Consider the following 51,269-nt stretch of genomic DNA (forward strand, 5'->3'; position numbering starts at 1 on the left):
GCCGCACTCCCGCGGCCCGGCACTCCTTCAAGCTACGAGCGGCCCCACCGGCCGTGTTGACCTCCGGCGCCCAGGGGTTGGCACCACAGCGCACAACCGGTCGGTGACGGAATCCGCGCGGGGTCACGGGCGCGAACGCGCGAGGACCAGGTGCGCGCGGTGCCGCCCGATCCGGTCACGCCAGGCGGCTCAGGGCCGCCGACACCAGGGTCTGGACACCTGGCACGAGCACGGAGAGGTCGGGGGCGAACAGGGGGCTGTGGTTGCCCGGTACGTTGCCGAACTTCTCGGCCAGGTCCCTGCCGGGGGCCGCCTCCCACACGTCGGCCGGAGTCGAGGTGACGTACCAGTAGTCGTACGGGACGCCGCCGGGCGCGAGGAGGGAGAAGTCCTCACTGCCCATCGCCGGTCCGAAGTCGAACACCGTCTCGGCTCCGAAGAGTTCGCGGTGCACGGCCGCGATCTGTCCGTCGAGTACGGCGTCGTTGACGGTGTTCGGGTAGCCGGGCCGTACCGTGACCTCGGGCGGCTCCGGGCAGCCGGCGGTCCGGCACTCGCCCACGACGATGCGGCGGACGGCGCCGAGGACCCGGTCGCGTACGTGCGCGTCCTGGGTGCGCAGGTTCAGGGAGAGCCGGGCGTCGGCGGGGATGATGTTGTGCTTCGTGCCGGCATGGAACCGCCCTACCGTCAGCACCACCGAGTGCGCCGCCGCGACCTCCCGTGACACCACCGTCTGGAGGCGAGTGACGATGTACGCGGCTGTCACGACCGGGTCGATCGTCGACTCGGGGCGTGAGCCGTGTCCGCCCACGCCGTGCACGACGACGTCGATGTCGTCGGAGGCCGACATGGTCAGGCCCGGCGTGTGCGGGTGGAACCCGGCGAGACCGGGCGCCACGTGCTGTCCGAGCAGCACGTCGGGGCGGGGGAAACGGGTGTGCAGTCCACCGGCGACCATGGCGGCCGCGCCGCCGCCGGACTCCTCGGCGGGCTGCCCGATGACGACCAGCGTGCCGGACCAGGCGTCGCGGGCGGCGGCCAGTGCCTCGGCGGCGCCGGCGAGCCAGGTGACGTGGAGGTCGTGGCCGCAGGCGTGCATGACTCCGTCGACGGTGGAGGCGTACTCCAGGCCGGTGGCTTCTTGGACCGGCAGCGCGTCCATGTCGCCCCGCAGCCAGACGACCGGGCCGTCGCCGTTGACGAGGACACCGACGACACCGGTGCCACCGACCCCTTCCGTCACGTCGTAGCCGGCCGCGCGCAGGCACGAGGCGAGCTTCGCCGCGGTGCGGTGCTCCTGGAAGGCGAGCTCGGGATGGCGGTGCAGGTCGCGGTAGAACTCCTCCAGTGCGGCGGGCTTCAGGACGGCGGTGATCCGCCGGGTGCGGTCGGCCACGGCGGTCGGCTCGTTCATGCTGCTGACTCCTTCATCCCGAGCGCCTTCTCGGGCGTCGTCTCGGGCGTCGTCTCGGGCGTCTTCCCGGGTGTCGGCTTCTGCTCGAACGCCGGCACGCTCGCCAGCAGACGGCGTGTGTAGGGGTGCCGCGGCGCGCGGTACACGTCCCGCACTGGTCCCTGCTCCACGATCTCCCCCTGACACAGGACCGCGACCTCGTCGCTGACGTGGCGGACGACGGCCAGGTCGTGGGAGATGAAGACCATCGTCAGAGCCAGCGAACGCCGCAGCTCCTCCAGGAGGTTGAGCACCTCGGCCTGGACGGAGGCGTCGAGCGCCGAAGTGATCTCGTCGGCGATCACCACCTCGGGTTCCACGGCCAGGGCGCGGGCGACCGCGATGCGCTGGCGCTGGCCGCCGGAGAACTCGTGCGGGTACCTGGCCGCGGCCGAGCCGTCCAGCGCGACGGTCTCCAGCCACCGCCCGACCGTCGCCGCGTGCTTCCGTGCGTCGGCCCGCACCGGGTCGACGGCCTCGGCGATGGCCTCGCCGACCGTCATGCGCGGGTTGAGCGAGGCGTACGGGTCCTGGGAGACGAGCTGGATCCGGCGGCGTACGGCGACGGGCTCTCTCCCCCGGAGACCCGTGAGGTCCTCTCCGCCGAGGGTGATGCGGCCGGTACGGACGGGGTGGATGCCCACGATCGCCTTGGCGATCGTCGACTTGCCCGATCCGGACTCGCCGACCAGGCCGAGCGTCTGCCCGGCCCTGACCCCGGTGGACACGCCGTGCAGCACCGTCCTGGCGCGCCGGCCGTGCCCGAAGGCGACGGTCAGGTCCTCGACGGCCAGCTTGTAGGGGGGCGTGGTCATGCGGGCTGCACCTCCTGGCGTACGGCGTGGCAGGCGACGGAGTCGGCCATCGGCGGGCGTTCGGTCCCGCAGAGGCCGTCGAGCACCACCGGGCAGCGGTCGGCGAAGGCGCAGCCGGCCGGGCGGTCGGCGGGTGCCGGCGGGCGGCCCGGGATCGTCGCGAGCGGTGCGCGCTCCACGACGGCGTCCGTACCCGCGCCCGTGGCGGTGGCCGTGTCCGTACCCGTATCCGTATCAGCGTCCTGAAGGCGTGGGCTCGCGGCCAGCAGGGCCTTGGTGTACGGATGCCTGGCGCGGCCCGCCCGCAGGTCGGCAGCGGACAGTTCCTCCACCACCCGGCCGGCGTACATCACCACGACCCGATGACAGACCGTGCCGATCACGCCGATGTCGTGGGAGATGAAGAGCATGCTCGTGCCACGGGTGCTGTTGATGTCCTTCAGGAGGTCGAGCACCTCGGCCTGGACGGTCACGTCGAGGGCGGTGGTCGGTTCGTCGGCGACGATCAGCCGTGGACCGGGCAGGATCGCGGCGGCGATCATCGCGCGCTGCCGCATGCCTCCGGACAGCTCGTGCGGGTACTGCTTCACGACCCTGGCCGGGTTCTCGATCCGCACCTGCTCCAGGGCCTCGACGGCACGCCCACGCGCTTCCCCTCCGCGCACTCCCTGGTGCACGCGGAGCGTCTCGGTCAGCTGACCGCCCACCTTCAGGGCCGGGTTGAAGGAGGCCGAGGGGTCCTGGAAGACGATGCCGATCTCGGTGGCCAGCCGCCGGGGGTCGATGGCGGAGCCGGTCAGGTCGAGGTCGTCCAGGGCCAGTTCCGCCGCGTGCGCGGACAGCCCCTCCGGCAGGAGCCGGGCCACGCTCATCGCCGTCAGCGACTTTCCGGAGCCGGACTCTCCCACGAGGCCCAGGATCTCGCCGGGCATGACGTGCAGGGAGACGTCGTCGACGAGCCGGGTGCCGTCCGGCAGGGCGACGACGAGGTTGTCCACCGTCACCAGGGCGTCCGCGGGCGCCCGGTGGGAGCGCGCGGAGACCTCGACGGCCGGACGACGCCTCGCCCTGGCCTTCGCACCGCCGGTACGAGGGTCGAGCGCCGTGGCGAGGCCGTCGCCGACGAAGCCCGCGAGGACGCCCGTGACGGTGATGGCGACCGCCGGGCCGATCGCCTCGGCGGGGTTGGTGTAGAGCGCCTCCAGGCCGGAGTTGAGCAGCGCCCCCCAGTCGTAGTCCGGCGACTGCACGCCGACGCCCAGGAACGACAGGCCGGACAGCGCGACGAGTACGTTCGCGAAGGCCACCGAGAGCAGCACGAGCAGCGGCCCGGAGATGTTGGGCAGCAGGTGGCGGGCGAGCAGACGGGAGGGCGGTACGCCCATCAGGCGGGCCTGGGTCACGAAGTCGCGCTGGGCGACCGAGGCCGCCATGTTGGCGGTGAGGCGCGCGAACGCGGGTGCGCCGCCCAGGCCGATCGCGAGGACCGAGGCGGTGGGGCCGGTCCCGAGGACCGTGGCGATCACCAGGGCCAGGATGAGCGCCGGGTAGGAGATCATCACGTCGATCAGCCGCAGGCCGAACTCACGTACGCGCCGGCCTGAGACCCAGACGACGGTGCCGAGCAGGCTGCCCGCGACGGCGGCGAGCGCGGTCGCGGCGAGCGTCATCTCCAGCGTGAGGCGGGTGGCGACCAGGGTCCTGGCCAGTACGTCGCGGCCGAGGGCGTCGGTGCCGAGCCAGTGTGCGCCGGACGGGTGCGCGCGGGCGGAGCCGCCGAGCGTGGTCGCCCGCTCCTCCCACAGGAAGGGGGCGACGATCCCGAGAAGGGCGATCAGGCCGAGGCCGGTGAGGGCCACGACGAGCGGGGCGTTCCACCGTACGCGTCGCATCAGTGGCCTCCCTTTCCGGCGAGGGTGCGCGGGTCGAGCAGCGCGAGGACGACGTCGACGAGCAGGTTGAGCAGGGCGGCGAGCAGGCCGAGGACCAGGACACAGCCCTGGATCACGGTGTGGTCGCGGACGAGGAGCGCCTCGACGACGCGCTGGCCGATGCCCGGCCAGGCGAAGACGGCCTCGACGACGACCGTGCCGCCGAGCAGGCCCGCGAGGATCAGCCCGCCGAGGGTGAGCGTGGCGGTCAGCAGGTTGGGCAGGGCGTGACGGGCGTACAGACGCAGCGGTGGCAGGCGGCGGCCCCGCGCGGTGCGCATGTAGTCCTGGGCGAGGACGTGGGCGGCCTCGCTGCGCACGATGCGGGCCATGACGCAGGTCCCGGGCAGGACGAGCGCGGCGATGGGGAGCACCATCGACGTCACCGTCTCGGCGCCCGCCGCCGGGAGCCAGCCCAGTCTGATCGCGAAGCCCAGGACGAGGAGCGTTCCGATGATGTACTCGGGTGTGGCGCCGACCAGGCCGGTGACGAAGGTGAACGCCCCGTCGGTGCGCCGGCTGCCGCGTGCGGCGACGGCGAGCCCGATCGGCACGGCGAGCAGCAGTACCGCCAGGACGGAGAGGAACGCGATCTCTGCGGTGAACGGCAGTCGGCTGCCGATGATCTCGGCGACCGGTTCCTTCGTCTGGAAGGAGGTGCCCAGGTCGCCGCGGAGCAGACCGCTCGCATACGTGCCGAACTGCGCCGACAGCGGTTGGTCGAGGCCCAGCTCGTGGCGGGCCCGCTCCACGTCGGCGGGTGTCGCGTCGGCGCCCGCGACCACCCGCGCCGGGTCGCCGGGGATGAGCTGCACCATCAGGAACGTGCCGACGACGAGCGTGATCGCGACGGCGGCGAGCCCGACGAGTCGCCGGAGGAGGAAGCCGCCCCAGGGGCCGAGCGCCGTCGTGCGCCCCGCCCCCGCGGCCGTCATTCCGGTCGGTGTCGTCGCCATCAGCCGGTGACCCGGAGCGTGGAGGCGGTCAGGGATCCGGCCGGCATCGCGAAGGACACGCCCTTGCGGGCGACGTAGTGCACGTCGACCGTGGCGAGCGGGATCACGTCGTCGGCCTTGAGCAGGGCCTCCTGCGCTTTCTGCCAGGCGGCGCACTTGGCGTTCCGGTCGGTGGTGGAGGTGGCCTCGACGTAGTACCGCGCGAACGCGGTGTTCTTCACCGCGCCGTAGTTCTTGCCGCCGTCGGCCGGTTCGGGTCCCAGGAAGTAGGCGCCGCCGCGCGCGAGGAGTCCGCTGATCAGCGGGAAGACGGTGACGTCCCAGTCGCCCTGGTTGGCGGTGACGTCGGTGGCCCAGGTGGCGTTGTCGGCGTTGGTGAGCTTCACCTCGGCGCCGGCGGTGCGCAGGGCCTCGGCGACGTAGGAGTTGCCGGCTCCGCCCGCGACCGCGTTGGACCCCTCCAGCTTGATCGACACTCCTGCGAGGGTCTTCTTCGCCGCGGCCGGGTCGGTCGCGGTCAGCAGGGAGGTGTCGGTGGAGACGCAGGCGGACGTGTCGTCCACGTACGACGTCATGGGCCGGCCGGCGCCGCCGAAGACCTTGTTGAAGGCGGTGGCGCTGACCGCCTGCGCGACCGCGTGGCGGATCTTCGGGTCGGCGCCCGGGTGCCCGGGGCGCTGGTTGAAGACGATGTGGTTCCGGATGAACGGGGCCGATCTGATCACGTAACCGGCGTCGCCGGTGAACCGCGTGACGTCCGTGCCGGTGATCGGGGCCAGGTCGAGGGCGCCGGTCCGCAACTGGTTGGCGAGGGTCGACTCGTTCCTCGCGATCTGGATCCGCAGCGTGTCGGCCGGCTTCCCCGCGGGCAGCGAGGCGAAGCGCGGATACGCCTCGAAGCCCTTGCGCAGCCTCAGTACGTACGAGGCGCCGCGCCGCGCCGTCGCCATCTCGTACGGGCCGGAAGCCGCGCCCTTGACGGCGCCCTGGGCGAGCGCGGCGGTGCCCGCGGCGAGACCGGCCTTGCAGATGATCCCGGCGCCGGTGCCGGCGAGGCCGCTGAGGACCTCGCCCCACGGGGTGGCGGTGGTGATGGAGACGGTGCCGGCCGCGTCGTCACCCGTGATCGTCGTCTTCTCGCCGGCGTTCGCGGCGCCGAAGGTGAGCAGGGCTCCGGCCGAGGTCGCCCGGTAGCGCCGCAGGGAGGCGACGACCTGCGAGGCGGTAAGGGAGGAGCCGTCGGAGCAGGTCAGGCCCTTCTTCAGGGTGAGGGTCGTCTTCGTGGGCGTGGACGTCCAGTTCTCGGCCAGACCGGCGACGAACACGCCGCCGTCGTCCTGGCCGATCAACGGCTGGTACAGCAGCGACGTCATCACGTAGTCCGTGCTGCCCGCGCCCTTCGCCGGATCGAACGACGTGACGTCGGAGGTGACACCGATCCTGACGGTGCCCCCGCTCATGGCGCCGCTCGACGAAGGGCCTGCTGTGGGGCCGGTGGTGCAGGCGGAGGCCAGGAGGGACGTGGCGGCGACCGTGACGGCGCCGGAGAGAAATCGCGAACGGTGCATGGAGGACTCCCCGGGACGGAGGACTGGGGGCGGGGGGCGGCGCTGCGGTGTGATGCGGCATACAGAACAGGCCACTTCCGGCACCGGCCCGAAATTGCAAGAATCCGCGGCTGGGAGGCACTCACATGCATGGATCCGCAGCATCTGTCGGCCCGGCCGCGGTCGACACCCCGTCCCGGGGAACACTCGATGAACTCGATCTCGCGCTCGTCAACGCCCTGCAGATGGCGCCGCGCGCCCCCTGGGCGCAGTTGGCGCGCCCGCTCGGCGTGGACGCGGCGACGCTCTCGCGGCGCTGGGCCCGGCTGCGTGCCTCCGGCGAGGCGTGGATCACCTGCCACGCGGCTCCCTCCCAGGTCGCGCACGGAGCCCTCGCCCTGATCGAGGTGTCGTGCGTGCCCCAGGCCCGGGAGGCCCTCGCCGACCGGCTCGCGCGACACCCGCAGGCGATGAGCGTGGAACTGGTGGCGGGATCGTGCGACCTGCTCCTGACGGTGGCCACGGCCACCAGGTCGTCGATGACCGCATACGTCCTCGCTCTCGGGCGCGACGCGGCGGTGACCGCCACCCGCACCCACCTGGTGCAGCACCTGTACCAGGACGGAAGCGAGTGGCGCATGGACTCGCTCTCGCGCGATCAGCGGCGCGACCTGGCGGAGGCCGAGGACAGTGCCGCCCGCACCGCCGCAGCGGTCCTCGCGCCCGAGGACCGCGCCCTGATGTTCGCCCTCGCGCAGGACGGCCGCCGCTCCATCGCCTCGATCGCCGCCGAACTGGACCGGCCCGAGTCGACGGTGCGGCGGCTGCTGCACTCCCTGCTGCACGGCGGCAGAGCGGTGCTGCGCGTCGACACCGCCCACGTGCACTCGGGCTGGCGCAGCTCGGCGACCGTCTGGATGTCCGTGGCGCCCGCCCAACTCGCTGCGGCGGGCGATGAGTTGAGTCGACTGAAAAGCACCCGTATGGCTGCGTCGGTGTCCTCCGAGGCCAACCTGCTGAGCGTCGTGTGGCTGCACGCCCTGGACGACCTCGCCCGCTACGAGGCCCAGGCCGCCACCAGGATCGCCTCCGTGCGCGTCCTCAACCGCGCCGTGAACCTGCGCTGGATCAAGCGCATGGGGCGCCTGCTCGCCGACGACGGCCGCAGCACGGGCTTCGTTCCCATCGACCTGTGGGCCCCGGTCGCCTGAATCACGCCCGCCCGAGCGTGCTGCGGTTTCCCGCACGGCGCCCCCGGCCATGGCGGATCCGTGCAATCCGCGGGGCGGGCGGGACCGGTCCATGAGGCTGACACCACCGGCAGACGGCCCACCGGCCGGCCTCAGCCCACGACCGAGAGGGACGCCCATGTCCAGCCACACGCCCGCCGGCGACGGCCTTGTCCACCTCAGCGCCACCGAGGCCATCCGGCTCTTCTCCCGCCGCGAGGTGTCCCCGGTCGAGCTGATGCGAGCGGTCGTCGAACGCGCCGAGAAGGTCGAACCGCGGATCAACGCCTTCAGCGAGCGCCTCTTCGACGAGGCCCTGGAGCAGGCCAGGCACGCCGAGGACCGCTACCTCGGCAAGAACGGCCTGACGCCCCGCCCGCTGGAGGGCATCCCGGTCGCGGCGAAGGAGAAGCACGCCATCCTGGGCCGCACCCTGACGGAGGGCTCCCTCGTCCACGAAGGCCGGATCGCGGCCGAGAACGCTCCCGTGATCGACCGCGTCCTCGACGCTGGCGGCATCATCCACGCCCGCACCACCACCCCCGAGTTCTCCCTCTCCACCTACACCCACTCCCGCCTGTGGGGCGTCACCCGCAACCCGTGGAACCTCGACTTCACCCCCGGCGGCTCGTCCGGCGGCGCCGGCGCCGCCCTCGCCGCCGGGACGACCCTGCTCGCCTCCGCCTCCGACATCGGCGGCTCCACCCGCATCCCGGCCGCGTTCACCGGAACGGTCGGCTTCAAGGCGCCCTACGGCCGCAATCCCGGGCTCGGCGTGCTCACCGCCGACCACTACCGCGGTGACGGCCCGATGGCCCGCACGGTGGACGACACCCTCGCCTTCCAGAACGTCCTGGCCGGCCCCGACCCCCGCGACCACACCTCGATCCGCCCCAAGCTGACGCTGCCCACCGCGTACGAGGACGTCAGCGGCATGCGGATCGCCCTGTGCGTACGGCTGGGCGAGTACGACGTCCACCCTGAGGTCGAGGCCAACACCCGCGCGTCCGCCCGGGCCCTCTCCGACGCCGGCGCGCACGTGGAGGAGATCACCCTCCCCTGGACCCGTGCCGAGCTGCTCACCTCGCTCGCCGGCCACTTCTCGACCATCTTCGGCGCCCTCGTCATCGAGGCCGCCGAGCGCCGTCGCGACCTGCTGAGCCCGTACGCGGTCGCCTTCGCCGACGCCATGACGTACGCCCGCACCCGGGTGAGTTACCTCGACTCCCTGCGCGCCGAGCACCGGCTGCAACGGGGGCTCGCCACCGCCATGGCCGGATTCGACGCCATGCTCTGCCCCACCACCGCCATCCCCGGCTGGCACGCGGGCGACGACCTCGCGGGCGAGAAGGTCGTGGTGCACGGCGAGGAGGTGGCCGACACGCTGTGGTCCGCCATGACGAGCCCCTTCAACATCAACAACCGCTGCCCCGTCCTCAACGTCCCCTCCGGCATGTCGAGCTGGGGACTGCCCACCGGTCTCCAGATCGTCGGCCACCCCTACGACGACCCGGCCGTCTTCCGCGTCGGCAAGGCCCTGGAGACCCTGCGCCCCTGGTCGTACGCGCAGATCGAGGACCGGCTGGCGTAGGGCCTCTCGCTCGGATCAGGCCCCCACCTCCACCAGCCCTCGCACGAAAGGCAGTTCCCGTGAGCACCACCCAAGCCGATCCGCTCTGGCCGACGTACGACCAGCCGGGCGACCTGAAGACCATCGAGTCCCTCGCACTGGAGGACCGCGGCCTGCCGGGTTCCACCTACGACGTTCTGGCCCGCGCCGCCGCACTGTGGCCCGACCGGCCGGCTCTCACCGTGCTGCCCGGCGCGGAGCAGTGGACGCACGGCGAGACCGTGGACTTCGCCCGGCTGCGCGACGACGTCCACCGCATCGCGAACCTGTTCCACCAGCACGGTGTCCGCCGCACCACCGCCGTGGGCCTGCTGACCCCCAACACCGGCCTGCTGCCCGCCACGCTCCTGGCCGCCCAGCTCGCGGGCATCGCCGCACCGGTCAACCCCTCCCTCGCCGCCGAGCACGCCGAGCGCCTGCTGGAGCTGGGCGGGGCGAGGATCCTGGTCGCGGCCGGACCCGAACTCGACCCGGACGCCTGGCGGACGGCCCGCACCGTGGCGGCGTCGCTCCACTGCGCGGCGCTCTTCGCGCTGCGCCCCGTCGGCGCGCCCGGTGCCGCGCCCGCCCTGGAGCCGGTCGAGGGGGTGGAGGTCGCCTATCTGCACGTCGCGGCCGCCGTCCAGTCGGCGGAGCTCGGCCCCGGAGTGGTGCCCCCGAAAGCCGGTGACCTGGCCGCGTACTTCCACACCGGCGGTACCACCGGCGCCCCCAAGCTGGCCGCGCACACCCACGCCAACGAGGTGACCGACGCCTGGATGATCGCGGCCAACAGCCTGCTGGACTCCGATTCCGTACTCTTCGCGGCGCTGCCGCTGTTCCACGTCAACGCCCTGGTCGTCACCCTCCTCGCACCGCTGCTGCGCGGTCAGCGCAGCGTGTGGGCCGGTCCCCTCGGCTACCGCGATCCGGCGTTGTCCAAGGCCATCTGGAAGATCGTCGAGCACTTCCGGATCGCCACCCTGTCCGCCGTTCCGACCGTCTACGCCGGGCTCGCCCGGGTGCCGGTCGACGCGGACATCACCTCGCTGCGCTTCGCGATCGTCGGGGCGTCCCCTCTGCCGCCGGCGGTACGCGCGGCGTTCGAGGACCACACCGGCGTCCCCCTGTGCCAGGGGTACGGACTGACCGAGGCCACCTGCGGCAGCGCCCGGAGCTTCCTGCGCGGACACCAGCGGCCCGAGGCGGCCGGTCAGCGCATGCCCTACCAGCGGGTGAAGACGGTACGGATCGACAGCGACGGCCGGTGGCACGACCTCCCGCAGGGAGAACCCGGCGTCCTCGCCATCAGCGGCCCCACCGTCTTCCCCGGCTACGTCGTCGGCCACGACGCCGACGGACCGCTCCTGGACACCCTCGGCAGCGTGCGCGACGGCTGGCTCAACACCGGTGACCTCGCACGCGTGGACGCCGACGGCTTCATCCGCCTGCTCGGCCGCGCGAAGGACCTGATCATCCGCGGCGGCCACAACATCGACCCCGCCGTCATCGAGGACGCGCTCCTCGCCCACCCGGCCGTCACCGGCGCGAGCGCCGTCGGCCGCCCCGACCCGCACTCCGGCGAAGTCCCGGTCGCCTACGTCACCCTGGCCCCCACCGCGACCGCCACCGGCGCCGACGAACTGATCGCGTTCGCCGCACGACACGTACCCGAGCGAGCCGCCGCCCCGAAGGACGTCACCATCCTGACGGCGCTGCCCCTGACCGACATCGGCAAGCCCTCCAAGGTACCCCTGCGCCTCGATGCCACCCGGCGCGCCTTCTCCAGCGCCCTGGCCTCCATCGGCATCGCCTGCTCCGACCGGCAGATCCGCTGCGACCTGACCGACGGCCGCCCGGTGGTGTCCCTCCCGTCGGTCTCCGACCCCGCCCTACGCCGCCGGATCACCACCCAGCTCGCCCCGTACGGCGTGGACTGGACGTTCACCGACGCCGACGGTCGCTGAGAGGGGCCTGCCGCGTCCCGGAGGCAGCTCGAGGGGTTCGACGCGGCCGACGGTCACGGGTCCTGTCGACTCGATCATTCCTGCGACGACGCCCGGCGCCGACTCCGGGCGCCGGGCATCAGGTCTGATCCGTGGCCAACGGGGAGAGCGGACGCTCGAAGAAGGTCTCCAGGACCACCGTCGCCTGCGTTCCGCTGACCCCCTCGATGGCGTAGATCCGCCGCAGCACGTCCTGCAGTTGCTCGGTGGTCTCGGTCCTGACCTTCACAAGCACCGAGGCGCTGCCGGCGATGACGTGCGCCTCCAGGATCTCGGGGAGCGCGGCGAAGTCCTGCGCCGAATCACCCATCCAGGACGTCGAGTCGACCATCACGTAGGCCAGGACGGCGCTGCCCACGGCGGCCGGGTCCACGTCGACGGCGGTACGCCGGATGACGCCGCGCTCCCGCAGCTTCCGCACCCGCTCGTGGGCGGCACCGGCGGACAGGCCGACGGCCTGACCCAGCGCGGCGTAGGGCTGTGTGGCGTCCTGCTGGAGCTGCGCCAGCAGTGCGCGGTCGATGTGATCCACAACTCTCCATTCAGAACCGGCTAGCCAGGACAGTATCCCATCTTGCAACATGCGCTTAAGGTCGATTCACATTCGGCATGTGAGGGGTTTCGTGAGGAGTGGACTTCATGAGCGGCGACCGCCCGGGGCTGTACGAGATGCTCGACGACCGGTTCCGTACCGGGAGGTGCATGAACGGCGACGAGGCACTGGAGGTCCTGTACACCGGCTGTCGTTGGGCCGAGGGGCCGATCTACGTGCCCGCCTGGCGCCAGGTGGTCTGGAGCGACATCCCCAACGACCGGATGCTGCGGTGGGACGAGGAGACCGGCACCGTCAGCGTCTTCCGCCGCTCGGCCGGACACACCAACGGCAACACCCTCGACCGCGAGGGCCGGCTGATCACCTGTGAGCAGGGCAACCGCCGGGTGACCCGGACCGAACACGACGGCACCGTCACCGTGCTGGCCGACCGGTGGCAGGGCAAGCGCCTGAACAGCCCGAACGACGCGGCCGTGAAGTCCGACGGTTCCATCTGGTTCTCCGACCCCGACTTCGGCATCACCAGCGACTACGAGGGGTACCGCGCGCAGAGCGAGATCGGAGCGAACAACGTCTACCGGATCGATCCGACGACGGGGGAAGTGCGGCTGGTCGCGGACTGCTTCGGCGCGCCGAACGGGCTGGTCTTCTCGCCCGACGAGCGGCAGCTGTTCGTCTCCGACACCCGCGCGGGCTTCATCCGGGTCTTCGACGTACGCGACGACGGCACCTTGTCCGAGGGCAAGGTCTTCGCCGAGGCCGGAGTCCGCGGGAAGGCTCGCTTCGACAACCTCCGTTTCGACGACGGGGGCCGGCTCTGGGCGGCCGCGATGGACGACGGCGTGCACTGCTACGACCCCGACGGCACCCTGATCGGCCGCCTGAACGTCCCTGAGGCGGTCGCCAACATCTCCTGGGGCGGCGCAAAGCGCAACCGCCTCTTCATCACGGCGGAGACCAGCCTGTACTCGGTGGTCATGGGCGTCACCGGCACGCACCCGACCGGACCGGGACGACAGCCGTGGCTGGCCGGCCCGGTGTCCGGCGATCCGGCTGGTGTGCTCCGATGACGGAGACACGACAGCGGCGCGACGTGGGCCCTCCTGACGGCGGCTCCGACGAGAAGTCGACCTTGCTCGCGTTCCTGAACTACGTCCGCGACGCAGTGGCGGCGAAGGCGCGGGGCCTCGACGACGGGAAGGGACGCACACCCGGCGTGGCCTCGGGGACCAGTGTCCTCGGTCTGGTCAAGCACCTCACGGCGGCGGAGGTCTACTGGTTCTCCTGGGCCTACGAGGGTGCCGACATCGAGCATCCGGACCTCGGCATGGCCCTTTCCGAGGAGGACACCGCGGACGGTCTCCTCGCCGCCTATCGCGGTGCCGTGGAACGGTCCAACGAGATCATCGAGCGCTGTGACGACCTGAGCCTCCCCTGTGCTCGAGCGGCCGGCAGAGCGGCCGTCGTGCGATCGATGCGGTGGGTGCTCGTCCACATGATCGAGGAGACGGCTCGCCACGCGGGCCACGCCGACATCCTCCGTGAGCAGGCCGACGGTTCCACCGGCAGGTAGAGGGCATGTGACCCGCGGTCATCGGCATACCGCGGGTCACATGCCCGTCCCCTCCCCCGTGCCCGCCGCGCCGCCTTACGGCGGCGCGGCTCAGGCCGGGGTCAGTTGATCGCCCAGCGCTGCAGGGGCGTTCCGGTGTCCGGCTGCTGGGTGACCGCGGCGCCGTCGGTGCCGGACGCGGTGGCGAGGACCAGGCCGCTCTTCACGGAGGCGACGGTGTACGTGCCGCCTGCCTGCCGTGTCACGGTCCAGCGCTGGTTGGTGCCGCCGGTGCAGGTCCACTGGATCACCTTGGCGCCGACGGCCGTCGCCCCGCCCTCGACGTCGGCGCACAGCCCCGACTCGGCGTTGGCGAGCTCGTAGGAGCCGTCGGTGCGTCGGGTGAAGCGCCAGGTCTGGTTGGCGCCGCCGTTCGGGCTCCAGGTGACGAGCTGGGTGCCGGGTGTCGTGCTGTGGCCGGGGTTGTCCAGCGCCTTTCCGCTCGCGGTGAGGGTGTGGTCGCCGTCGGGGATCGTGCCGGGGGCCTCGCCGACGGGTGTGAGGGTCAGGGTCTGCTCGTTCGCGGTGCGCGTCCCGCCCACCGCGTTGCCCGTGCTGTTGGTCCAGGTGCGGGTGGGTGTCGTCTCGACCAGCCGGTTCGAGGTGGCGGACAGGCCGATCACGAGGCCGCTGTAGCGGTTGACCAGTCGGTACGTCCCGTTCGGGGCGCCGTTCGTGGCGGAGGTGCCGGGGATGACGAACCACTGCTGCCCGACGCCGGGGCCGCCCGCCGGGGCCGCGGTGACCGTCGGCCTGGTGCCCCAGGCGCGGGTGCTCGTGGTGGCGGAGTCGACGCCGAGGAGCAGTCCGGTGGCGCCGTTGGCGATGCGGTACGAGCCGTCCCCGTTGGTGTGGAAGATCCACGACTCCAGGGCGGCGCCGGTGGCCGACGGCAGGGACGTCGTGGCCGTACCGCCGGTGACCTGGGCGAGGACGCGGCCGCTCGCGTCGGCGACGCGGTACGCCTTGCTCGTGTCGACGGGCGCGGCGGGTGCGGAGGTGTCGATCGCCAGGTTGACGTACTCGCTGGACGTTCCTCCCGAGCAGCCGAAGGAGCAGTAGGAGCGGAAGTTCCGGCCGACGATCCCGGAGCCGGTCCTGTTCACGCCGTCGAGGAACCAGCGGTACCACGACGCGTTCCGGTAGCTGCCGGTGTCGCCGAGACGGAACCACTTCTGGGTGGCGAGGTTGTCGGTGGCGTAGATCTCCTGGGGCGCGTTGCCGCTCTGGTCGACGGCCTGCGGCTCGCCGATGTACAGCCCCAGATGGGCGTTGTACGTGATGTCCATGACGAACAGGGGGGAGGTGGCGGGCATCGTGCCCGCCGCGACCTGCTGGCTCACGGTGCCGGGGTTCGCCGGGTCGTACTCGTCCCCGACGGGGGTGTAGCCGGTCCCGCCGGAGGCCCCGACCGGTGTCATGTTGCTCTCGCGGCCCCCGACACCGGGCTCGGTCCAGGCTCCGTCGTACCACTTCCTCCACGAGCCGGGCGCCATCTTGGCGGAGATGGGGGCGCGGGCCACGTGCGCGTGGAAGGCCTTCCAGCCGCCGTTCTTCTCCACGATTCGTGAGCCGTAGAAGGCGTAGAAGTAACCCGACGCGGTGTCGACGAACAGGCGCTGGTCGCCGTCGCCGTAGTGGTAGGTCTGCTGCGGGAAGGCCGCCGTGTCGCCCCGCCGGGTGCTGTACGGGGAGGTGATGACGTGGCTCTTGATGGTCCAGGTCCTGCCCTGGTCGGCGGAGACCGCGTAGTCGATCCCGTCGTAGTGGACGCCGTCACCGAACGGCTGCGGGGTGAACTCGTTGTGCACCAGGCCGTACCAGTCGCCGGTGTCCGGGTCGACCCACACCCCGGCCAGGTCGCAGAAGTTCCGCTGGGAGTATCCGGACCCGGCCGGCGGCGGGGTGGACTCCAGCCCGGTCGGGCTGTTGTTGCACCGCCAGGTCGTGTCGTTGTTCCTGTCATTGGCGTTCGTCGGGTTCACGGCGTCGCTGAGGGCGCTCGACCGGACGGCGGTGTCGAAGTTCGTGCCGGTGTAGAAGTTCCACTTGCGTTCCTGCGTCGCTCCGTAGAGCGCGTGGGCCTGCTGGAAGTAGAAGGTGCCGTCCTTGTCGATGTAGGTGGCGGCCGGGGTGTCGTCGGGGTGGGTCCACGATCCCTTCGCGCCGACGGTGACCTGGTACGTGGCGGCGGTGGCGGCCGCCGACGCGGAGGTGCCCGCCGATGCCGGCGGCGCCGCCGCGGCGCCCCCTCCGGCCACCGCGAGGGTGGCGGCGAGGGTCGCGGCGAGGACCGTACCGAGCAGACGTGTGCGAGGAGTTGACAACGGTTGCTCCCTGGGCTGGTCTCCGTGCGCCGCGCTCCACGACGGCGCATCCTTGCCGACCGGCGCCGCGCGCCCTGTGGGCGGGCAACGGTGGCTGGTTCCACAGAAGCGCGCGGTGGTCGGCCGTGCACATGGACGCTCGCCCACAGGGCTTGGATTTTCCGGCCGGAACGCGGCCGGCGTCCCGCGGGGGATGATGGGGAAGGAATGACGGAACGCGAGGTCAGGAGCTTCCATGGCGAAGCCGGTTCACCAGCCCCGTGAGGACGCGGAGTTCGATTTCATCCTCCGGATGAGCGGAGTCCCGGTCCTCGCCTACTTCATCGGGACGTGGCCCAAGGCCATCGAGCCCTGCCGGGCGATGGACCTCGTCGTGGGCGACGTCGCCGACGCGTACGCCGGCCGTCTGACGGTCGTACGCGCCGACATCACGCGCTGTCCGGCCGCGACCGAGCGGTACGGGATCACCGGAGCCCCGTCGTACGTCCTGCTGAGGGACGGCGAGGCGGTGGCGCACGGTACGGGTCCCATGACCGGCCCCGAGGTACGGGAACTCCTGGACGGCCACCTCTGAGAGACCGGGTGCGCCGGCACCGGGAGCGCCCCGTCGTCGCCGTCGCGCGGAGCGATGAGTTTCGGGTGGCCCCGCGGTCTGCCCTGCATGGAGAACACCTCACGCATGGAACGGATCGACCTGGGAGCGGCGGCGGAGCGTGTCGCCCGGCTCGCGGAGGGCATCGCCGACGAGCGGCTCGGCGACCCGACGCCCTGCCCCGAGTACACGGTGGGGACGCTGCTCGCCCACGTCGCCGGGCTCAGCGTCGCCTTCCGCGACGCGGCCAGCAAGCACTTCGGGCCGACGACCGACACGCCGCCCGGCTCGTCCCTGCCGGTGCTGGCGGACGACTGGCGGACGGCACTGCCGAAGGCGGTGGACGAGCTGGCCGCCGCCTGGCGGGAGCCGGACGCCTGGGAGGGTGACACACGGGCCGGCGGGATCGACCTGCCGGCCGCCGTCATGGGCCGCATCGCCCTGGACGAGCTGCTGATCCACGGCTGGGACCTGGCGCGGTCCACCGGCCAGGCGTACGAGGTGAGCGAGGAGGAACTGAGGGTGTCGGAGGCCCTGTTGACCCCGACCGACGACGCCTCCGGCGAAGGCTTCTTCGGCCCGATCGTCCCCGTACCGGCCGACGCCCCCCTCCTGGACCACGTGATCGGCCTCAGCGGCCGCCACCCCGACTGGCGCCCGGTCTGATCCGAAAGACAGGCTAGGGACGGCGGTGGTCCGATCGGGGCCGTACGTGGTCGACTGAGGCTCTTGTGAACGGACCACCCGCCCGGGGCGGGGAAGCGGGGAGACGTGGGAGACAGCGCGGTGGTGGTCAGGGGTTTCGCCGACGCACGTCGTACGGCGGTCGGAGCCCTGGTCTTGTTTTGCCTGATCAGCGGGTGCGGAACCCCGGCCGGCTCGGACGGCTCGGACGGAGGTCGCGTCGCGGCCGACGCGCCGAGCCGCTCGGCCGAGCAGAGCCCGCGGGTGGAGGTCAGGCGGGACAAGGGTCCGGTGCTGAGGCGGTTCCCGCAGCTGGGGAACATCACCGGCGTCGAGTGGGCCCCGGCTCCGCTCGGCAGCGGGTCCTCCCGGGTTCCCGGTCCCACCGACTTCCGGTTCTCCGGTGTGGCGACCCTCGCGAAGGCGGACGTCCAGCGCCTCCAGGCCGCGTACGACTGGGTGCCCGACCAGACGTCACCGTCCGTCCTGGAGGCCATCGCGCCCGAGGTGCCCGCGGGCACCTCGTGGCAGACGAGCGAGGGCTTCACCTCGGCGGTCACCGGCGACGTGTACCCGGCGGCCTTCCGGCTGGATCCCGCGACCGGCAACACAGCGCCACTCCTGTCAGGCACATGGGCTGCTGTCAAGGGTTCAAAGAGCCCGGCCGCCTGGCCACGTGTACCGGCCGACCGCCGGTGCTGGCAGACTCCGTCCCATGACCTCCGACTTCGACCCCCTACGCGCCCTCTCGGTGGTGCCGCTGACGGCCGACCACGCCGACGAGGTCGTCGGGATCTACCAGGCCGGCATCGACGAGGGCGACGCCACCTTCGAAACCACCGCTCCCACCTGGGAGCGGTTCGACGCGGCCAAGCTGCCCGAGCACCGCTTCGCCGCCGTCGACGCCTCGGGCAGGGTCCTGGGCTGGGTCGCGGCCACCAAGGTCTCCGACCGGTGCGCGTACGCCGGGGTGGTCGAGCACTCCGTCTACGTCCACCCCGACGCCCGCGGCCGGGGCGTCGCCGCCGCACTCCTGCAGGCGCTCGTCGCCTCCACCGAGGCGGCGGGGATCTGGACGATCCAGGCGGGGATCTTCCCCGAGAACACCGCCAGCCTCGCCGTCCACGCACGGGCCGGCTTCCGGGTCATCGGCACGCGCGAACGCATCGGGCGCATGAACGGCCGCTGGCGCGACACCGTCCTCGTCGAGCGCCGCAGCACGACCGTGGTGTGAGGGCGAAGCCGGCCCGGCGGAGTGCCGGGCCGGGCGGTCAGACCAGGCGGGTCAGGAGTTCGGCGAAGAGGCCGGGGCGGCCGAAGTAGCCGATGTGCGAGGTGGCCAGGGTGTGCACGTCGAACGGGTTGTGCGGGGTCAGCGCGTCCGCCTTGCGGATCATGAGGTCCTGGACGGGCGGGGTGAGGCTGCGGTCCTCGGAGAGACGGACGTACGTGTGCGGGACGCGTCCCCAGCCGTCGGCCCTGACCAGCGCCGCCGGTGCGAGGACCGCGTAGTTCTCGTCCGGGTCCAGGGAGTCGAGCAGCAGCCGGAACCGGTGGTCCGTCGCGTCGGCCATGACGGCGGCCTTCAAAGCGGCGAACAACTCCGGATCGGCGTGGGCGGCTCGCCAGTTCAGCCGTACGACACCGGGGTCGGACAGTTCCGTCGGCACGGCGATACGGGCCGCCGCGGCGTCCAGCAGGTTGTCGTCGACGGCGTCCCACGGCTCGGTGAGCATCGCCGGGTCGCTGAGGCAGAGCGCCGAGAGGTACACCACCCGGTGCAGCAGCCCGGGCGCCGCGTTGGCGACCGCGCTGACCGTGAGACCGCCGAGGCTGTTGCCGACCAGGACCACCGGACCGTGTGCGGCGATCCGGCGCAGGACGCCGACGACGTGCGCGACGTTGTCGTGCAGGGTGACACCGCTCATCGGGGAGGGGGCGGTGGCCAGCGCCGCGCTGTCCTGGGGGTGGCGGTAATACGCGGCGGGGCCGTCGGCCCGGTCGCCGTGGCCGGGCAGGTCGACGGCGTACGAGCGGTGTCCGAGCAGGGCCAGTTCGTTCTGCAGCGGGCCCCAGGCCTTGGCGTTGCTGGAGCCGCCGTGTACGAACACGAACGTGGGGCGCGGGTCTGCGCGCATGGTGAGGATCCTCGTCATCCAGAGGTGAGGTGAACGGCGGACGTGTGACCCGGGGTCGGCGACGGCCGACACGGCAGGGTCAGGACGCCGAACGGATGCGGCAGGACCGCCAGTTGTGGATGGCATGGCAACACATGCGGCCGACGCTAACAGGCGGGCACAGCGCCGGACGACCCGTTTTCCCACGACCGAGCGCGCCACGAGCCCGGCATCACCCGAAGCGCGCGGGGCCCGCAGGTGCCGGCCGGGGCCCGCCGAGGCCCGCCGGAAGCCCGGTGCGGCGACGCCCGCCCGGGCTCGACCGGCGAGTGGTACCGCAACGACGAGTGGTACCTCAACGACCGGCGTACGGCAGCAGGGCCATCTCGCGGGCGTTCTTGATGGCCGTGGCGAGATCCCGCTGCTGCTGGACGGTCACGCGGGTGACGCGCCGGCTGCGGATCTTGCCCCGGTCGGAGATGAACTTCCGCAGCAGATCGGTGTCCTTGTAGTCGATGTACGTGATCCCGGCCGCGTCGAGCGGGTTGGGCCGGGGCGTGGCGGGCTTGCGGGGGTCGGGACGTCGGGCCATGGGCGTGTCTCCTCGTACGGGCTCTTGTGGCGGTGTGATCAGGTGGTACGGGGTCAGGCGGCGTCGAGAAGAGAGTCGAAGGCGGCCGGGAGGTGCTTCCACGCCTCGCGCCCCGACCCGTACTCCTCGTCCGTCAGCAGGCAGGAGTCCAGGAGCCGTTCCAGCTCGTCCCGGTCGAGGCCGGGCGACGTGAACACCAGGTGCTGGCAGCGGTCGCCGTGGTCGGGGTGCCAGTCGAGCGCCGCAGCCGCCCGGCGCATGGGCGGGATCATCTCCCAGGCCGCGTCCGGCAGCGACGCCAGCCAGGGGCCGACGCTCTCGACGCACAGCGCTCCGCCGGCCGCGTCCCAGGCGAGCAGCGTGTCGGGCCGGTCGGCGAGCCAGAACCGGCCGCGGCTGCGGGCGGCGGCGCAGCACAGGTCTTCGAGCGCCTGGTAGAGACGCTCGGGGTGGAACGGCCGGTGGCGGCGCCAGACGAGCGTGGAGACGCCGGCCTCGTCGGCCTCCTGGGGCAGGAGGGCGCACGCGGGGTGCTGCGCCGCGGCGGCGGCCTCGACGTCGACGCCGGCGAACACCGCCCGGGCGAGTTCCGGGGACGCGGCCGGTACCCGGAGCGCGGTGGGGTGGAGCTGAGCGAGGAGGGCGCGGTCCTCGTCGTCGGCCTCGTCGTTGTCGACGACGGCGAGGACGGGGGCGTACTCCAGTTGGCGGGCCCAGGTGTCGCCGACGGTGCGCTGGTCGGTGGGGGCCGCCGCGAGGCCGGCCTCGGCCAGGTCGTCGCCGTTGGCGAGACAGGGCAGGACGAGCGCGGGGTCCACGGCGGTGATCACGCCAGTCAGCGCCAGCCGGTCTCCGCCGTGCCCCGCGACGACCTCGGCCATGGCCTTCGGTTCGACCGAGTCCCACAGTTCGACCACGGCGAGCCGGGTCAGGCCGGCGTCCGCCATCCGCTCCAGTTCGGGGACCAGGTCCTCGCGCAGTGCGCAGCACGCGCAGTCGTTGACCAGGGGCGTGTCGTCGCGGGAGACGGGGCCCGAGGCGTCGCTGATCACGCGGAGCACGGTGCCGTCGGGCGCTCCGGACAGGTCGTGGTGCAGTGCCACGCTGCCATGGACGGTGTGCAGGAGGCGCTCGACGACCTCCCGCCGCGCGTCGGCGTGCATGCCGGCGACGATCACCACGGGGAGCTTGCCTTCGTGGTCCATCAGCGGGCTCCGTAGCGGCGCTCGAAGCGTTCGACGCGGCCGGCGGTGTCGAGGACGCGTGCGGTGCCCGTGTAGAAGGGGTGGCTCGCGGAAGAGATCTCGACGTCGACGAGCGGGTAGGTGTTGCCGTCCTCCCAGTCGATGCTCTTGTCGCTGGTCATGGTGGAGCGGGTGAGGAACGCGGTGCCGGAGGCGGAGTCGCGGAAGACGACGGGTCCGTAGGCGGGGTGGATGCCGGGCTTCATGGCATGCCTTTCGGTGGTCGGGCGGGGGGTGGGGGCAGCGCTCCGCGGCGTGCCACCAGAGGAGTATATGGCAATGGTTTTCATTACCAAGACGGAGGTCTCAGGGCAGGAGCGACCGCTCCCGCCGGATTGATAATGGGATCCATTTCCATATAGCCTCGCCGCACCCCCTCCCCAGACCTCGAGGAGATCCCTGATGGCCGTCCCGAAGCGGAAGATGTCCCGCAGCAACACCCGCCACCGCCGCGCCCAGTGGAAGGCGACCACCCCCCAGCTCGTCCCCGTCACCGTGGACGGGTCGGTGTACCAGGTGCCGCAGCGCCTGGTGAAGGCGTACGAGCGCGGCCTGCTCCGGCCGGAGGGCTGAGCCCCATGACGCCCACCGAGCGGCTCCCCGTGACCGTGCTCTCCGGATTCCTCGGCGCGGGGAAGACCACCCTCCTGAACCACGTCCTCGGCAACCGCGAAGGACTGCGGGTCGCGGTCATCGTCAACGACATGAGCGAGGTCAACATCGACGCCGCGCTCGTGCGCGGCGGTGAGGCCGCCCTGTCCCGCACCGAGGAGCGGCTGGTCGAGATGACCAACGGGTGCATCTGCTGCACCCTGCGCGACGACCTCCTGGAGGAGGTCGACCGGCTGGCACGCGAGGGCCGGTTCGACCATCTCCTCATCGAGTCCAGCGGCATCTCCGAACCCATGCCGGTGGCCGCCACCTTCTCCTTCCCCCGGGACGACGGGGCCACCCTCGGTGACCTCGCCCGCCTCGACACGATGGTGACCGTCGTGGACGCCGCGAACTTCCTGCCGGAGCTGGACGGCGGCGACGAACTCGCCGAGCGCGGCCTCGCCCCCTACGAGGACGACGAGCGGACGGTCAGTGATCTCCTGGTGGACCAGGTCGAGTTCGCGGACGTCATCGTCCTGAACAAGCTCGACCTGGTCGGTCCTGACGAGGCCCGCCGGCTTCGCGCCACCCTCTCCCGGCTCAACCCCGAGGCGCGTGTCGTTCCCGCCGTACGCGGACGCGTGCCGCTCGAACAGGTCATGGGCACAGGACTGTTCGACGTCGAACGGGCCCAACAGGCCCCCGGGTGGGTCAAGGAGCTGAACGGCGACCACGTGCCGGAGACCGAGGAGTACGGCATCTCCTCGCTGGTGTACCGCTCCGGGCTGCCGTTCCACCCGGGCCGGCTGTGGACCTTCGTCACCAAGGGGATGGACAGCGGAACCTACGGGCGCGTGCTGCGCTCCAAGGGCTTCTTCTGGCTCGCCACCCGGCCCCGGGTGACCGGACTGTGGTCGCAGGCCGGCGCCGTCGCCCGGTTCGAGCCCTCGGGCGCCCGCGGCCCGGAGACCGCGCAGGGGCAGGAGCTGGTCTTCATCGGCACGGGACTGCGCGCCGACGCCCTGAGCGCGGCTCTGGACGCCTGCCTCCTGGCACCGGGCGAGCCCGTACCCGCCGACGACGCCTTCCCCGCGTGGGAGACGTACGGCATCGAGGACGCCTGCGAACACGAGGAGCGGGCGGCCTGAGGGCAGGCGCCACCCCGGCCCGGCGGCCGTCATCGGCGAGGTGAACGAGGCGCACCGTAACGACCGGTCCGCCACCCAGGGCCGCCCCGGTGACACGGGTGGCGCCGAACGAGTGAACTCGCCGGTCCGCGGGCAGGAGGGCGGGCCCTCGGCCGTGGGGGCCGGTGGTCAATGGCCGTCCGAGACCCGCGACCCGGAAGAGGCCTCCCTCGATGCGACGTACCCCCCACCGCCGGCTGTTCGCCGCGACGCTGCTCGTGGCGTCCGTGCTCGCCCCGATGGCGGCCACCCCCGCCACTCCCGTACACGCCGCTCCCGCATCCGCCGCCCGGCACGGTGAGGACGACTGCCCGCCGGGCGGTCTCGGCCCCGAGCTGACCGCCCGGCTGGACAAGTCGATCGAGGACGTCCGCAAGCAGGCGGGCATCCCGGGTGTCGTCGTCGGCCTGTGGATGCCGGGCAAGGGCAGCTACGTCCGTGCGACCGGGGTCGCCGACACCGCCACCCGGCAGCCGATGTTCGCCGACGGCTTCGTCCGGATCGGCAGCGAGACCAAGACCTTCACGGTCACCGCGCTGCTGGAACTCGTCGACGACGGCCGGGTGCGCCTCGACGACCCGATCTCGAAGTACGTCGGACACGTGCCGAACGGCCGCCGGATCACCCTGCGCCATCTGGCCGAGATGCGCAGCGGTCTGTTCCCGTACACCTCCGACCCCGACTTCGACCACGACCTGCTGAGCGACCCGCAGCGCTCGTTCACCCCGCACGAGGTGCTCGCGTACGGCTTCAAGCACAAGAACACCTTCAAGCCGGGCCAGAAGTTCGAGTACTCCAACACCAACCTCGTCCTGCTCGGCCTGGTGGTCGAGAAGGTCAGCGGCCACCGGCTCGCCGACTTCATCCACCAGCGGGTGCTCCGGCCCGCCCGCCTGCACCACACGCTGTTCCCGAAGGGCGCGGAGTTCCCCGAGCCGCACGCGCGCGGCTACACGGACCAGACGCTGAGCGGCGCGGTCGCCGACGCCACGGACTGGAACCCGAGTTGGGCGTGGGCGGCCGGTGCGATGATCTCGAACCTGCACGACCTGCGGCGCTGGGCGAAGGTCCTCGCCACCGGCGAACTGCTGAGCCCCGAGACCCAGGCGCAGCGGCTCAGGACGCTGCCGACCACCTTCCCCGGCACCCGCTACGGTCTCGGCATCTTCGAGACCAACGGATGGATCGGGCACAACGGCTCCATCCCGGGGTACGAGACGGTGACGGTCTACCTGCCGTCGAAGAAGGCCACCATGGTCGTCATGATCAACACGGACGCCCTCCACGAGGGCCAGGAGCCGTCCACCCTGGTCGCCCGTGCGATCACGACCATCGTCACGCCGGAGAACGTCTACGCGGGAGCGGTGGTGCCGCACTGATCGCACCGAAGGCGGCGGCAAACGAAGAGTGGCAAGGGGAGTACTCACCTCTTGCCACTCTTAACTTATAGCGCACAGGGGGGCTTGCGGCAAGGCCCCGGTGGTACCGCAGAATCGCTGATCTCAGCCATCCCCTGCAGAAATGGGAGTCCCATCCCGTGCGTGTGCTTTCGTCGGTGGACCAGTCGTACGGCACGAGCGCCTTCGACCTTCCCGACCGCCTCTCCCCCAAGGCCGACCCGGCGCTGATCGCCGGTGACGAGCAGCACTTCGCGGCCATCGCGAAGAGCCTCGACGAGTCGATCGCGGAACTCTCCGAGCGGCTGGACGCGACGCGCAGGGCGCCCGGCGGCGCGGGCCGGGAGGCGATGGACCGGGACGCGGAGATCCACCGGCTGACCGGCCGCCTGCGCACCCTGCGCCGCTTCGGCCTGGACCTGTGCCTCGGGCGCGTCGTCGGCGAGGACGGCAGCGAGCCCGTGTACGTCGGACGCCTCGGCCTCACCGACAGCACGGGGCACCGGCTCCTCGTCGACTGGCGCTCCCCCGCGGCCGAGCCGTTCTTCGCGGCCACCCACGCCCGCCCGATGGGGCTCGCCAGCCGCCGCAGGTACCGCTGGACCGCCGGCCGGATCAGCGACTACTGGGACGAGGTCTTCACCGCCGACGGCCTGGAGGAGCACGCGGCCCTCGACGACCAGTCCGCGTTCATCGCCAGCCTCGGCGGCAGCCGGTCACCGCGGATGCGCGATGTGCTCTCCACCATCCAGGCCGACCAGGACGCCGTCATCCGGGCGGGCTCGCGCGGCACGCTCGTCGTCGACGGCGGTCCCGGTACGGGGAAGACGGTCGTCGCGCTGCACCGCTCCGCGCACCTCCTCTACGCGGACCCGCGCCTCGGGCACCGCAGGGGCGGCGTGCTGTTCGTCGGCCCGCACCAGCCCTACCTGGCGTACGTCGCCGACGTCCTCCCCAGCCTCGGCGAGGAGGGCGTGCAGACCTGCACCGTGCGGGACCTCGTCGCGGAGGGCGCGAAGGCGGCCGTCGAGCGCGATCCGGAGGTGGCCCGCCTGAAGTCGTCCGCGGACATGGTGCGGGCGATCGAGGCGGCCGTCAGGTTCTACGAGGAGCCGCCGGCCCGGGGGATGACGGTCTCGACCGACTGGGCCGACATCCGGCTGACCGCCGACGACTGGGCCGAGGCCTTCGAGGCGCCGGAGGCCGGTACCCCGCACAACGAGGCGCGGGAGCAGATCTGGGACGAGCTGGGCACGATCCTCCTTGCCAAGCTCGACGGTGAGGTCCCGGAGGAGCAGTTCCGCAGGGCGCTGCGGCAGGACGACGAGCTGGCCGGGGCCCTGCACGGCGCCTGGCCGCTCCTGGAGGCCGCCGACCTCGTCGGAGACCTCTGGTCGGTCCCCGCCTATCTGCGCAGGTGCGCTCCCTGGCTCGACCGCGAGGACGTCCACAGGCTCCAGCGCGCGGACGCCCAGGCCTGGACGGTGTCCGACCTGCCGCTCCTGGACGCGGCGCGGCAGCGGCTCGGCGACCCGGAGGCGGCGCGGCGCCTGCGCCGGCAGCGGGCCACGGTCGCCGCCGAACGCGCGCGCATGGCCGACGTCATCGACAACGTGCTCGCGGCGGACGACGACGGCGAGGGCGCGGTGACGATGCTCCGCGGCCAGGACCTGAAGGACAGCCTGGTCGACGACGCCGCGCTGCCCGGCACCGAACCGGACCTGCTCGCCGGGCCGTTCGCGCACATCGTCGTGGACGAGGCGCAGGAACTGACGGACGCGGAATGGCAGATGCTGCTGCTGCGCTGCCCGTCCCGCAGCTTCACCGTCGTCGGGGACCGCGCCCAGGCCAGGAACGGATTCACGGAGTCGTGGGAGGAGCGGCTCGAACGCGTCGGACTCGACCGGATCACCGTGGCGTCGCTGAGCATCAACTACCGGACGCCGGAAGAGGTCATGGCGGAGGCCGAGCCGGCCATCAGGGCCGCACTCCCCGACGCCAACGTGCCGACGTCCGTCCGCGCCGCCGGCATCCCGGTCGTCCACGGATCCGTGACGGACCTCGACACGGTCCTCGACGACTGGCTCGCCGCCAACGCCGACGGGACCGCGTGCGTCATCGGCGCCCCCCGGTTCCGGCCCACGTCCCGCGTCCGGTCGCTGACCCCGTCGCTGTCGAAGGGCCTGGAGTTCGACCTCGTCGTCCTCGTCGACCCGGACGCCTTCGGCGAGGGGATCGAGGGAGCGGTCGACCGCTATGTCGCGATGACCCGCGCGACCCGGCAGCTCGTCGTCCTCACCAGTTCCTGATGAGTTCCCGACGCGGTCCCGACGAGCTCGTCACGGCGGGCTCGTCACGGGCGGGCTCGTCACGGCGGGCGGGCCCACGCCCGAAGGGGCGGCCGGGCCTGGCTCCGTGGGGCGAACCGGTGGGGTGCGTGGGCGCGCCACGGCCGATCCTGCGATGAGATGACGTATCGATGGGTTCATGACTCACACATGCGAACCCACCACGGCATCCGTTCCCGGCGACCCGGGCGTTCCCTGTGGGGAGTGCCCCGAGGTCGCGTCGCTCGTCGCACCGTACCTGCGCATCATCCGTTCCGCGCTTCCCCCCGTGGAGGCGGAACGATTCTTCGTACGGGCCCTGGACGCGCACGAGGAGGAACGGCGCCGGGACGGGGCGCTTCAGCTCGGGTTCAGCGCGTACCTCTGGGACGGTCTCGGTGACAGCTGGGGCAAGTCCCTGGCGCACACCTCCGCCTGGGAGGCCATGCAGGCCATCCGCCACCTCGTCCGCAAGGCGCCCCGCGCCGACCTCGCCGCCTACCTGCGCCTCGGGCTCCGGCACGCCCGCGAACTCGGCACCGGCTCCCCCGGCCGGACTCCGGTGGCCGTGGGCGCCTGACACCTCAGCGGCCGGGCCGCCCCGTCCAGGCGTCCGCGCCGGGGTCGGTGCCCTCGGCGCGGGACGCGAGCCGGTCGACGTAGTGCTGCCAGCCCTCGGCGTGTTCCTCACAGGCCTCCGTGGAAGGGAGGCCGCTGTGGATCAGCCGGAGGAGCGTGCCCTCCGGCTCGGCACGCAGGGTGATCTCGACCGTGCTGGAGCCGGGTGCCACGGGCGTCGGCCCCGACTCCCAGGTACCGGAGGCGGGTGCGGCGTCTGCGGGATCCGGCTCCCATCCCCAGCTGAAGACGATCCGTCCGGGCGGGTCGACGGTGATGAAACGGCCGGACGCGACGGCGGCGCCGGTGACCCGGGTGCGGTAGGAGCCGCCCGGCTCGAAGGAGAACGTGCCGTCGACGCCCATCCAGGACAGCCACTTCTCACGGTCGGAGAGCAGGCCGAAGACCGTCTCGGGGCGGGCGGCGATGTGCCGTTCCAGGGTGACCGTGTCCATGGGCGTCGGGAGGACCGAGGAGACGGAAGGGGGCGGGGAGACGGAAGGGGGCGGGGACTCCGTTGAGGCCGGAGGGACCAGAGGGGTCGGGGGAACGGGTGGGACGGGAGGGATCAGAGGGGTTGCAGGGTCGGGAGTGATCACGGGGTCTTGAGTGGTCGGGGGGCCCTGAGGGGTCGAAGGGTCCGGAGTGATCGGGGGCTCCGGAGGGATCGAGGGGTCCGGAGGACTCAGGGGGTCTGGAGGGTTCGTCATCAGGGCTTCTCGCTTCGCTCGCCCGGGGGACGGCCGCCCGGCGGCCCCCGCACATCCCGGTCCACGGCCCTGTCCGGAACCGCTCGGCCCCCTCCTTGCGCAGCGTAACCAGAGACGCGTCCGGCAGCACCTCGAGCCGCCGTGACCGCCGGTGGGCCCGTTCTCCGGACACGGAATGTCGAAACCTCGGGTGCAGGTCTGGACCCAAGGCTTGCCAGACGCTCATGTTTACGTAAACATGAGCGTACGCGCGAGACGCAGCGACGCAGCGCACCGCACCCCAGTACAGGAGTCGCCCACCCATGCCCGTTCTCCAGACAGACAAGGCCGGTTTCCTGCTCGACGGCCGACCCTTCCGGCTCCTGTCCGGCGGACTGCACTACTTCCGGGTCCACCCCGAACAGTGGGCCGACCGGCTGCGCAAGGCCCGCCTCATGGGCCTCAACACCGTCGAGACGTACGTCCCCTGGAACCTCCACCAGCCACGGCCCGACACCTTCCGCATGGACGGCGGCCTCGACCTGCCGCGCTTCCTCGACCTCGCCGCCGCCGAGGGCCTGCACGTGCTGCTGCGGCCCGGCCCGTACATCTGCGCCGAGTGGGAGGGCGGCGGCATCCCCTCCTGGCTGCTCGCCGAACCGGACATCCGGCTGCGCTCCCGCGACCCCCGGTTCCTCGCCGCCGTCGACGACTACCTCGACCGGCTCCTCACCCCGCTGCGGCCGTACCTCGCCTCGCGGGGCGGGCCCGTCATCGCCGTACAGGTGGAGAACGAGTACGGGGCGTACGGCGACGACACCGCGTACCTGGAGCACACCGCCGACTCCCTGCGCCGCCGCGGGGTCGACGTGCCCCTCTTCACCTGCGACCAGCCGGTGGACCTGGAGCGCGGCGCGCTGCCCGGCGTGCTCGCCACCGCCAACTTCGGCAGCCGTTCGGCCCACCACCTCGCCGCCCTGCGCGCCGCGCGCCCCGAGGGGCCGCTGATGACGACGGAGTTCTGGATCGGCTGGTTCGACCGCTGGGGCGCCCACCACGTGGTCCGCGACGCGGACCGGGCGGCCGAGGAGCTGGACGAACTCCTCGCCACCGGCGCCTCGGTGAACTTCTACATGTTCCACGGCGGCACCAACTTCGGCTTCACCAACGGCGCCAACGACAAGGGCACCTACCGCCCCACCGTCACCTCCTACGACTACGACTCCCCGCTCGACGAGGCCGGCGACCCGACGGCGAAGTTCACCGCGTTCCGCGAGGTCATCGCGAAGTACGCCCCCGTCCCGAGCGAGCCCGTACCGGCGCCCGGCCCCAAACTCGCCCTGCCGGCCGTCGCGTTGACGGACAGCGCCGCACTGCTGACGCACGCGGCCGCGCTCGCCCCCACGACCGTTGAGTCGCGCCGCCCGCTCACGATGGAGGAGCTGGAGCAGGACTTCGGCTTCGTCCTCTACGAGACCGCGCTGCCCGTCAGGGGCCCCGCGCTCCTGGAGATCGAGCACGTCCGCGACCGCGCCCAGGTCTTCGTCGACGGGCAGCCCGTGGGCGTGCTGGAGCGCGAGCAGCACGAGCACGCCCTGACGTTCACGGTGCCCCGGGCCGGCAGCGTCCTCACCGTCCTCGTCGAGAACCAGGGCCGGGTGAACTACGGCCAGGGCATCCACGACCGCAAGGGGCTGCCGGGCAAGGTCCTCCTGGACGGCGTCGAGCTCGTGGGCTGGACGAACCGCCCGCTGCCGCTGCCAGGGCCGGAGGGCATACCCTTCGCGCCCACCACGGCGACGCCCGTCGGCCCGGCCTTCCACCGGGGCTTCTTCGAGGTCACCGAAACCGCCGACTCCTTCCTGCACCTCGACGGCTGGACCAAGGGCAACGCCTGGCTCAACGGCTTCCCGCTGGGCCGCTACTGGTCCCGGGGCCCGCAGCGCTCGCTGTACGTCCCGGCTCCGGTGCTGCGTCCCGGCCGGAACGAGCTGGTCGTCCTGGAGCTCCACGGCGCCCACCGGGCCCGTACGGTCGCGTTCCGCGAGACGCCGGACCTCGGCCCCACGGAGGAGTAGGACCTCCCGCGAGCAGCCGTACGAAGGGGCCGGGCACCGATACGACATCGGCGCCCGGCCCCTTCGGGCGGTGCGGCGGTCCGTCAGCCCAGCCGCAGCTGCTGGTTCGCGCCGTCGTTGCAGGGGTACTGGCGCAGGGCCACCCCGTCGGCCGTGGAAGCTCCGGCCACGTCGAGGCACTTGGAGCTGTGGCGGGCGACCAGCGTGACATGGCCCGCGGCGGCCGTCCGCACCGCCCACTCCTGGTTCCGGCCGCCGTTGCACGCGTACTGGAACACCTGGGCGCCGTCGGCGGCCGAAGAGCCGCTGACGTCCAGGCACTTGCCGCTGTGCCGGGCGACGACGCTCACGTAGCCGGTCGCGGTGGGCCGGAGCGACCACTGCTGGTTCGCTCCGCCGTTGCACCCGTACTGCACGACGGACGAGCCGTCCGCGGTCGAAGCGCCCGACACGTCAAGGCACTTGGAGCTGTGCCGGAACACCGGGGTCTGCCAGGGGGCGGTCACGGCCGTACGGAACGTCCAGGACTGGTTGGTACCGGTGGTCGGCCGGTAGACGCCCGCCTCGGCCCCGTCGTGCGTCGCCGCGCCGAAGACGTCCAGGAGGAGTCCCGAGGCGCTGTTGACGAGGGTGGCGTGGCCGTCGCCCGTGGTCGAGAGCATCCACTGCTGCTCGGTGCCGGTTCCGGGGGCCGCGAAGCCCAGCGCGCCGGCGGAGACGGCGAGCGCCCTGCCCGTCCTGGCGTTGGTCACCCGGTACGCGGCCGTGCTGCTCCAGTCGTCCGCCGCGAACTTGGTGAACGTCCACTGCTGTGCGGTGTCCGCCGGGTTCGACGTGCGCTGCACCGGCAGGTCCGTACCCGCGACGGTGCTGACGGCGAGGGCCATCCCGCTGTGGTCGTTGAGGATCTGCCGGGCCGCGCCGACGGGCGCACCGGTGGCGGCGGCGTTCACTCCCGTGACGCCGGGGAGGACGAAGGTGGTGACGGAGCCCGCGCCGGCGGTGGTCCTCAGCGTCCGCCCCGCCGTGGTGAGGTCCGTGCCGCGCTGGACGTTCCGGGTGGCGTCGGTGGTGTACCGCTCGACGGTTCCGCCGACGGTCCGGAAGCCGTCGAGGTCGAGCGTGAGCTCGCGTGCGGTGCCACCGCGGTTGGTGTGGACGAGGACGAGTCCCTGGCCGCCGGGGCGGACCGCGGCGAGCGTGTCGGGGTCGTCGGTGGTGACGACCCGCGCGCCGGGCCGGACGAAGCGGCTGTACTGCGCCATCGCCCAGTACTTCTTGTTCTTGCGCAGCGGCTCGGTCGCGGCGTCGGTGGGGGTGAAGTCGGTCTGGATCAGCCCCCAGTTGGAGTTCTCGCGGTCCGGGGTCATGTTCTCGTAGTCCTCGACGGCCTGCCACAGGACCCAGGCGCTCGGCTCCAGCTCCCTGATGTCGTCGTTGATCCGGCGGGTCAGGTCGAGCGCGGGGCTCATGTCGGTGAAGCTCTGGCCGACGCTGCCGCCGAGGTCCACCTCGGACATCCACAGCGGGGTCCGCTCGCCCTTGGCGATGTCCCGGACCCCCGTGCGGCCGTTCGTCCCGTACGTGTGGGTGTTGACGCGTCCGACGGCGTCGCGGACGGCCGGGGCGTACTGCTCCCAGTTCGCCCGCGCCAGCGCCGGGTTGGTCTCGTCCATGGCGGCGATCGGGGTGGCGACGCCCCGGGCGTCGAGGGCCGCGCGCAGCGTCGTGATCATGCGGGCCTGTGAGGCGGGATCCCAGTGGGAGCCCTCCTGCCGGCCGCCCGCCTTCCAGTAGTTCGTGTTCGGCTCGTTCACCGGGGAGACGGAGTCGAAGGTGACGCCCGAGCCCTGCTCGGCGCGGCGGAGCGAGCCGGCCAGGTAGGCGGCGAACCGCTCGTACTGGTCGGAGCGGAGGTTGTCCTGCCAGGGATCCGTGGCGCCCGACACCAGCCCGCTGCGGGTCATGAAGTACGGCGCCGAGTTGGAGAACGCCTCGAAGGTGTCGGCGCCCCGGGCCTTGGCTGCGGAGAGCCACCAACGCTGATTGGCGTCGGCCTGGGCGTTCCAGTGGGCCGGGTTCTCCGGGTCCCACCAGTCGGGGGACTCGGCTCCCGGCCGGTTCCAGTAGCCGGGCACGGCGCCCCCGGCCCGCATGTAGGGGGTGGCCTCGGGGCTGTCGCCGCCGCCGATGTTGTAGCGGGCGACGGTGAAGCCGAGGCCGTCGGCGCCGTAGAGGGCGTCGGCGAGGGCGTTGCGCTGCGCGTCGGGCCAGCCGCCGGTGACGTTGGCGAACCAGGCGAGGGCAGTGCCCCAGCCCTCGAAGGCCGGCTGCTGGTAGCCGGGGTCGGGGCGGACGGTCAGCGCCTGCCCGGCGCTTTCGGCGGCCACGGAGGTCACGGGCGTGAGGCCGGTCGCGAGGAGCGCGGCCACGGCGGCGGCGCCCAGGACGGCACCGCTCCTGCGTACGCGCGTGGGGGGTCGTTCACGGGTGGGACGCAAGGTGGATCTCCATGAGTCGGCCGCGGGGCGGGCAGGCCCCGACGAGGGGGGTGGGGCCCGCCCGGTGCGGTGGGGCTTGGGGTTGGGGTTGGGGTTGGGGTTGGGGTTGCGGCTGCGGCTGCGGCTGCGGCTGCGGCTGCGGCTGCGGCTGCGGCTGCGGCTGCGGCTGCGGACGGTGTCAGGCGGCCGTGCGGACCCACTTCTGGTTGGCGCCGCCGTTGCACGTCCACTGGATGAGCGGCGTGCCGTCACTGGTGGACGTGTTCATGACGTCGAGGCACTTGCCGCTCCGCACGGCGGCCAGCTGCACGGTGCCGCCGGATCCGGTCACACTCCACTGCTGGGCGGTCGTACCGTCGCAGGGGTGCTGGACGATCCCGGCGCCGTCGGCGGTCGAACCGTCCCGCGCGGCAAGGCACTTGCCGCTGTACCGGGCCACGATCTGCACCCGGTTGTCCCCGGCGGACTTGAGCCAGAACTGCTGGTTGACGCTGTTCGCGCAGCCCCACTGGATGAGGGCGGCGCCGTCGGCGGTGGAACGGTCGGCCACGTCGGCGCACTTGCCGCTGTGCGAGGCGGTCAGCGTCTCCCACGTACCGAGGCCCCGCACCGTGCCGGCCGCCGTGTCCACGGAGATCTGCGGGGAGTAGTTCATCGTCATGGTGGTGGCGGTGGGGAACTCCAGCGGGAGCCAGACGTACTGGGAGTCGTTGACCGTCCCGCCCATCGAGTTGCCCCAGCGGTCGCCCATGTAGAGGTACGAGGTTCCCGAGGTGCCCTGCACGGGCAGGACGTACGCGGTCTGGGTGCCGTACGTCGTCCGGTCGCCGATGTCCTTCAGACCGCTCCAGGAACCGGTGACGCTGGACGCGGTGCCGTACTTCTGCTGGTTGGGGGACCAGCCGGTGGCACCGGAGGTGAGCAGGAAGTAGACGCCGCCGCGCTTGAACATCGCGGGGGCCTCCCGCCACTGGCCGGCCCACAGCTTCTGCACCTGGGCGTCGATGGCCGTGTAGTCCGGGGTCAGGCGGTAGACGTGCAGGTCCGCGTTCTCGTTGGCGGCGGAGATCATGTAGCCGGTGCCGTCGGTGTCGACGAACGTGGTGATGTCACGGGACATGTGCCCCAGCGGCCGGAAGCTGCCCTTCCAGGTGTAGTCGCCGTCGACGGTCGAGGAGACCGCGACCGCGGCCCGCGCCTCGTGGTAGTCGTGGGCGTTCTCCTTGTGCATCCACATCACGAACTGGCCGGTGGCCTCGTTGTGGACGACCTTGGGCCGCTCGATGTTGGCGCTCTGGAGCTCCGGGTGGGTCGCCTGTGTCAGGACGTGGTTGCGGAACTCCCACGTCTTCAGGTCGGTGGAGCGGTAGGCGGAGACGTACCGGAAGGTGTTGTCGGCGTTGCGGTTCTCGCCGAACCAGTAGTAGTGGTCGCCGACCTTGACGACCCCGCCGCCGTGGGCGTGGACGGGGTTGCCCTGCGGGTCGGTGAACTGGGTGGCGTTGGTGACGGTCACCGCGGCGGCGTGGGCCGTGCCGAGGCCGCCGAGAAGGGAGAGGAGGACGGCACAGAGCGCGGTGAGCGCCGTGAACGTCCCCGGGAAGGTGCGTCGCATGATCGCGTACCTCGTGGCTGGGGATGGAGTGAAGGCGGGCCGGCACGGACGCGCCTGGGGCGCGGGGAGCCGGCCGGAGCGTGATCGGGCACGCCGAGGGGACGCGTGCCGTGGGTGGCGTACGAACTGGGGGTGCCGTGGCGCTGTGGTGCCCTGGGAGATGGCGCGACGGAGGATGCCTTGGTGTCCCGGTCGCCATGTGACCGCCGTGTGACGCGGAGGTGCCACCCTTCCATGTTCGCGTTAACACGGGCGCTTCGGGGGAGAGTCTGGGAGGGGCGAATCGGACTGTCAAGGAGTCGGACGACATCCGTCGAGGGTTTGACCCACCCTCATGTTTGCGTCAACATGCACGCAGTACGGTTGCCCGCGCGCGCGGTCGGCCTACGGCCTGATTCACCTGGTCCAAGGGGCAGGCCCTGGTTCCCTGCGGAAGGTCGCGTACGTGGTGACGGAGAAGAGGCCGGCCGGGCAGACAGTGGAGGCCGGGCAGAGGGATGCGGCCGCGCGGAGAGGTACGGCCGCGCGGGGAGCGGCGGGAGCGGCGGTCGGACAGCAGGTGGCCGAGAAGCCGCCGGCGGCGGCGAAGAGACCGAAGTCCCCGCGCTCACGACCCGCCCGGCAGTGGCCCTCCATGGCCGACGTCGCCACGATGGCGGGCGTCTCCTCGCAGACCGTGTCACGGGTGGCGAACAACCGCGAGAACGTCGACGCGAGCACCCGACAGAAGGTCCTCTCCGCCATGCAGGTGCTCGGCTATCGCCCGAACACGGCGGCCCGCGCCCTGGTCACCGGCCGGTTCGGCGCCCTGGGCGTCGTCAGCTTCGACGTCGGCGCGCACGGCAACGCCCGTACGCTCGCCGCCATCGCCGACGCCGCCCGCGAGGCCGACTTCTCCGTCAACTTCATGGGTGTACGGGCGCAGACCGAGGCCGCCGTCCGCCGGGCGTTCCAGCATCTGATGCTGCAGTCGGTCGACGGCATCGTGCTCGTCGAGTCGCAGATGCTCGACACCCCCTCCCTCCATCTGCCGCCGTCCATGCCGGTGGTCGTCGCCGACGGCGACACCGGCCACCGCTATTCCAACGTCGACTTCGACCAAGCCCACGGCGCGCACAGCGTGGTGAGCCACCTCCTGGGCCTCGGCCATCGCACGGTCTGGCATCTGGCGGGCCCGCGCGACTCGTTCGCCGCGCGCCGGCGGGCCGAGTCCTGGCACCGGACCCTGGCGAACGCGGGCGCGCCCGTCCCCCCGGTGCTCTACGGCGACTGGTCGGCGGAATCCGGCTACCGGGCCGGCCTCGGCGTCGCCCGCCGCCCCGAGGTCACCGCCGTCTTCGCCGCCAACGACCAGATGGCCCTGGGGATGCTGCGGGCGCTGCACGAGTCGGGACGGGACGTACCCGGGGACATCAGCGTGGCCGGGTTCGACGACATCGCCGAGGCCGCGTACCTCCATCCGCCCCTGACCACGGTCCACCAGGACTTCGAGGTGGTCGGAAGGCACTGCGTCTCGCTACTGCTCGACCAGATCGAGGGCCGCACGGACGGCCCCCGTCGCCGGGCCGTCGAACCCGTCCTGGTGATCCGCTCCAGCACGGCGCCGCCGCCCCCGGGCGCGTCGGCGTGACGGGTCGGCGTGACCGCGTCGGCGTGACCGGGTCGGCGTGACCGGGTCGGGGTGACGGTCCGGTCGGGGTGACGGTCCGACGGGGCGGTCCGATGGGGCGGTCCGGCGGCGGGGATCGGGTATCCGATATCCAATATCGGATACCCGGTGCTCATCTTCGGTGTCCGATATCCAATATTCGAATCTTGTATCCGATATCAGAAGGGTCAGCGCCCCGCCCCTCAACCCCGCCCCGGCACCCCCGTGCTCGCCCGCTCCACGAGTACCGTCGGGACGAGCCGTACCCCTGTCACGGTCTCCCCGCGCAGTTCGCGCAGCACCGCGTCCACGCACCACTCCCCCACCTGCGCGAAGTCCTGGCGCACGGTCGTCAGCGGCGGGATGAAGGAGGACGCCTCCGCGATGTCGTCGAAGCCGACGACGCTCACGTCCTCCGGTACGCGCCTGCCCTGTTCGTGGAGGGCTCGGAGCACGCCTAGGGCCATCTGGTCGTTGGCCACGAACACCGCCCGGCAGTCGGTTTCGGCGGCGAGCCGCAGGCCCGCCTCGTAGCCGGACTCGGCGGTCCAGTCGCCTCGAAGAAGCGGGGGCACCTGCCGTCCCTCCTCGCGCAGGGCGGCCTGCCAGGCCTCCGCGCGGCGGCCCGCCGCGAAGGACTCCTCGGGTCCTGCCACGTGCCAGACCGTGGCGTGGCCGAGGTCGAGCAGGTGCCGGACGGCCGCCCGGGCGCCCTGTCGCTGATCGGTGTCCACGACGGGGAAGCGGCCGGTGGCGTCGGAGTCGACCACGACGACCTTGACGTGCGGAGGGAGGGTGAGAGCCGCGGTGTCGAGCAGGTGGACCTCCATGATGAGGACGACGGCGTCGACGGCGAGTTCGTCGAGCCGGGTGAAGGCGCCCTTCACGTTGTCCTGGGTCGGCGCGTCGAGCGGGATGAGGGTGACGGCGTATCCCGCGCGGGAGGCGGATCCGGCGATGGCCTCCAGGGTGCGGACGTTGCCCGTGCTGGACAGGCCCATGGTGATCACGCCGATGGCGCGGAACTCGCCGCGCTTGAGGGCGCGGGCCGCGCTGTTGGGCCGGTAGCCGAGCTGTTTCATGGCGTCCAGCACCTTGGCGCGGGTGCTCTCGACGACGGCCGCGTCGCCGTTGGAGACGCGGGAGACGGTCTGCGAGGAGACCCCCGCGAGCTGGGCGACGTCCGCCATGGAGACCCGCTTCGGTCTGCCCCGCACCCCGCGCGGCCCGTCACTCCCGGCCGCCGCCGACCGGCCGCCCGCAGCACTTCCGGCCGCCCCCGACCGGCCGGCCGCACTCCCGCCCGCAGCGCTACCAGCCGCCGCTGAGCGGTCGGCCGCAGCCCCGCCCGCAGCACTTCCGGCCGCCCCCGAACGCCCGCCCGCGGTCTCGGCCGCGCGCGCGGCCGAACCCCCGGCCGCACCCCCACCCGTGGGCCCGTCCGCACCCGCGCCCACAGCCCCTGCCGTACTCCCCGCCATGTCCTTCTCCGCCACCGATTCCCTCTCATTCGCCGCTGCTTCACGCTTGACGCCCCCCAGCGGGAGTGTCACCATCACGCTACCGATGATTACGTAAACATTTCTCGTCGGCCAGCCCTCGCGAGGCCGGTTCCCGGCCGCCAGGCCCGTACGTCTCGCTCACATCCCACCTCGTCCTCCTCCTGCACCGCTCCCGTCTCCGGACCGCTCGGTCACCGACGCAAGGACCCCCGCCATGACGCTCCTGTCGACGCGCGCTACGGCAGCACCACCGCCCCGCCCACGAGCCCGTTTCCGTCTCCGCAAGGAGGCCCTCGTGGGCTGGGGCTTCGCCGGCCCGTTCGTCGCGGTCTTCGGCCTGGTGTTCCTCGCGCCGATCGGATACGCCCTCTATCTGAGCCTCTTCCAGGACCGGCTCATCGGCGGCACCTCCTTCGTCGGCCTCGACAACTACGGCAAAGCGCTCACCGACCCCCGCTTCTGGGAGGGACTGACCCGCGTCGGCCTCTTCCTCCTGGTCCAGGTGCCGGTCATGCTGGGCATCGCCCTCTTCGCGGCCCTCGCGATCGACAGCGGCCGCCTCTACGGCAAGACCTTCTTCCGCGTCGCGATCTTCCTCCCCTACGCCGTCCCCGCCGTCGTCGCCAGCCTCATCTGGGGCTTCATGTACGGCACGCAGTTCGGCCTCGTCGGCAACATCAACGACGCCTTCGGCGTCACGCTGCCGAACCCGCTCTCCCCCTCCCTGGTCCTCGCCTCCATCGGCAACATCGTGACCTGGGAGTTCGTCGGCTACAACATGCTGATCTTCTACTCCGCGCTCAAGGTCGTGCCCCGCTCGCTCTACGAGGCCGCCGCCATCGACGGCGCGGGCGAGTGGCGGGTCGTCACCGCCATCAAACTGCCGGCCATCCGCAGCGCGCTCGTCATCGCCACCATCTTCTCGATCATCGGCAGCTTCCAGCTCTTCAACGAGCCCAGCATCCTCCAGAAGCTCGCCCCCAACGCGATCACCAGCGACTTCACCCCCAACGTCTACACCTACTCGCTGTCCTTCTCCGGCCAGCAGCACAACTACGCGGCGACCGTGGCGATCGTGATGGGTGTCCTCACGGCGATCATCGCCTACGCGGTCCAGCTGCGCGGCATGCGGAAGGGCTGACCCGATGACCACCTCCCTCCCCACGGCGGCCCCCGGCTCCGCCGAACCGGCCGGCCGCACCCCGGCGGCCTCCACCCGGGCCGCGTCCGGCACCACCACGTCGAAGCGCCGTGAGCGGCGGCTCCCGCACACCCCGCTCAACCCCCGCCCGAGCATCCCGCTGACCCTCGTGGCCGGTCTGGTCCTCGTCTACACCCTGCTCCCGCTCGCCTGGCTGGTCGTCAACGCCACCAAGGACCAGAACGGACTGCTCGACTCCTTCGGGCTGTGGTTCGCCGACGACACCCACTTCTGGGACAACATCGGCCGCACCCTCACCTACGACGACGGCGTCTTCGTCCGCTGGCTGCTCAACACCCTGCTGTACGTCACCGCCGGCGCGGGCGGCGCCACCGTCCTCGCCGTCCTCGGGGGCTACGCGCTCGCCACGTACGACTTCCCCGGCCGCAGAGCCGTCTTCGCCGTGGTCCTCGGCGCGGTGGCCGTCCCCGGTACCGCCCTCGCCGTCCCGACCTTCCTCATGTTCAGCAACATGGGGCTGACGAACACCCCGTGGGCGGTGATCATCCCGTCCCTGATCTCGCCCTTCGGGCTCTACCTGATGTGGGTGTTCGCCGCCGAGGCCGTCCCGACGGAACTCCTCGAAGCCGCCCGCATCGACGGCTCCGGGGAACTGCGCACCTTCTTCACGATCGCGCTGCCGCTGCTGATGCCCGGCACCGTCACCGTCCTGCTGTTCTCGATGGTCGCGACCTGGAACAACTACTTCCTACCGCTGATCATGATCAAGGACCCCGACTGGTACCCCCTGACCCTCGGCCTCAACGCCTGGAACGCCCAGGCGCAGACCGCCGGCGGCCAGGCCGTGTTCGACCTCATCATCACGGGCTCCCTGCTGACGATCGTCCCGATCGTGGCCGTCTTCCTGCTGCTCCAGCGGTACTGGCAGTCCGGCCTGGCCGCGGGGAGCGTCAAGGAATGACCGCCCGTCCCTGACCCACCCCCTCTCGGAAGCCCCCTCCCAGGAAGTCCCCTCCCCCGAAAGTCCCCTCCCCCAGAAGTTCCCTCCCCGCCCGCACCATCGACCAGGAGCACCTCCATGAGCACGCACACCACCCGCAGACTGCTCGCCGCCCTCGCCGTCGTCTCCACGCTCGCGCTCACCGCCACGGCCTGCGGCTCCGACGCCTCGGACGCGGGTGCCGGCGGCAGCGGTCCGAAGGACATCGCCGCCGCGCTGGAGAAGGGCGGAAAGGTGACCGTGTGGGCCTGGGAGCCCACGCTCAAGAAGGTCGTGGAGGACTTCGAGAAGAAGTACCCGAAGGTCGACGTCGAGCTGGTCAACGCCGGTACCGGCGACAAGCAGTACACCGCCCTGCAGAACGCGATAGCGGCCGGCTCCGGCGCCCCCGACGTGGCGCAGGTCGAGTACTACGCCCTCGGCCAGTTCGCCATCGGCAAGTCCGTCGAGGACCTCTCCTCCTACGGCGCCCAGAAGTACGGCACGACGTTCACCAAGGGCCCCTGGAACGCCGTCACCGACGACCAGGCCATCCACGCGCTGCCCATGGACTCGGGCCCCATGGCGTTCTTCTACAACAAGAAGGTCTTCGACAAGCACGGCATCGATGTCCCCACCACCTGGGACGAGTACGTGGAGGCCGCCCGCGCCCTCCACAAGGCCGACCCGAAGATCTTCATCACCAACGACACCGGCGACGCCGGCGCCACCACCAGCCTGATCTGGCAGGCCGGCGGCCGCCCCTACAAGGCCGACGGCACCGACATCACCATCGACTTCGACGACCAGGGCGTCAGCAGGTACACCGCCACCTGGCAGAAGCTCCTCGACGAGAAGCTCCTCGCGCCGACCACCTCGTGGAGCGACGCCTGGTACAAGGGCCTGGCCGACGGTTCGATCGCCACCCTCTCCATCGGCGCGTGGATGCCGGCCAACCTCACCTCCGGCGTCGCCTCCGCGTCCGGCGACTGGCGGGTCGCCCCGCTGCCGCAGTGGACGAAGGGCGACAGGACGAGCGCCGAGAACGGCGGCAGCTCGCTCGCCGTGCCGAAGGCCGCCAAGAACAAGGAACTGGCCTACGCCTTCACCGAGTTCGCCACCACCGGCGCCGGCGCGAGCAGCCGGGTCGCCGCGGGCGCCTTCCCCGCCACCCGCGCCGACCTGGAGTCGAAGACGTTCCTCGACGCCGAGTTCCCGTACTTCGGCGGCCAGAAGGCCAACCAGATCTTCGCCCAGTCCGCCCGTGACGTCGGCGCCGACTGGTCCTACCTGCCGTACCAGGTGTACGCGAACTCGATCTTCAACGACACCGTCGGCAAGGCGTACGTGTCCCCGACCAAGCTCTCCGAGGGCCTGAAGGCGTGGCAGGAGGCGAGCGTCACGTACGGCAACGAGCAGGGCTTCACGGTCAACGAGTAGCCGGAAGCCGGCGTGCCCCTACGCGTACTGGGCGATCTGGATCAGGTTGCCGCAGGTGTCGTCCAGGATGGCGACGGTGACGGGGCCCATGTCCACGGGCTCCTGGGTGAAGCGGACGCCGAGTCCGCGCAGCCGCTCGTACTCGGCGCGCACGTCGTCCACGGCGAAGGACGTGAGCGGGATGCCGGCCTCGACCAGCGCCTTCTTGTACGTCTGGGCGGCGGGGACGGCGGTGTCGGGCTCCAGGACGAGTTCGACGCCTTCGGGGTGCTCGGGCGACACGACCGTCAGCCAGCGGTACTCGCCGAGGGGGACCTCCGTCTTCTTCACGAAACCCAGCACGTCGGTGTAGAAGCGCAGGGCCCTCTCCTGGTCGTCGACGAGGAGGCTGGCCAGGTTGATCCTCATGGGTGCTCTCCGGCGGGTGGTTCGGGTGTTCGGATCGTGGAACTTCTAGCATCCCTGCCCGCTCGCGGCGGCGGGACGCGCCGGGACCCGCCGCGCCGGGGTCCCGGTCGTCGCGACCGGAGCACGCGCGCGTAGCGTGACGGTGTCGGCTCCGTCGTCTCTCACCACTGGAGATCGCCTGTGTCCAGCGCTGCCCCGACCCGTACCGCCGTCGTGGAATCCCTCATGGAGCGCTTCCCCGGGATCCCGCCGGAGGCCGTGTTCAAGGAGGACCTGCTGCGCGGCGGGCTCGCCTTCGACCCGGCCGCGCTGAGCGGCAACGAGGGGGGCGAGGTGAAGCCGAAGTCGTACTTCATCTTCTCCTTCGACCACCGCACGCTGCCGGAGCTGGGCGAGGCGGCGCTGAACCGCCCGCCGGAGGAGATCGTGCTCACCGGCGGGCCGTACGGTCTGCGCCGCACGGTGGTGTCGGTGCGGGTCAACCCCTCCTCGCCGTACCGGGTGGCGCCGGACGCCGACGGGGCGCTCGCGCTGTTCCTCGACGGGGTCCGGATCGCCGACGTCGGTCTGCCGCCGATGCCGGAGTACTACCGGCACCCTCTCTCGAACGGCAAGTCGGTGATGGAGGTCGCGCCGACGATCCAGTGGGGCTACCTGATCTATCTGACGGTCTTCCGGGTGTGCCAGTACTTCGGCGCCAAGGAGGAGTGCCAGTACTGCGACATCAACCACAACTGGCGTCAGCACAAGGCGGCGGGGCGCCCGTACACCGGGGTGAAGCCGGTCGACGAGGTCCTGGAGGCCCTGGAGATCATCGACCGGCACGACACCGCCCGTACGTCGACCGCGTACACCCTGACCGGCGGGGCGGTCACCTCCCAGGTCGGCGGGAAGGACGAGGCGGACTTCTACGGGCAGTACGCGCGCGCGATCGAGGAGCGTTTCCCCGGCCGCTGGATCGGCAAGGTCGTCGCCCAGGCCCTGCCGAAGGAGGACGTGCAGCGCTTCCACGACTACGGCATCCGGATCTACCACCCGAACTACGAGGTGTGGGACCGCCGGCTCTTCGAGCTGTACTGCCCCGGCAAGGAGCGCTACATCGGCCGGGACGAGTGGCACCGCCGGATCCTGGACTCGGCGGAGGTCTTCGGACCGCGCAACGTCATCCCCAACTTCGTCGCGGGTGTCGAGATGGCCAGGCCCTCCGGTTTCCTGACCGTGGACGAGGCGATCGCCTCCACCCGGGAGGGGCTGCGTTTCTTCATGTCGCGCGGGATCACTCCCCGCTTCACCACCTGGTGCCCCGAGCCGACGACCCCGCTGGGCCGCGAGAACCCGGACGGCGCTCCGCTGGAGTACCACCTGCGTCTCCTGGAGGCGTACACGGCGACGCTGGAGGAGTACGGCCTCACGGCGCCGCCCGGGTACGGGCCGGCCGGTCCGGGGCGGGCGGTGTTCTCGGTCAGCTCGTTCATGGACGCGCTGTCGCCGACGCCGGGCGAGTGACCTCGCCCGAGATGCGCCTGCCGCGCCGAGGACAGGCGGGGGCCGGTTCCGCGTCTCACTCCCCTGCGGCGGGGCCCGGCACCGTACCCAGGAAGCGGATGTGCGGAGGTCCGCCCGGTTCGGGCCGCGTGACCGCCGACCGGACCCGGTAGACCTCGGCGATCAGTTCCTCGGTGAGGACCTCGCCCGGAGCGCCGGCGGCCACCACGCGGCCCCGCGCCAGGACCACGAGCCGGTCGCAGTACATCGCCGCCAGGTTCAGGTCGTGCAGCGCCACGACGGCGGTGAGGCGCAGCTCGGCGACGAGGGACAGGAGGTCCAGCTGGTGCTGGACGTCGAGGTGGTTGGTGGGCTCGTCGAGGAGCAGCTCGCGCGGCTCCTGAGCGAGGGCACGGGCGATCTGGACGCGCTGGCGTTCGCCGCCCGAGAGGGTGCGCCAGGGTTGCCGGGCCCGGTCGGTGAGCCCGGTGCGGGCGAGGGCCGAGCGGACGGCGGTCTCGTCGGCGGCCGAGGGGGGCGCCCAGGCCCTGCGGTGCGGGACGCGGCCGAGGCGTACGACGTCGGCGACGGACAGATCGGTCTGGGTGTCGGCCTGTTGCTCGACGGTGGCGAGGCGTCGGGCGACCGTGCGGCGGCCGAGCGCGCCGAGCGGGTCGCCGTCGAGGGTGACGACGCCCGAGTCCGGGGCGAGGACGCCCGCGAGGAGACGCAGGAGGGTCGACTTGCCCGAACCGTTGGGCCCGAGGAGGCCGGTCACGGTCCCGGGCGCGAGGGTGAGGCTGACGCCGTCGAGGACGAGGGTGCCGCCGGCGGTGCGCGAGACGCGGTCGGCGCGGAGCCCGGCGCGTGCACCCGTCTGCGTACCCGTGCCCGCGTCCGCGCCTGTCTCCGTGTCCGCGCTCATCGGCTGCTCCTGGTGCGGTAGAGGACGAGGACGAACGCCGGTACGCCGATCAGCGAGGTCACCACGCCCACCGGCACCTCCTGCGGGTCGAGGACCGTCCGCGCGAGCGTGTCGGCCCAGACGAGGAACACCGCCCCCGTCACGGCGGTGACGGGCAGCAGCCGGGCGTGCCCCGGCCCGGCCAGGGCCCGTGCCGCGTGCGGCAGGACGAGTCCGACGAAGCCGATCGCCCCGGCGGCGGAGACCAGGGCGGCCGTCAGGAGGGCGGTGACGCACAGCAGGACGAGCCGGGTCCTGGCGACGGCGACGCCGAGGGACGCGGCGGCCTCCTCGCCGAACGCGAACGCGTCCAGGGTCCTCGCGTATCCGCCGCAGATCAGCAGGGACACCGCGAGCACCGCGCCGCACACCGCGACGTCGCCCCAGTCGGCGCCGCCCAGCGAGCCGAGCAGCCAGAAGAGCACGCCGCGGGTGGTCTCGGCGTCCGCCGCCGTCATCACGACGAAGGAGGTGAGGGCGGAGAAGAGCTGCATCGCGGCGACGCCCGAGAGGACCACACGGTCCGTGGAGCCGCCGAGGGTGTGGCTCAGGAGGAGGACGAGCGCGAAGGAGCACACCGCCCCGATGAACGCCCCTCCGGTGACGGAGAGCACGCCCCCGCCGACGCCGAGGACGACGACCGCGACCGCGCCGGTGGAGGCTCCGGAGGAGACGCCGAGGACGAACGGGTCGGCGAGCGGGTTGCGCAGCAGCGACTGCATCACCGCCCCGCAGACCGCGAGCCCGGCGCCGCAGACGGCGGCGAGGAGGGTGCGGGGCAGCCGCAGGTCCCACACGATGCCGTCCCGGATCGGTGAGACCTCGGCGGCCTCGCCACCGAGGTGGGCGGCGACCACGGACCACACGTCGCCGACGCGGATGTCCGCCGGCCCGATGGTGATCGCCACGGCCACCGACACCGCCAGGACGGCGAGACCGGCCGCGGTCCACAGCGGCGCCGTGACCCCCGCGCGCACGGTCCCGCCCGACGCGGGCGCCGTCACTTCGCGAGACCGTACGAGCGGAGGGCCGCCGCCACCTTCTCGACGCCCTCGACGGTACGGATCGTGGGGTTCATCGCCTGGCCGCGGAGCAGGACGTACCGCTTCTTCCGTACGGCCGTCATGTTCCGGGTGACCGGGTCGGACTCCAGGAACTCGATCTTCTTGGCCGCGCTCTCGGCGGACTGCGCGCGGCGGGTCAGGTCGCCGATCACGAGGACGTCCGGGTCGCGGTCGGCGACCGTCTCCCAGTTCACCTGGGGCCACTCGGCGCGCGTGTCGTCGAAGACGTTCTTCGCGCCGAGGGCGTTGGTGACGATGCCGGGGGCACCGCAACAGCCCGCCATGTAGGGCGATTCGGCGTCGGAGAACCAGTAGAGGACCCTGGCGTCCGTGAAGTCGCCGCCCGAAGTCGCCTTCGTGACGCGGGCCTTCAGCTGCCCGACGAGCTTCTCGCCGCGCTCCGGGACGCCGAACACCCGGGCCAGGTCGCGGATCTCGCCGTACACCGTGTCCATGGTCAGCGGCCGGGTGCGGACGCCGTCGCCGTCGCCGCTGTTGTCCTTGCCGACGCAGTCGGTGGGCGAGAGGTAGGTGGGGACGCCGAGCTTCTCGAACCGCTCGCGGTCGGCGACCCCGCCCTTGCCGAGGGTGTACGCGAAGGAGGCGGCGGCGAAGTCGGGTTCGGTGTCGAGCACCTTCTCGAAGGAGGGGTAGCGGTCGGCGAGGCGCGGCACCTTCGCGTTCTCCTTCTCCAGGCCCGCCAGGACCGGGTCCGTCCAGGTGGCGGTGCCCACCATCCGGTCGGCGAGACCGAGGGAGAGCAGGATCTCGGCCGCTCCCTGGTCGAGGGCGACGGCCCGCCGTGGGGACCGGTCGACGGTGACCCGTCGGCCGCAGTTGTCGTCGAAGGTCACCGGGTACCCCTGCCCGACGCCTCCGGCCTGGTTCTGCGCGGGTGGGTTCTTCGCGGGCGGGTTCTTCGCGCCCGGGTCGGCGGATCCGCCGCCGCAGCCTGTCGCGGTCAGGAGCAGGGCGCCGGCCAGGAACAGCACGGCGGAACGGGCGGGGTGTGCGAGCGGCACGGGAACTTCCTCTGCGGCCACGGCTCATACGCGGAGCCTGTCGTAAGGGTGCTCCCCGTACGGCAGCGTGCCGCCGGGGCCGCCAGCAGGTCTTCGGACTCGGGGTCAGCCGGACGGAGCGCCTTCCCGGGCTTGTCGTGCCGCCCAGTGGCCGATGCTCCGCCCGTCGCCCTCACCGCTGCGCGTCAGTTCCGGTTTCGCACCGGATTCCCTGACCCGTGCACATACCCGTTCGGGTGCGTACAAAGGTGCGACTGGCCTCGGCACAGTACCACCGGCGGTGTCCCCCGCCCGGGGGCGCCGCCGGTGGCGCGGCCGTGCCGCGTGGCGCGTCAGACGCGCAGTTCCTTCGCCTCGAAGCGGCCGTCGCCGAGGACGAGGACGAAGGAGACCTGCTGCCCTTCGGAGAGCGAGCGCTCCTCCCCCTCGATGTCCACGGCGCTGAAGTAGACCTGCTCCTCGGAGCCCACGGGAAGGACGAATCCGTACCCGCCGGCACGGTTGAAGGACTGCACGAACCCTTTGCTTCTGCCTTCCACGGCGGCCTCCTCGTCGTCACCGGCGACGCGGCCGAGGGGGGAATCGCGCCCGTCGGGCCGCGTCCGCGTCTCAGGGGACTTCTACCCCACCGGCCCGCTCTTCGCCCGTCACGGGAAGGGGCCCGCCCCGCCGGGACGGCCGCGTGCACGGAGCACGGGCAGAGTCTCGTACAATATTCAACAGAGGCCCGGTGCCGGAGATCCCCCGTGTCCGACATCGGGCCTCGCCCTACCCTCAGGGGCCAGACCCGGGGACCTCAGACGCCGCAGGCGCCGCAGTGGGCCTAGGGGCCCGCCCGGCCCCGCCACTCAACCCCTGCCGCCCGGGATACGCGATCCTCGCCGTGATCCTGGCGATGCGCCGCGCCGACTCCTCCGGCGAGTCCACCGGCTGCACGATGTGACTGACGGTGAGCCGCACGATCGTCTCGACCGCGAGTCCGCGCGACTCCTCGTCCACGTCGGGCCAGGCCTCCACGGCGTATGCGTCGAGCATCGCCATCGCCGTACCGAAGACGGGTTCCGGGCGGGTGGTCAGGTAGGCGAGGAGGTCGTCCTCGCCGCCCCGCGCGGCGAGGAGCACGCTCTTGATGAGCGGATTCTCCACCGCCTGGCGGAGCGTGTAGCCGACCCCCGCGGCAGCCGCCTTCTCCAATTCACCCCGGTGGGCGTCCAGTTCACGCTGGATGCCGAGCAGGAAGCCTTCCAGCTCGCGCTGGACCAGGGCGTTGCCGATGGCCTCCTTCGAGCCGAACTCGTTGTAGAGGGTCTGACGGCTGATGCCGGCGGCCCGCGCGATGGCGGTCATGCGCAGCACACCCCATCCATCGGCGGCGACGAGGCCGTAGGCGGCGTCGAGCACCTGCTGGCGCAGCAGGGATCGAACGCTCTCGCGAAAACGTGTCATCGTGCCCCCACTTTATCCACGGGGCGCTGTCCGGAGTATGGACACCTCAGGCCCCGCCCACCCCCGTTTCAGCCGGTCACCTCCGGGCAGCGGCACTGTGCCGCCCCGAGGGCCGGGGCGCACACGCGCAGTGTCAGGGAGAGAGCCATGAGCCACCACGGCAGGCGTCACGACAGCGACCGGGATCAGCCGCACGAGCCACCCTCTCGGACCACCCCGTCCCAGGCCGAGGGCGAGAGCGGCGACGCGGAGGCGCGGCGCCAGGCGGAGGAGGCGACGCTGCACCGGTCCAAGGCCGCCACGGAGGACGAGCGCGGGATCGCCGCCAAACGGCAGGGCGCGGGGCTCGGCCGCGAGGAACAGCGGAAACCGTACCCGCGCGGGCGGGACGGTGGCGGGTAGTGAAACCGTCGGAGAGGCAGGCCCCGAACGCCGTCATCGTCGCGGAAGCGCCGGTGCGCTGCCGGGCTGACCGCCCTCGACGACCTCGGGCCGTTGGGCACGCTCCTGCCACCACCGCTCCCGGAGTATTTCCCGTATCCCGGGGCAGTCGACAAAAGGGAAGATCTCGAACAGGAGGTGCGGGATGTCCGCAGTTAAGAAGGCCAGGAACGCCGCACATAAGGCCAAGGGAAAGGCCAAGGAGGAGACGGGCAAGGCTGTGGGCAACGAAAGCCTGGAGATGAAGGGGCGGGCCGAGCAGATCAAGAGCGACATGAAGCAGGCGGGCCAGAAGGCCAAGGACGCGACCAAGCACTAGGAGCGTCGTACCGAAAGTCGCGCGCAGTCACACGAAGCGGCGGGCGGACCCGGGTGGGCGGGTCCGCCCGCCGCACCCGTACGCGCAGAGGTCGCCGTACCGCGCGGATCGGCTAGGAAGCGTCGAACCGCGTGCGGTACCACGGGGCGTGGCGGGCGAATCCCTCGGTGAAGCCCGGCCCCGGATCGCAGCCCAGCTCCCGCCAGGGGCGGTCGTCGGCGAACCAGTGGTCGGTGGCGAGCATGTCGAGGTGGTGCTGCGCGAAGGGCACTCCGGCGAGCAGCGCGCGGGCCGTGGGGATGTCGACCGCCGGCCCCCGGGGTGCCCCGCGTCGCCGGGTGAGCAGGCCTTCGGCCGCCGCGAGCAGGTCCGTGACCGGTACCGGCTCGGGGTGGTCGACGTAGTACGGCCCCGGCCGGGTACGGGGCGAGAGCGCCGCGCCGAGCAGGGCGCGCGCCAGGCTGTCCACGTCGATCAGGGAGTGCAGCGAGGTTCCCCCGTCGAGCGGCGCGGGCAGGGCCGCGAGGAGCCGCACCAGGCCGGGCATCAGCTGACGGTCACCGGTGCCGTACACGAGGTGCGGCCGCAGGACGGTCCCGCCGGCGTCCAGGACGTACCGCTCGCCCGCCGCCCGGGTGCGGCTGGTCGCCGAGACGGGTGCGAGCGGCAGGGTGCCGGGGGCGGCGGCCCGGAAGGGGCCCCGGCCGTGGACGGAGGCGGTGCTCAGGGCCACGATGCGGGTCACCCCGGCGTCCACGGCCGCGTCGACCAGGGCTCGGGTGCCCTCGTCGTTGACCGCGCGGGCCAGTTCCGGGTCCACGCCGATCGCCGAGGCGCAGTGGACCAGGACGTCGATGCCCGCGCAGGCGCGGCGCAGGGAGTCGGGATCGCGGAGGTCGCCCTGGACGGTCTCGGTCTCCGGTCCCCCGCGCTCGCCCGACGGGGTGGGCGGGCGGCGGGCGAGCAGCCGCACGTACGCGGGTTCCGCCGACGAGGCCGGGGAGGGCGTGGAGGAAGAGCCGGGGAACGACGACGCCATGGCCGCCACCCGGCCGCCGATGAATCCGGTCGCGCCGGTGATCAGCATGCGGGGGCCCATCGGCCCGTCCCGGTTCAGCCCGCCAGCCGGGTGTCGAGGCCGGCTCCGGCCACCGCCAGTTCCCGGCAGGGGGAGGTGAGCATGCAGTGGAAGAGCCGGTGGCCGTCCTGGTGGCCGATGACCCGGACGCTGGTCGTCGAGGGGTCGACGCCGGACACGATCTCGGTCTCGATCCAGCAGGGGCTGTCGAGTTCGGCGTAGCGGGAGAAGGAGACGTCCATGACGGTGGGCAGGAAGGCGCCGGCGCCGACGGTGAGGGTTGCCGCCTGCCGGGCGGCTTCGAGGAGCACCATCCCGGGCACGTGGTCGTTCGGGCGGCGGAAGAGGGTGGGGTGGGCGGTGTTGACGCGCAGCTGCCACTGGCCGGGGCGGGTGCCCGGTCCCAGGACGACGTCCTTGGTGAGCTCGCGGCCGACCAGGTGCGGGGCGACACCCGGGATCAGCGGGACCGGCCGGCCGAGCGCGGCCATCCGCGCGCCGCGGATCCTGCGGTACGCAGGTGCGGAGGTGCAGCGGGCCAGGGCGCTGCCGGTGCCGAGGAAGCGGTCGTCGCGGGTGAGGACCACGGTGGTGCGGAGGTCGCGCAGCCGCCCGCCGCCGCTGCTGAGGTCGGAGCAGACGACGTCGACGGTGAGGTCGGAGGAGAGTCCGTCGACGGTGAGCGCATCGGGGTCGGCGGTGTAGGAGAGGCCCCACATGACGAACTGGTCGTCCACGGGTACCCCGAACTCGGCATGAGCTATCAGCATGGTGGCCTGGCGTATCGTCTCGGCCACCAGTACGGGGTCGTGCCGGTCCCCTGCCACCGGAGAGAAGAAGGGATGCTCGGCAGGCCAGCGCGCGGAGACGGAGAATCGGTTCTCCCGCAGCTGGGTCCAGCCCGTGGGGATGATGTCCGCGGGGTCCGCTCGGTGAACGAACTCCCCGGGGACGTGTGTCGTCGCTCCTCGACAGTTCTGATCCATGGATCCCCCTCGCATCCCCGCGCCCCCGGGCGGTGCGTCCGCCCCGATTAGAATACGTACAGCGCGGTTTTCTTTTCAATGCATCACGTCACACGTTGAGCACAGACAGCGAGACAGCAGGAGGCGCCTTGGCGCAGCAAGCGCGTGCAATCCGGACCCGGCAGATGATCCTCGAATCGGCCGCGACCGTGTTCGCGGAGCGCGGCTACGAACGGACGACCATCGGGGAGATCCTGGTGCGCGCCGGGGTGACCAAGGGCGCTCTGTACTTCCACTTCGCGTCCAAGGAAGACCTCGCCCTCGGTGTGCTCGACGCCCAGATGCTCGACGTCCCGCTGGCGCCGCAGGCCGTCAAGCTGCAGGAGCTGGCGGACCAGGCCTTTCTGCTGACCCACCGTCTGCAGCGTGACGCGCTCGTGCGGGCCAGCGTCGCCCTGGCGCTCGACAGCGGCGCCACCGGGGTCGACCGGGCCGCTCCCTTCCGGGCGTGGATCGACCAGGTGTCGGAGATCCTGATGGTCGCGAAGGCCCGGGGTGAGCTTCTGGTCCATGTGAACGTCACGGACACCGCCGAACTGTTCTCCGGTGCCTTCTCCGGAATTCAGGCGATGTCCCAGATCCTGTGCGACCGCAGCGACCTGGCCCATCGGGTCTCGGTGCTTCTCCAGCATTTCCTGCCGAGTATCTGCACTCCCGCCCTCCTGACATGTCTGGACATGACGGAGGAGCGGGCGCGGCAGCTGGGTGCCGAATACGACGCGAACCGGCTCCGCAGGGACGAGGGATATCTCGCGGAGACTTCCGAACAATAGAAACCGACCGAACGGTCTTTGTAGCGCCCCGACGCGGAACAGTGTCGGGGCGCTCTGGCGTCATGGCACTGAGTGTGTTTTGCTGAGGGTACTCAGTGCCACAAGCGTCTAGGGGAGCTCCACATCATGGGCAAGGACTTCGACCTGTATCGGCCTTCCGAGGAGCACGACATGCTCCGGGAGTCGGTGCGTGCTCTCGCGGAGGCGAAGATCGTGCCGTTCGCCGCCGCGGTCGAC

General features: G+C 72.0%; 46 protein-coding genes and 1 riboswitch. Of the genes, 23 read left to right on the forward strand and 23 right to left on the reverse strand.

Going from position 1 to position 51,269, the window contains the following annotated elements; genetic code table 11:
• Positions 1-175: 175 nt before the first annotated feature.
• From IO20_RS0130640 to IO20_RS0130660, 5 genes are read right to left on the reverse strand one after another with little or no spacing between them, the layout of a single operon-like run.
• Entirely contained in the window at positions 176-1,417 is a 1,242-nt protein-coding gene (locus tag IO20_RS0130640; RefSeq protein WP_030555872.1) for an amidohydrolase, read from the reverse strand.
• Positions 1,414-2,271: an ATP-binding cassette domain-containing protein gene (locus IO20_RS0130645; protein WP_063761453.1), complete on the reverse strand. Its 858-nt coding sequence runs from the start codon at positions 2,269-2,271 to the stop codon at positions 1,414-1,416. Before IO20_RS0130645 ends, IO20_RS0130640 begins: the two co-directional genes overlap by 4 nt.
• Positions 2,268-4,163, reverse strand: a complete 1,896-nt coding sequence (locus tag IO20_RS0130650) for a dipeptide/oligopeptide/nickel ABC transporter permease/ATP-binding protein (protein WP_030555876.1) — start codon at positions 4,161-4,163, stop codon at positions 2,268-2,270. The genes IO20_RS0130645 and IO20_RS0130650 overlap by 4 nt, the downstream gene beginning before the upstream one ends.
• The gene (locus IO20_RS0130655; protein WP_211270445.1) at positions 4,163-5,158 is read right to left on the reverse strand and encodes an ABC transporter permease; all 996 of its coding nucleotides are present in this window, start codon (positions 5,156-5,158) and stop codon (positions 4,163-4,165) included. The genes IO20_RS0130650 and IO20_RS0130655 overlap by 1 nt, the downstream gene beginning before the upstream one ends.
• Positions 5,158-6,726 carry an ABC transporter substrate-binding protein gene (locus IO20_RS0130660; protein WP_030555880.1) on the reverse strand — a complete coding sequence of 523 codons (1,569 nt, stop codon included), beginning with the start codon at positions 6,724-6,726 and terminating at the stop codon, positions 5,158-5,160. The genes IO20_RS0130655 and IO20_RS0130660 overlap by 1 nt, the downstream gene beginning before the upstream one ends.
• Before the next feature lie 125 nt (positions 6,727-6,851).
• Between IO20_RS0130660 and IO20_RS40465 the strand changes: the two genes are divergently transcribed.
• The 3 genes from IO20_RS40465 (at position 6,852) to IO20_RS0130675 (ending at position 11,510) form a co-directional block, all read left to right on the forward strand.
• The gene (locus IO20_RS40465) at positions 6,852-7,916 is read left to right on the forward strand and encodes an Lrp/AsnC family transcriptional regulator (protein ID WP_051874938.1); all 1,065 of its coding nucleotides are present in this window, start codon (positions 6,852-6,854) and stop codon (positions 7,914-7,916) included.
• Positions 7,917-8,073: 157 nt separating this feature from the next.
• A complete protein-coding gene (locus IO20_RS0130670) occupies positions 8,074-9,525 on the forward strand; it encodes an amidase (RefSeq protein ID WP_030555884.1) in 1,452 nt (483 codons plus the stop codon).
• Positions 9,526-9,584: 59 nt separating this feature from the next.
• The gene (locus IO20_RS0130675) at positions 9,585-11,510 is read left to right on the forward strand and encodes an acyl-CoA synthetase (RefSeq protein ID WP_030555886.1); all 1,926 of its coding nucleotides are present in this window, start codon (positions 9,585-9,587) and stop codon (positions 11,508-11,510) included.
• A gap of 118 nt (positions 11,511-11,628) precedes the next feature.
• Here the strand turns inward: IO20_RS0130675 and IO20_RS0130680 are convergent, their stop codons facing one another.
• Positions 11,629-12,081 carry an Lrp/AsnC family transcriptional regulator gene (locus IO20_RS0130680; protein ID WP_030555888.1) on the reverse strand — a complete coding sequence of 151 codons (453 nt, stop codon included), beginning with the start codon at positions 12,079-12,081 and terminating at the stop codon, positions 11,629-11,631.
• Positions 12,082-12,188: 107 nt separating this feature from the next.
• Between IO20_RS0130680 and IO20_RS0130685 the strand changes: the two genes are divergently transcribed.
• Both IO20_RS0130685 and IO20_RS0130690 read left to right on the forward strand, forming a co-directional pair.
• On the forward strand, positions 12,189-13,172 hold the full coding sequence (locus IO20_RS0130685; protein WP_051874940.1) for an SMP-30/gluconolactonase/LRE family protein: 984 nt from the start codon (positions 12,189-12,191) through the stop codon (positions 13,170-13,172).
• Complete coding sequence (locus tag IO20_RS0130690; RefSeq protein ID WP_030555891.1) at positions 13,169-13,675, forward strand: DinB family protein; 507 nt, start codon at positions 13,169-13,171, stop codon at positions 13,673-13,675. Before IO20_RS0130685 ends, IO20_RS0130690 begins: the two co-directional genes overlap by 4 nt.
• 101 nt (positions 13,676-13,776) lie before the next feature.
• Here IO20_RS0130690 and IO20_RS0130695 read toward each other — a convergent pair whose 3' ends face one another.
• On the reverse strand, positions 13,777-16,041 hold the full coding sequence (locus tag IO20_RS0130695; protein WP_030555893.1) for an RICIN domain-containing protein: 2,265 nt from the start codon (positions 16,039-16,041) through the stop codon (positions 13,777-13,779).
• Positions 16,042-16,276: 235 nt separating this feature from the next.
• Here IO20_RS0130695 and IO20_RS0130700 point away from each other — a divergent pair, with 235 nt between their 5' ends.
• The 3 genes from IO20_RS0130700 (at position 16,277) to IO20_RS0130710 (ending at position 18,551) form a co-directional block, all read left to right on the forward strand.
• The gene (locus IO20_RS0130700) at positions 16,277-16,615 is read left to right on the forward strand and encodes a thioredoxin family protein (RefSeq protein ID WP_030555895.1); all 339 of its coding nucleotides are present in this window, start codon (positions 16,277-16,279) and stop codon (positions 16,613-16,615) included.
• Between the two features lie 105 nt (positions 16,616-16,720).
• Complete coding sequence (locus tag IO20_RS0130705; protein ID WP_078946249.1) at positions 16,721-17,299, forward strand: TIGR03086 family metal-binding protein; 579 nt, start codon at positions 16,721-16,723, stop codon at positions 17,297-17,299.
• 733 nt (positions 17,300-18,032) lie between these two features.
• Positions 18,033-18,551, forward strand: coding sequence for a GNAT family N-acetyltransferase (locus tag IO20_RS0130710; RefSeq protein ID WP_030555899.1), 519 nt, complete (start codon positions 18,033-18,035; stop codon positions 18,549-18,551).
• A 37-nt stretch (positions 18,552-18,588) separates the two neighbouring features.
• Here IO20_RS0130710 and IO20_RS0130715 read toward each other — a convergent pair whose 3' ends face one another.
• From IO20_RS0130715 to IO20_RS0130730, 4 genes are all read right to left on the reverse strand, one after another.
• A complete protein-coding gene (locus tag IO20_RS0130715) occupies positions 18,589-19,455 on the reverse strand; it encodes an alpha/beta hydrolase (RefSeq protein WP_030555901.1) in 867 nt (288 codons plus the stop codon).
• Positions 19,456-19,789: 334 nt separating this feature from the next.
• Positions 19,790-20,026: a 30S ribosomal protein S18 gene (gene rpsR / locus IO20_RS0130720; RefSeq protein ID WP_030555903.1), complete on the reverse strand. Its 237-nt coding sequence runs from the start codon at positions 20,024-20,026 to the stop codon at positions 19,790-19,792.
• Positions 20,027-20,079: 53 nt separating this feature from the next.
• Positions 20,080-21,231, reverse strand: coding sequence for a CobW family GTP-binding protein (locus IO20_RS0130725; RefSeq protein ID WP_030555905.1), 1,152 nt, complete (start codon positions 21,229-21,231; stop codon positions 20,080-20,082).
• Positions 21,231-21,476 carry a type B 50S ribosomal protein L31 gene (locus IO20_RS0130730; protein ID WP_030223408.1) on the reverse strand — a complete coding sequence of 82 codons (246 nt, stop codon included), beginning with the start codon at positions 21,474-21,476 and terminating at the stop codon, positions 21,231-21,233. The genes IO20_RS0130725 and IO20_RS0130730 overlap by 1 nt, the downstream gene beginning before the upstream one ends.
• A gap of 196 nt (positions 21,477-21,672) precedes the next feature.
• Here IO20_RS0130730 and rpmF point away from each other — a divergent pair, with 196 nt between their 5' ends.
• The 5 genes from rpmF to IO20_RS0130755 all read left to right on the forward strand — a co-directional run bounded on the left by rpmF (position 21,673) and on the right by IO20_RS0130755 (position 27,355).
• The gene (gene rpmF, locus IO20_RS0130735) at positions 21,673-21,843 is read left to right on the forward strand and encodes a 50S ribosomal protein L32 (RefSeq protein WP_030223410.1); all 171 of its coding nucleotides are present in this window, start codon (positions 21,673-21,675) and stop codon (positions 21,841-21,843) included.
• 5 nt (positions 21,844-21,848) lie between these two features.
• Positions 21,849-23,012 (forward strand): GTP-binding protein, encoded by a 1,164-nt coding sequence (locus tag IO20_RS0130740; protein WP_030555907.1) that lies wholly within the window; start codon positions 21,849-21,851, stop codon positions 23,010-23,012.
• 212 nt (positions 23,013-23,224) lie between these two features.
• A complete protein-coding gene (locus IO20_RS0130745; protein ID WP_030555909.1) occupies positions 23,225-24,430 on the forward strand; it encodes a serine hydrolase domain-containing protein in 1,206 nt (401 codons plus the stop codon).
• Positions 24,431-24,588: 158 nt separating this feature from the next.
• Positions 24,589-26,757: an RNA polymerase recycling motor ATPase HelR gene (helR, locus tag IO20_RS0130750; protein ID WP_211270446.1), complete on the forward strand. Its 2,169-nt coding sequence runs from the start codon at positions 24,589-24,591 to the stop codon at positions 26,755-26,757.
• A 178-nt stretch (positions 26,758-26,935) separates the two neighbouring features.
• On the forward strand, positions 26,936-27,355 hold the full coding sequence (locus IO20_RS0130755; RefSeq protein ID WP_030555912.1) for a hypothetical protein: 420 nt from the start codon (positions 26,936-26,938) through the stop codon (positions 27,353-27,355).
• 4 nt (positions 27,356-27,359) lie between these two features.
• Here the strand turns inward: IO20_RS0130755 and IO20_RS0130760 are convergent, their stop codons facing one another.
• A complete protein-coding gene (locus IO20_RS0130760) occupies positions 27,360-27,848 on the reverse strand; it encodes an SRPBCC family protein (RefSeq protein ID WP_030555948.1) in 489 nt (162 codons plus the stop codon).
• 557 nt (positions 27,849-28,405) lie between these two features.
• On the opposite strand from IO20_RS0130760, the gene IO20_RS0130765 reads away from it, so the two are divergent.
• Complete coding sequence (locus IO20_RS0130765) at positions 28,406-30,160, forward strand: glycoside hydrolase family 35 protein (protein WP_030555914.1); 1,755 nt, start codon at positions 28,406-28,408, stop codon at positions 30,158-30,160.
• Positions 30,161-30,243: 83 nt separating this feature from the next.
• Here IO20_RS0130765 and IO20_RS0130770 read toward each other — a convergent pair whose 3' ends face one another.
• On the reverse strand, positions 30,244-32,661 hold the full coding sequence (locus IO20_RS0130770) for an RICIN domain-containing protein (protein ID WP_030555916.1): 2,418 nt from the start codon (positions 32,659-32,661) through the stop codon (positions 30,244-30,246).
• Between the two features lie 178 nt (positions 32,662-32,839).
• Positions 32,840-34,276 (reverse strand): RICIN domain-containing protein, encoded by a 1,437-nt coding sequence (locus tag IO20_RS0130775; RefSeq protein ID WP_030555917.1) that lies wholly within the window; start codon positions 34,274-34,276, stop codon positions 32,840-32,842.
• 634 nt (positions 34,277-34,910) lie between these two features.
• Between IO20_RS0130775 and IO20_RS0130780 the strand changes: the two genes are divergently transcribed.
• A complete protein-coding gene (locus IO20_RS0130780) occupies positions 34,911-35,906 on the forward strand; it encodes a LacI family DNA-binding transcriptional regulator (RefSeq protein WP_030555919.1) in 996 nt (331 codons plus the stop codon).
• Positions 35,907-36,127: 221 nt separating this feature from the next.
• On the opposite strand, the gene IO20_RS0130785 is transcribed toward IO20_RS0130780, so the two are convergent.
• Positions 36,128-37,114, reverse strand: a complete 987-nt coding sequence (locus tag IO20_RS0130785) for a LacI family DNA-binding transcriptional regulator (RefSeq protein WP_030555921.1) — start codon at positions 37,112-37,114, stop codon at positions 36,128-36,130.
• A gap of 526 nt (positions 37,115-37,640) precedes the next feature.
• Between IO20_RS0130785 and IO20_RS0130790 the strand changes: the two genes are divergently transcribed.
• The 3 genes from IO20_RS0130790 (at position 37,641) to IO20_RS0130800 (ending at position 41,007) form a co-directional block, all read left to right on the forward strand.
• Positions 37,641-38,567, forward strand: coding sequence for a carbohydrate ABC transporter permease (locus tag IO20_RS0130790; protein ID WP_030223173.1), 927 nt, complete (start codon positions 37,641-37,643; stop codon positions 38,565-38,567).
• Positions 38,568-38,571: 4 nt separating this feature from the next.
• Positions 38,572-39,549, forward strand: coding sequence for a carbohydrate ABC transporter permease (locus IO20_RS0130795; RefSeq protein WP_030555923.1), 978 nt, complete (start codon positions 38,572-38,574; stop codon positions 39,547-39,549).
• Positions 39,550-39,666: 117 nt separating this feature from the next.
• The gene (locus IO20_RS0130800) at positions 39,667-41,007 is read left to right on the forward strand and encodes an ABC transporter substrate-binding protein (RefSeq protein ID WP_030555924.1); all 1,341 of its coding nucleotides are present in this window, start codon (positions 39,667-39,669) and stop codon (positions 41,005-41,007) included.
• Between the two features lie 18 nt (positions 41,008-41,025).
• Here the strand turns inward: IO20_RS0130800 and IO20_RS0130805 are convergent, their stop codons facing one another.
• Positions 41,026-41,415 (reverse strand): VOC family protein, encoded by a 390-nt coding sequence (locus tag IO20_RS0130805; RefSeq protein ID WP_030555926.1) that lies wholly within the window; start codon positions 41,413-41,415, stop codon positions 41,026-41,028.
• A gap of 225 nt (positions 41,416-41,640) precedes the next feature.
• Here IO20_RS0130805 and IO20_RS0130810 point away from each other — a divergent pair, with 225 nt between their 5' ends.
• Entirely contained in the window at positions 41,641-42,921 is a 1,281-nt protein-coding gene (locus IO20_RS0130810; protein ID WP_078946248.1) for a radical SAM protein, read from the forward strand.
• A 55-nt stretch (positions 42,922-42,976) separates the two neighbouring features.
• Here IO20_RS0130810 and IO20_RS0130815 read toward each other — a convergent pair whose 3' ends face one another.
• The 5 genes from IO20_RS0130815 to IO20_RS0130835 form a co-directional block, all read right to left on the reverse strand.
• Entirely contained in the window at positions 42,977-43,825 is an 849-nt protein-coding gene (locus IO20_RS0130815; protein WP_030555930.1) for an ABC transporter ATP-binding protein, read from the reverse strand.
• Positions 43,822-44,868, reverse strand: coding sequence for a FecCD family ABC transporter permease (locus tag IO20_RS0130820; RefSeq protein WP_030555932.1), 1,047 nt, complete (start codon positions 44,866-44,868; stop codon positions 43,822-43,824). The genes IO20_RS0130815 and IO20_RS0130820 overlap by 4 nt, the downstream gene beginning before the upstream one ends.
• Positions 44,865-45,950 carry an ABC transporter substrate-binding protein gene (locus tag IO20_RS0130825; protein ID WP_030555934.1) on the reverse strand — a complete coding sequence of 362 codons (1,086 nt, stop codon included), beginning with the start codon at positions 45,948-45,950 and terminating at the stop codon, positions 44,865-44,867. Before IO20_RS0130825 ends, IO20_RS0130820 begins: the two co-directional genes overlap by 4 nt.
• 67 nt (positions 45,951-46,017) lie before the next feature.
• Positions 46,018-46,224: riboswitch (cobalamin riboswitch) on the reverse strand.
• Between the two features lie 58 nt (positions 46,225-46,282).
• Complete coding sequence (locus tag IO20_RS0130830; protein WP_037631190.1) at positions 46,283-46,489, reverse strand: cold-shock protein; 207 nt, start codon at positions 46,487-46,489, stop codon at positions 46,283-46,285.
• Between the two features lie 235 nt (positions 46,490-46,724).
• Entirely contained in the window at positions 46,725-47,396 is a 672-nt protein-coding gene (locus IO20_RS0130835) for a TetR/AcrR family transcriptional regulator (protein ID WP_245685115.1), read from the reverse strand.
• Positions 47,397-47,543: 147 nt separating this feature from the next.
• Between IO20_RS0130835 and IO20_RS0130840 the strand changes: the two genes are divergently transcribed.
• Entirely contained in the window at positions 47,544-47,798 is a 255-nt protein-coding gene (locus tag IO20_RS0130840) for a hypothetical protein (RefSeq protein WP_030555938.1), read from the forward strand.
• A 184-nt stretch (positions 47,799-47,982) separates the two neighbouring features.
• A complete protein-coding gene (locus IO20_RS0130845) occupies positions 47,983-48,156 on the forward strand; it encodes a CsbD family protein (protein WP_030555940.1) in 174 nt (57 codons plus the stop codon).
• Between the two features lie 112 nt (positions 48,157-48,268).
• Here IO20_RS0130845 and IO20_RS0130850 read toward each other — a convergent pair whose 3' ends face one another.
• Together IO20_RS0130850 and IO20_RS0130855 are read right to left on the reverse strand one after the other, a co-directional pair.
• Positions 48,269-49,255, reverse strand: a complete 987-nt coding sequence (locus IO20_RS0130850; RefSeq protein WP_030555942.1) for an NAD-dependent epimerase/dehydratase family protein — start codon at positions 49,253-49,255, stop codon at positions 48,269-48,271.
• Positions 49,256-49,269: 14 nt separating this feature from the next.
• Positions 49,270-50,235: a ScbA/BarX family gamma-butyrolactone biosynthesis protein gene (locus tag IO20_RS0130855; protein WP_342668806.1), complete on the reverse strand. Its 966-nt coding sequence runs from the start codon at positions 50,233-50,235 to the stop codon at positions 49,270-49,272.
• Between the two features lie 113 nt (positions 50,236-50,348).
• On the opposite strand from IO20_RS0130855, the gene IO20_RS0130860 reads away from it, so the two are divergent.
• Entirely contained in the window at positions 50,349-51,032 is a 684-nt protein-coding gene (locus IO20_RS0130860; protein WP_030555946.1) for a ScbR family autoregulator-binding transcription factor, read from the forward strand.
• Between the two features lie 126 nt (positions 51,033-51,158).
• On the forward strand, positions 51,159-51,269 hold a 111-nt coding region (locus IO20_RS41680; protein WP_245685116.1), incomplete at its 3' end, for an acyl-CoA dehydrogenase family protein.

It is taken from the genome of Streptomyces exfoliatus (assembly GCF_000725545.1).
Classification (GTDB): domain Bacteria; phylum Actinomycetota; class Actinomycetes; order Streptomycetales; family Streptomycetaceae; genus Streptomyces; species Streptomyces exfoliatus.

Excerpts from the sequence above, each read along its gene's own strand:
- rpsR (WP_030555903.1), bottom strand. The coding sequence starts at position 20,026 with ATGGCCCGACGTCCCGACCCCCGCAAGCCCGCCACGCCCCGGCCCAAC.
- IO20_RS40465 (WP_051874938.1), top strand. The coding sequence starts at position 6,852 with ATGCATGGATCCGCAGCATCTGTCGGCCCGGCCGCGGTCGACACCCCG.
- IO20_RS0130715 (WP_030555901.1), bottom strand. The coding sequence starts at position 19,455 with ATGCGCGCAGACCCGCGCCCCACGTTCGTGTTCGTACACGGCGGCTCC.
- IO20_RS0130775 (WP_030555917.1), bottom strand. The coding sequence starts at position 34,276 with ATGCGACGCACCTTCCCGGGGACGTTCACGGCGCTCACCGCGCTCTGT.
- IO20_RS0130805 (WP_030555926.1), bottom strand. The coding sequence starts at position 41,415 with ATGAGGATCAACCTGGCCAGCCTCCTCGTCGACGACCAGGAGAGGGCC.
- IO20_RS0130845 (WP_030555940.1), top strand. The coding sequence starts at position 47,983 with ATGTCCGCAGTTAAGAAGGCCAGGAACGCCGCACATAAGGCCAAGGGA.
- IO20_RS0130850 (WP_030555942.1), bottom strand. The coding sequence starts at position 49,255 with ATGGGCCCCCGCATGCTGATCACCGGCGCGACCGGATTCATCGGCGGC.
- IO20_RS0130685 (WP_051874940.1), top strand. The coding sequence starts at position 12,189 with ATGAGCGGCGACCGCCCGGGGCTGTACGAGATGCTCGACGACCGGTTC.
- IO20_RS0130765 (WP_030555914.1), top strand. The coding sequence starts at position 28,406 with ATGCCCGTTCTCCAGACAGACAAGGCCGGTTTCCTGCTCGACGGCCGA.
- IO20_RS0130710 (WP_030555899.1), top strand. The coding sequence starts at position 18,033 with ATGACCTCCGACTTCGACCCCCTACGCGCCCTCTCGGTGGTGCCGCTG.
- IO20_RS0130840 (WP_030555938.1), top strand. The coding sequence starts at position 47,544 with ATGAGCCACCACGGCAGGCGTCACGACAGCGACCGGGATCAGCCGCAC.
- IO20_RS0130650 (WP_030555876.1), bottom strand. The coding sequence starts at position 4,163 with ATGCGACGCGTACGGTGGAACGCCCCGCTCGTCGTGGCCCTCACCGGC.
- IO20_RS0130700 (WP_030555895.1), top strand. The coding sequence starts at position 16,277 with ATGGCGAAGCCGGTTCACCAGCCCCGTGAGGACGCGGAGTTCGATTTC.
- rpmF (WP_030223410.1), top strand. The coding sequence starts at position 21,673 with ATGGCCGTCCCGAAGCGGAAGATGTCCCGCAGCAACACCCGCCACCGC.
- IO20_RS0130755 (WP_030555912.1), top strand. The coding sequence starts at position 26,936 with ATGACTCACACATGCGAACCCACCACGGCATCCGTTCCCGGCGACCCG.
- IO20_RS0130790 (WP_030223173.1), top strand. The coding sequence starts at position 37,641 with ATGACGCTCCTGTCGACGCGCGCTACGGCAGCACCACCGCCCCGCCCA.
- IO20_RS0130690 (WP_030555891.1), top strand. The coding sequence starts at position 13,169 with ATGACGGAGACACGACAGCGGCGCGACGTGGGCCCTCCTGACGGCGGC.
- IO20_RS0130800 (WP_030555924.1), top strand. The coding sequence starts at position 39,667 with ATGAGCACGCACACCACCCGCAGACTGCTCGCCGCCCTCGCCGTCGTC.
- IO20_RS0130670 (WP_030555884.1), top strand. The coding sequence starts at position 8,074 with ATGTCCAGCCACACGCCCGCCGGCGACGGCCTTGTCCACCTCAGCGCC.
- IO20_RS0130645 (WP_063761453.1), bottom strand. The coding sequence starts at position 2,271 with ATGACCACGCCCCCCTACAAGCTGGCCGTCGAGGACCTGACCGTCGCC.
- IO20_RS0130655 (WP_211270445.1), bottom strand. The coding sequence starts at position 5,158 with ATGGCGACGACACCGACCGGAATGACGGCCGCGGGGGCGGGGCGCACG.
- IO20_RS0130785 (WP_030555921.1), bottom strand. The coding sequence starts at position 37,114 with ATGGCGGACGTCGCCCAGCTCGCGGGGGTCTCCTCGCAGACCGTCTCC.
- IO20_RS0130795 (WP_030555923.1), top strand. The coding sequence starts at position 38,572 with ATGACCACCTCCCTCCCCACGGCGGCCCCCGGCTCCGCCGAACCGGCC.
- IO20_RS0130640 (WP_030555872.1), bottom strand. The coding sequence starts at position 1,417 with ATGAACGAGCCGACCGCCGTGGCCGACCGCACCCGGCGGATCACCGCC.
- IO20_RS0130725 (WP_030555905.1), bottom strand. The coding sequence starts at position 21,231 with ATGGACCACGAAGGCAAGCTCCCCGTGGTGATCGTCGCCGGCATGCAC.
- IO20_RS0130745 (WP_030555909.1), top strand. The coding sequence starts at position 23,225 with ATGCGACGTACCCCCCACCGCCGGCTGTTCGCCGCGACGCTGCTCGTG.
- IO20_RS0130780 (WP_030555919.1), top strand. The coding sequence starts at position 34,911 with ATGGCCGACGTCGCCACGATGGCGGGCGTCTCCTCGCAGACCGTGTCA.
- IO20_RS0130740 (WP_030555907.1), top strand. The coding sequence starts at position 21,849 with ATGACGCCCACCGAGCGGCTCCCCGTGACCGTGCTCTCCGGATTCCTC.
- IO20_RS0130705 (WP_078946249.1), top strand. The coding sequence starts at position 16,721 with ATGGAACGGATCGACCTGGGAGCGGCGGCGGAGCGTGTCGCCCGGCTC.
- IO20_RS0130815 (WP_030555930.1), bottom strand. The coding sequence starts at position 43,825 with ATGAGCGCGGACACGGAGACAGGCGCGGACGCGGGCACGGGTACGCAG.
- IO20_RS0130855 (WP_342668806.1), bottom strand. The coding sequence starts at position 50,235 with ATGCGAGGGGGATCCATGGATCAGAACTGTCGAGGAGCGACGACACAC.
- IO20_RS0130835 (WP_245685115.1), bottom strand. The coding sequence starts at position 47,396 with ATGACACGTTTTCGCGAGAGCGTTCGATCCCTGCTGCGCCAGCAGGTG.
- IO20_RS0130810 (WP_078946248.1), top strand. The coding sequence starts at position 41,641 with ATGGAGCGCTTCCCCGGGATCCCGCCGGAGGCCGTGTTCAAGGAGGAC.
- IO20_RS0130760 (WP_030555948.1), bottom strand. The coding sequence starts at position 27,848 with ATGGACACGGTCACCCTGGAACGGCACATCGCCGCCCGCCCCGAGACG.
- IO20_RS0130730 (WP_030223408.1), bottom strand. The coding sequence starts at position 21,476 with ATGAAGCCCGGCATCCACCCCGCCTACGGACCCGTCGTCTTCCGCGAC.
- IO20_RS0130660 (WP_030555880.1), bottom strand. The coding sequence starts at position 6,726 with ATGCACCGTTCGCGATTTCTCTCCGGCGCCGTCACGGTCGCCGCCACG.